The organism is Microseira sp. BLCC-F43, from assembly GCF_041929235.1.
Taxonomy (GTDB): Bacteria; Cyanobacteriota; Cyanobacteriia; order Cyanobacteriales; family Aerosakkonemataceae; genus Microseira.
The window spans coordinates 1-51,419 of the sequence record NZ_JBHFNP010000159.1 but is presented as its reverse complement, the minus strand read 5'-3'; the positions used below and the strand labels follow the sequence as shown (position 1 = coordinate 51,419).

Genomic DNA, 51,419 nt, shown 5'->3' with positions numbered 1-51,419 from the left:
GTAGGGACACGGCGTCGTAAAACTTTGGATTTAACCGCAAAACCTATGGATGCCGTGTCCCTACAAAAAAACCCGATTTCTGGAATCGTCGATTGTAGGGACACGGCGTCGTAAAACTTTGGATTTAACCGCAAAACCTATTGATGCGGTGTCCCTACAAAAAAACCCGATTTGGTGATATCTGTTTTTTATGAACGATCAAATTTGGATGATTCCCGCTAACTGGCTAGATTGGCTCGCTGTTTTCGGCTATATTGCCGTGACTGTTTTTATCGCGTGGCGCGTGTTTACGACCAAGCCAAAGTGAAAGCTATTGACTCAATTACCAAAGCTGTTATACTTCAGACGGTCATAACCTGACAGAAAAGGTTACTCAGGAAAAGACTAGCAATTAGCAATTAGCAATTAGCAATTAGCACTATCTATGACCGCAGCAAGTATATGTTAACTCGGAGCGATTGGTATCATTATCGTAAACTCCGATCCCTCTCCTTCCACTGAGGAACAAGTTAAACTTCCCCCATGTGTTTCTTCCACTATCTGACGACTGATTGATAAACCTAACCCCGTCCCTTTCCCGATAGATTTAGTTGTGAAGAACTGGTCAAATATTTTGGATTTTATTTCATCTGATATCCCTTTGCCGTTATCTTTTATCTTAATTACCACACTAGGCTCGGATTCGGATAATTCAGTTTTGATAGCGATCGTGTTAGGCGCGGCTTCAATTTCGGTAAACGATTTACCTTGATTTGATTCTTCTATCGAATCGATTGCGTTGACTAAAAGATTCATAAACACTTGATTCAGTTTTCCCGGATAGCATTTGACGGGGGGAATATCTCCATAGTCTTTGATTGTTTCAATCCCTGGACGTTCGTTATTAGCTTTGAGTCGATGTTGTAATATCGTTAAGGTACTATCCATGCCTTCATGGATATTAGCTAATACTTTATCCCCAGTATCTCCTCGGTAGAAAGTTCGCAGAGAATTGCTAATATTACGGATTCGTTCTGCGCCAACTTTCATCGATGAAAGCATTTCGGGTAAATCTTTTAAGAGATATTCTAAATCTATCTCTTCAGCATTTTCCTCAATCTCTGACCCCGGATTGGGAAATTCTTCTTGATACAGTCGTAAGTGATTAATTAAATCATTTATTGCTTCAGTCGTTTGTTCGATATTACCTGAAAGAAAACCAATTGGGTTATTAATTTCGTGGGCTACACCCGCCACCAACTGGCCCAGTGTAGACATTTTTTCACTCTGGATCAGTAAGAGTTGGGCTTGTTGCAACTTGTTAAGGTTTTCTCTAACTTGTTGCACCTGGTTAAGAGTTCTGATAATAGTAATTACCAGATCTTCAAAGTCTATTGGTTTGGTGAGAAAATCAAAAGCGCCGCAGTGCATCGCCGTTCTAATATTTTTCCAATCGCTATAAGCGGACATGACTACGGTTTTAATCGTGGGGTCGATTTCGGCTATTTTAGCTAGTAAGGTGAGGCCATCCATTTCGGGCATGTTGATATCTGTCGCCACCATTGCTACAGAGCTATCGCTCTTGAGTATCTCTAACGCTTCCTTACCATTCGAGGCAAACAGCAACTCAAATTCATTTGACCGAATATTTTTTTTCAATCGCTGTTTGAGCAGGCGTTTTAAATCTATTTCATCATCAACAAATAAAATTTTTGCGGTTTTCATAAGCGATGGGGGTGAAAGAACGATCAATTTGTTAATGTCAGTTATACTATCAAGATTTTTGTCAGCTAGCCAAAAAGCTCAAGTTCTGCCATGAAATTGACAACGGCTGCACCTTCGAGGGGGGGAGAGAACAGGTAGCCTTGTCCGTATTCGCAGCCGAGGGCGCGCAAGATGTCGAGTTGCTCTTGCGTCTCCACCCCTTCGGCAATCACATCCAACTCCAGGGTGTGAGCGAGGGTGATAATAGTGCGGGTGATATCTAAGTTTGTCTCCTGCTGTTCGATGCCGCTGATAAAAGAACGGTCGATCTTTAAAGTATCGATGGGAAAAGATTGCAGGTACGCCAGAGAAGAATAACCCGTGCCAAAATCATCGATGGACAACTGGATCTGCCGTTGTTTCAACTGATCTAGCACTGCTGTAGCTTCTGACTCCTTATCCATCAAAATGCTCTCCGTAATCTCCAGCTTTAAGTGTGACCCGCTCAACGACAGCGAGTTTAGAATCTCGTCAATTGACTTTAGCACATCTGGATTCCATAACTGAATCCCAGACAGGTTGACGCTGATGCTGAGAGGCAAACGTTGAGAAAATTGCTCTTGCCAAACGCTTAACTGTCGGCAAGCTTCCGACAAAACCCATTTACCCAGGGGGATAATCAGTCCGGTTTCTTCTGCCAATGGAATAAACTTCTCGGGGGAAACCCACCCCCTCCCAGGATGCTGCCACCGCACCAGCGCTTCAAAACCGACTATTTTGCCCGTGGAGAGCGAGACTATTGGCTGATAGTTGAGGTGAAACTGTTGCTGTTCAATTGCCCTTTGCAAGTCAGCTTCCAACTGGAGGCGTTCCAGAATGCTTGCCTGCATCCCTGTATCAAATACAACTATATTTGGTTTTCCAGGCATTTTGGCATAATTCATTGCCGTGTCGGCTGCGCGCAAAAAGTCTTCGGGTTGATTATAGTCGATGGTGCTGTTAACAATACCAATATAGATATTCGAGGACACCACACACCCGTTGAGTTTAAACTGAGTTCTTAGCACCTGACGCAGTTGCTCGGCCTTGTTTTCAGCTTGTTTGAAGTTTGGCAAATCCGTGAGCAAGATAGCAAATTCGTCTGTGCCACAACGAGCCACCATATCTGTCGGATCTGTGTAGGTTTCTAGACGACGCGCTACTTCTACTAACAGGCGATCGCTTAAAGCATGACCCAACCCGTATTTTACTGCTTTAAAGCCATCTAGACTCACACATAAAACCGCGAATAAACTATTTTTCTGCTCTCTGCACTGGATACACTGGCGAATGCGACCGAGAATATAATTCTGGTTGGGTAAACCCGTCAGTGGGTCGTAAAATGCTTCGTATCGTAATTGTTCAAGTGCTTGTTGCAGCTTTTCCTTTTGTTCTCTAATTTGTTTGACAAAATTTAGAGTTTTGTCTATAGTAATTTCTAAATCTTGAAAATCTATCGGTTTGGTTATAAAGTCAAACGCGCCTCGGTTCATCGCTACCCTAATCGTCGGTATATCCCCATAAGCAGACAGCACCACCGCTTTGAGAGTCTGGTCAATTTCGGGCAGCCTGGTCAGTAAGGTTAACCCATCCATTTCCGGCATATTGATATCGGTCAAAACCATATCGACCGCATCTTTTGTTTCTAGTTTCTTTATTGCTTCTACACCATTCTTAACAAAAATAAAATCCAATTGTTTAGCTATAATTTTTTTTCTAAACCGCTGTTTAATCAGCCGCTCTAAATCGGTTTCATCATCTACAACTAATATCTTAGCAGGTTTCATAAGAAGCATACAATCTCAACAAAGAACTCCTCTACAAACTCCTATAACACTATTATGCTACGACCAGCGGTGATATCGATCACTCAAGGTTAATTTCAAATAGAAAGAGTTGATTTATAAAGTTAACGTAAACTTGCTACAAACCTAACTGGATATACTTTTCCAGCATTCGACTTGTCAGAAGAATGATTATACTTTGGCAAAGGTGACACGCAAAAAAACAAAGGGCGCTCCGAAAAATCGTGGGTTTAGAGTCGCGAGATTGACGCAGAAACGGGGTTTTTGGCCCCGCGTGCTAGAGTCCTGTGATTATACTTTTGCAAAGGTGACGTTACAAGAAGCAGATAATTTTTAAGTTAACTTAATAAATCAACTTGAGGAAAAATCAGGCAGACAAACTGATGATGAATTCGGTATACTCTCCGAGTTCGCTTTCCACGTTCAAAGTGCCGCCTGGATGCCCTACAATAATGTCATAGGTTAAAGATAAACCCAAGCCGGTGCCTTCTCCTGCTGGCTTAGTGGTAAAAAAAGGATGGAAGATTTTATCTATTAGATCGGGTGCAATTCCGATGCCGTTATCGCGGATGCGGATTTCTACAATTTCCCCTTTGTTTTGGGTTTTCACCCAAAGTGTGGGGGTAAAGACTTCACCAGAGTTACCCATTTGTGCCTCAAAATGCTTCTGCTTCGCCTCGACCGCATAGCAGGCATTGTCGATAATATTGATGAAAGCACGGTTGAGATCGGCGGAGACTACATTCACTTGACCAATAGAGTCGTCATAATCTTTGTTAATCGTCACGTTAAAGTTGTTATTCTGAGAACGCCTGCTGTGATACGCTAGCTGCACCGCTTGGTCAAGTAGAGCATTGAGGTTGGTGGGTTGGCGAGTATTGCTGTCAGTCCGCGCGTGCTGCATCATGTTGTGAATAATGCGGTCAGCTCTTTGACCGTGCTGTTGAATAATTGCGACATTTTCTTTAATATCGCTTAAAGTTTCTTTGGTGTAGTTTAGGGTATTGGCATCGAGAGGTTCGGCTTGGTTTTCAATTTCTGCAAGCAATTCTTCGGCTAACTCTACTGATAATTCGGCAAAATTATTCACAAAATTGAGGGGATTTTTGAGTTCGTGAGCAACCCCTGCGGTTAAAGTCCCCAGAGAGGCGAGTTTTTCTTGGGCAATAATTTGCTTTTGTGCGGCTTTGAGTTCAGCAGTTCTGGCTGCGACTTTTTCTTCTAAAGTGTGGGAATACTCTGCTAATTGGGTGTATAGCCGTGCATTTTCCAAGGAAATAGCGGCTTGAGAACATAGAAGCTGGAGAACTTCGATGCGCGATTTTGTAAATGCTCCCACCGCTAAGTTATTTTCCAAATACAGAATCCCTTGCAGTTTAGATTGATACAAAATCGGCAAACAAAGGATGGATTTCGGCTGACATTCTTGAATATAAACATCTGCATTAAACGGTTCGGTAACCATTGCGTTATTTAAGACAAGATTCTCTTGAGTCCTCTTAACGTAATTGATGACGGAGCGGGGTAAATCGTCACAGGTGGCGACGGGAATAGATTGTAAAACTTTGACGACATCATCCGTAGCGGTTGCCGATGCTTCGATATAGAGTTGGTCATCTTTTAGCAGCAGAAGAAAGCCTTTTTGAGCGGCGGCGTTTTCCAGCAGGATTTTGATTAACTGGGAGAGCAAATTTTCCAGGATAATTTCTCTGGCTATGGCTTGAGAAGATTTGACAAATGTGCTTAAGTCGAGAAAATCTCCGAACCTGCTATTGGTCGTCGTTGCCGCCGTAGTGGTTTTAACATCTAATTTCTGAGATTCTACTGAGCAGGATTGTGCTGCTAGGAAAGGATAGTTTGATTCTAAGGCTTTGACTTTAGCTATGGCTCCCCAGCGCATATAGGCATAATAAGCCTTGGTGAGGTATGCCTGAGCAATTATCTCTTTGTCCAGGGATTGATAAAATTTTCCTGCCAATTCATAAGCTAAGGCTTCTTCGTTAAGATAATTGTTAGCTGCGGCTCCTTTAATCGCCAGATCGTAATCATCGATTGCTGCAAGTTTATTGCCTAAAACCCGCGCTTTTTCTGCTTCTACTAGATCGTACTTATGCTGAAAGTTCATTGGGGCATGGTACGCCCATTGCTGCATTTTTTCCTGATTCGATGCCAACTTTTCTAAATATAGGCTTTGCTGACTTGCTTCAGCATGGGGATAGTGAGCTAAAAGCGCCAGAGACTGATAGAAATTACACTGGGCAGAAATCAACAATCCCGATACAGATTGGAGGTAGGATTCTGCTAATTGGGAATTGGCGATCGCCAATTCCGGCTGCTCGAACAAATAATGAAGCATCGCTTTAGCCAAATAGACATAAAATAGCGTCGTTCCATTCTTTTGTTCGGTCAGAACAGGAATCATCTCCTGCTCGTTAAACGCCTCACCCATTAGCAATACTGGCTCCTGAACTTGACCCAGTAAATTGAGAATTAGTTGTCTGCCAATCTGACCATATACGACGTGGTAATAGAGCCGTTGCTTCTTGAATTCATCAATGTAATGGCGATGTTTTTGCTCCAGAATTTCCAGGGATTCGCCCACAAAAAAGCTGTGCTTACAATAATTCAAAATCGCGTAGCCCCCGTACACGATTTCTCCAGATTCCAAACCGCAAGCATAAGCCACGCGCAAAGGATTTAAGGTTTCTCTAACCTGTTCTTTCCAGAACCTGGCATAACCATTAAACCCATTCAAGATGAACGCTTGTAGTTCCTTGGCATGGAATTTATCCAAAAGTTTCAAAGACAATTGACCATAGCGATACCCTGCATCAATCTCATTCAGCGAACCGCATAGAACCGATCCATAGTAAACATAGACCTTTGCAGCTTCCGGCGAATTCCCATATTTTATGCAGAGATTTGTCATTGTAAGCAATATGCTTGCCAACAGCCCTGGATTTGCTACATAAGCCGCATTAGAAATCCTAAGCAGAATCCACAGAGCTGCAATTTTACCAGGGTCAGTCATTTCGGGAAGGTTAATTAACTCCTCAATCTGCTCAACTTGTGGCGGTTCATTTTCTAACTTGACCCCCAGCATTTCTATCACCGATAGCCCAGTGTCCAAGGCGTTCTGCATTTGAACTTGGGCGATGTAAACCTCAACTTTCACTCTGTAAGCTTTAACCCGATCGAGGAGGTTTTTGGCTTGAGTCAAGATAACATCTAACAGCGCATGACTTCGCTCAAAGTTGGTAGTGAGATACTCTGCTTCTGCTGTGGCAAGATGGAGATTTAAAGTCAAGTCATATTGATTCTCCCAGCTATCAGACGCGAGCAATTCCAGTCCTGTATTGAGATAATTAGCCGCTGGTTTATAGGCGGATGCTGCTTTGGATCTCTTGCCTGCTATCCAATTCAATTGAGCTAATTTGTATTTTTCTTCCTGCTGGCTAATTGTGTCAATTCCGACATTTAATTGATTGACAATATCAAAAATGTTTTCCTCTAGGTTTTCCTTGGGAGTATTTTCCAGGAGCAATCGACCGATTTTGAGATGGGTTGTTTTCTTTTGTTCGTTTGGAATCAGTGAATAGGCTGCTTGCTGCACTCGGTCATGCAAGAATTTATAACCCACCTTAGGGATTTTATATTCTATTATCTCTACTGTATTTTCCTCAGATCTTGCACCTTGAGGCAGAGCCTCAGTATTATCGTTCCCAGGTTGAACCTGGGAACGAGATCCTGGAGGCAGAGCCTCCCGTGGTGCAAGATGTGAGTTTTCTGACTCATCAAACACTAAAGGGATTTTGTAAGCTTCGCTCAAAGGTAAGATTAACCCGGCTTGTAAGGCTGAATAAAGTTCGCTGGCTGTAACCGAGGGTGATTTTTCATTCACAATTGAAAGAACATCTAAAGTAAACCTGTCTCCCACGCAAGCTGCCAGCTTTAGTACTTCTTGGGTTGATTTTGGCAGTTTTTCAATGCGAGAAGCTACCAGTTCCACCACATTTTTATCGGTAATCCCAATCGCCTGAATTTCCTCCAAGCTCCACTGCCACGAAGCACTATTAAAGTCAAATGTCAAGAGTTTTTCTTGATAAAGTGCCTGGAGTAACTGCATCAAGAAAAAGGGATTGCCCCCGGTTTTATTACAGAGTAATTCTGCCAGTTCGATGACTCGTTGGCTGAGAAACCCGGTTTCTTGAAGAAACCGGGTTTCTTGAAGGGTGTCGGCAATTAACTGAGTGACATTGTCTAAATCTAAGGGTTGCAAAACAATATTATTAACAACCGTACCAGCCTTTTTAATTTCCTCTACAGTTTGAATCAAAGGATGGGTGGAACTTACTTCATTATCCCGATAGGCACCAATTAATAATAAATAGTTGCTATCCAAGTCAGACATCAGCAATTGCATTAAGTTCAATGTTGCTGAATCCGCCCATTGTAAGTCGTCCAAAAAGATAACTAACGGATGCTCTTTTTGGGTGAAAACTCGGAGAAATTCAGCAAATACCCGATTAAAGCGGTTTTGGGATTCTGTTGGCCCTAGTTGCGGCAATTCTGGCTGCTTGCCAATAATCAATTCTAATTCGGGAATTACATCAATAATGACTTGACCGTTAACGCCTAAAGCTGTTGATATTTTACCATGCCATTGTTGCAATTTTTCAGCGCTTTCTGTCAGTAATTGGCGCATCAAATAGCCAAAAGCTTGTGTTAAAGAAGCATAAGGAATATTTCGTTTAAATTGGTCAAATTTGCCAGAGATAAAATAACCCCGTTGTCTGGTAATCGGTTTGTTAATTTCATTGACAACGGCAGATTTGCCGATGCCAGAATAACCAGAAACTAACATCAGTTCGCTGGCTCCTTCAGCAGCGCGATTAAAGGCGGATAAAAGTAAATTTACCTGCTTTTCTCGACCATATAATTTTTGGGGAATCAGCAACTGACTCAAGATATCTAAGCGTCCGGGAATAAAATCGGTAATCTCGCCTTTGGTTTGTGATGGGTTGAGACAAATTTCTAAATCCCCTAAGATTCCGGCGGCACTTTGATATCGATCTTCGGCATTTTTTGCCATCAGCTTCATCACTATTTCTGATAAGCTTTGGGGAATGTCTGGATTGAGTTGCTGCGGGGGGATTGGTTGTGTAGCAATATGGCTATAAACTAACTCTAAGGGGTCATGGCTCTGAAAGGGTAATTGACCTGCGAGCATTTCATATAAGGTGACGCCAAATGAATAAAAGTCTGTGCGATAGTCGAGGGTGCGATTCATTCTCCCTGTTTGTTCGGGAGACATGTAAGCGAGTGTGCCTTCTACAATATTGGGATTGCTAAATTGGGGGGTTTCTTTATTAAGGCACGAGGCGATGCCGAAGTCAGTTAATTTAACAATACCCGTTTGAGGATTGATGATGATGTTACTGGGTTTAATATCTTTATGAATAATCTGGTTTTGATGCAAATACTCTAGGGCTTTAGCGAGTTGGATGGCTATGTTTAAACAGGTTGTTATAGAAAGTTTTTCTGTTTGCAACAATTTTGATAGAGATTCGCCGCCGAAGTCTTCTAAAAGCACTCCTAAACGATTGTTGAAGGTTTCGAGGCTAATAACTTTAACAATGCCTGGATGGTTTAAGTTTTTGCGGATTTGATATTCGTGTTTGAGGCGGGTAATCGCTTCGAGGGTGGGATATTCGGCTTTGAGGATTTTGAGAATTGTTGGCTTTTGGTCGGTTGGGGTTTGTACCCGATAGACAATAGTTTCTATGCCTTCGTGCAGAGTTGAATCGATGTGGTAGTTAGAGACAGCCAGCATAGGGGTTCGCTAGAAGTTAGATGACGCATAATTATGCTGGCATCTGATACCTAGCTCAACCACAGGGAAAATACGCGATCGCACGGGCATCTATTGTTACCATGAGGGAATGCGATCGCGTAGGAATTCTGACGACTTAAGTCGCGCCTATACAAACAAAGTCTGCCTACGCAGACTTATAATTTCCTACTACGCTCAGTTCCCGTTCGTTGAACGGATGTTCTAAGCTGAGAATGAGATTATTTATCTCTTGTTCCGATAACACTTTATCCCCTGCTTTAGCATTTATCTCTGCTTGTTCGGGAGATTTCGCACCGGGTATGGCTACGGGTTTTAATGGATGGGAAATGGCAAAGCGCAAAGCTGTTTCAACCATATTTTCTCCGGGTGGCAATGCTGCTTTGATGCGATCTACTGTGGCAATTTCTTGCTCGTATTTTGCCTGGGTTTTTTCTTTTTTGTGCCACTTGGAGCGAATCGTATCTTTAAAAACTGTATCGGCAGAATATTTGCCGGATAGCAATCCCTTTGCCAGAGGCCCGCGCGCTAATACGGCTATACCATGCTCTTGACAATAAGGCAGCATGTCTAATTCAGGCTGGCGATTTAATAGGGAATAGTCAAATTCCACGACTTTACAGGTGTTATTAACATTGAAGCGTTTGAGGACTTCAAAATCGTTGGTCGAGATGCCGTAGGCGCGGATGTGACCTTTTTGTTTCAGCATTTCAAACGCTTCTAAATAAACGGTCGGATCTTCGATATCGCCTTCGTGACAAAGGGCGACATCTACCCAATCAGTTCGCAAGCGATAAAGGGAAGCGTGCAAGCAGAGGCGAATTGTATCAACAGATTTCGGCAAAACTTCGTCGTTGCGTCTGCCCCAACTGCCAATTTTTGTGACTACATAAACTTGTTCGCGAATCCCCATCAGGGCGAGTCCTAAACGCTCTTCAGATAATCCTTGGGGAATGCCATAAGCTTCGGCAGTATCAAACAAATTTACGCCATTGTCGAAGGCACTAAGGATGGTTGCTAAAGCCGTTGCTTCTTCCACTTCGCCCCATTGATTGCCGATATTCCACGTCCCTAAACCGATAGCGGATACCTGCCAACCTGTTTGACCAAATTCGCGATAAAGCATGGAACCTCTTTTTTGTGAATGATTGGGAATTGCTAATTGCTAATTGCTAATTGCTAATCGGTAATTGTGAGCTAAGTAAATAACTATTGACTGTTAGCGATTAGCACTTGATCTATTACCTATTACCCATTACCTATTACCCAGAAATATTCATCGCTTGCAGCATGGGCGATCGCCCTGCCAAAGGATAATGGATAACGCTGACGCTTCCCTGCCGCAGTTGCAAATTGCCAATTTCATCGCAATTCATGCCTAATACTTGACGTATGAGACGCTGAATAATATAGTTACTACCCAGGACTAAACCAGTTATCAATTGGCTGGAGTTGGTAGTAAGGGAACTGCGGGTAGTAATAGCTTGTTGCCAGACTTGGGGAAAGTCGTCTCGCAACACTTGTAACTGCACGGTTGTGGGATGGTATTGCAGAATTGTATTTGCGATCGCCTCCGCTTCATCATCAGTACCGCTAATGCTAAAGTCGATCGATTCTGTTTTCACCAACTGCGCTACCCGCCGCATCTGTGCCTTATTTCCACTGGGTACAAGCAACAAACGCAATCCTTTAGGATCTGCTTTGGTTGGGGGCAAAATCTCGCCCAAGTGGGTGGTGAGATTCAAAGCTTCTAATTGCGCTGGCGCTTGGTAACCATCGGGGAAATTGAGGATACTAATACCGCAGTTAGATTGCTGGAGAGCATGATATCTTTCGGGCATTAAACCCAGCGCTGTGGCAATTAAAGCCCGGATTGTGCCAGAATGACTCACGATTAAGAGAGTTTGATTGCGATGATGGGGCAGTATTTCTTGCCAAAATTTTTGGGCGCGGGAGTACAAATCCAGGACGGGGAAAAAGGACGCGGGGAGATGGGGACGCGGGGACGCGGGGAAGTTTTCAGTCAACCTCGACCCGTCTTCTTGGTCAGAATCAAAAGTTACCATGCGAAATTCGTGGGGGCGCTGTCTCCAGCAGCGATAGTCTTGGGCAAATTTTTCTTGCACTTCGCGATGTAACAAACCCTGCCATGCGGGCAAATCAATTTCTCGCAACGCATAAGTGCTGTGAATTTTATTTAGTTCAATTGCAGGTTCCATTACCCCTAGCATTTCCCTGGCAGTTTCCTGGGTTCGTTTGAGGGAACTGGTGTAAACTGCATCGAAATTTATGCCCCTCAAAAAGCTTCCTGTTCGACGCGCCGCACTGCGACCGATTTCGGTTAAAACTGATTCATCGCTACTACCTTGATGGCGACCTTGAGCGTTGAATGTACTCTCACCATGGCGCACGAGAATGACGCGAGTACCCAGGTTTAGGCGGAGCATTTGTTGCCGTAAATTGCCTGCAAGTTCGTTAGACTTCAATTGCATAAGTATCTCCTTCGGGGCGAGTGCTGTTGTTAATTGCGTTCTGCATTTGATACAAAGCTGCGTAGCGACTTTGCAGACCCATGAGTTCTTTATGAGTGCCGCGTTCTATGATGCTTCCTGACTCAACGTAGAGGATTAAGTCTGCATTTTCAACTGCTCTGAGATTGTGAGAAATTAGAAAGGTTGTTCGCCCTTTAGTAAGTCGATTCAGTGCTTCGCTAACAGCGCGATCGCTTGCATTATCGAGTCCGGTGGTCGGTTCGTCAAGAATCACAATTGGAGACTGACGGATAGCAGCGCGAGCGATCGCAATTCGCTGCCTTTGACCGCCGGATAAATTTGCCCCCCGCTCGCTTAAAATTGTGTCGTAACCTTCAGGTAGATCCATAATAAAATCGTGGGCATTGGCGAGGCGAGCCGCTGTTTCTATTTCTCGATTAGATGCCCCTAATTTACCATAAGCAATATTTTCCCGGACGCTGACAGCAAACAGCATACTGTCTTGTAAAACCACGCTAATTTGCTGTCTTAAAGAGTCGAGCGTATACTCGCGAATATCCTGTCCGTCGATTAAGATCCGACCCGCAACTGGATCGTAAAGGCGGAGAATTAAGCTAATTAAGGTTGACTTGCCGCTACCAGAAGGGCCAACTACCGCCACTTGTTGACCTGGTTGAATGGCAAAGTTAATGTCTTTTAAAATTTCCCGTTCCGGTTCGTAACCAAACGAGACACCTTGAAAACGCACCGCACCATAAAAAGGATGCGCTTTTTTTGCCCCTGGTAAGTCGCGCACGCGAGGTTCGTATTCCAAAATATCAACAACTCGCTCGCCGGAAGCTGTAGCTTTGGCAATTTGCCCAGCTTGTTTAGAAAGTTGGCGCATCGGATCGAAGGCAGATTTGAGATAGCTGGTGAATACTAATAATTCCCCTGGAGTCAGTCCTTTTTGCAGCACAACTAGGGAACCTCGCCACACCACCAGCGCCATCACAATTGCCATTAAAACTTGCACTGTTCCTTCTAGCAAAGTTGCCAGTTTGAGAGATTTTGCCCCTTCATCTAAACTTTGGCTATTTTGCTTGTAAAAATTATCCTCCAACATATCGTGGAGGGAAAGCGCTTGCACGACTTTGATTGCACCGATAGTTTCGCTGGTAGTATCTGCGATCGCACCTTCAGTTTTGCGATGCTTGCGAGTGACTTTGCGAATCCGAGAAACCAAATTCTTAGTGAGAAATACAAATAAAGGAAAAATTGCAATCTCGATTAGCGTTAGTTCCCAATTCAGCCAGAACATCACCCCTACCATCCCCACTATTGTCACCATATTAGTAACGAAAGGCAAGGCGGTTTTAATCGTAACTAATCGCAGGCGTTCTATATCATAAGTGACGCGAGTAATCAAGTCCCCGCTTTTGTGTTTGCTGTGAAAACAAAGCGAGAGACGTTGCAGGTGAGAGTAAAGATTACTGCGAACTTCTGCTAATACTTGAATCACAGCCAAAGCCATGCCGTAGGTGCTTAAATAAGAGGCGAGGCTTTTGAGAGATGCGATCGCTACAATAGCCCCAGCCACATAAGTCAGTAGCATCATGGGACTAAGTCCGGCAGGAAGCGCTACATGCCAAGAATTAGCAGTGGTTCCCGGTAAGATAATCCGGTCAAACACAAACTTCAAAGGCCAAGGTTCTAATAACCCCAAACCAGTCTCGACCAACAGCGCCAATAACGAACCACCAATCAGAAATTTGCGTTGGCGAATGTAAGGCGATAACTTGCGAAAAATCCGTAAAATTCCTGGTACAACTGCCTTAAGATCTTTTTCGGAGTTATTCATTCAATACCTCTTTTAGATATAACCGAGGCAGAGCCTCCAGTATCCGAACCGAGGCAGAGCCTCCAGTATCCGAGCTACGACCTATTACCTATTACCCATTCACAGATGAAGCAACCAGAGGCTTAGATTCTTCAGGTTTTTCAAATACCTTGTTCGGCTTCCGCAAACCCAAACTGTGACGAGCATATTCATGTTTCCGAGCATAGATGTCGCTGATAAAATTATTCAGCGGTCTTTCCACATCTTTGATAAAGTCTGCAAACCAATTCCTTTGATCTTTTAAAGGGAAACGGCTAATTACAGGACGGAGTAAAGCGCGATAGCGGCGGCGTCCGAGACGATTATACCGCTTTTCAAAATACCAATCTTCCTCAAGTCCCCACTTTTGGCGGAAGTGATTAAAGCTGGCTAGATCCCAAGCATCACTCCAGCGCAACATAAAATAAGTCACATCCCACCAGTCTAATTTTGCACCAGTCATGTATGTGACTATGCTGTTGCGATCGCAATAAACCGTACCGCCATTATGAGTCGCCATCAAACACAAATCGATGTGTTCTCTCGTGCTAAGCAACCCTTCATCCATCCCGCCATGTTTTTGCAAGAATTCAGTCCGCACTAACGCACAGTGCAACTCAACGAAATCGCACTTAACCCGCTTCAATTCGTGGGCAATCTTAGAAACACGCCGTCCTTCTAAATAGCTATTTTGCACCGCAAATCGTCCAGATTTGCCATTTTCTACGCGAGTTTCAAAGTAAGTTTCGCCACCCCCATTGTGAACGACTTCATGCACGGGTTCGTCAATGCAAGTTAAAGTCCCAACCACGGTTGCATCAGTTTCTTCCGCAGTTTCTACTAAGCTTTGCAACCAACCGCGTTTAACCAGTACGTCGTTATCAATAAACACAAGATACTTGGTTTTAACTTCTTTAAGTCCCAAGTTTCTGGCTTTGTTAGGGGAAATAAAATGCTCGGTGCGAATCAGTTTAAAATTCTTCTCCTGGGATTGCTCTTGCAGATAGCGCTTGAGCGAGGGAGAAGAACCACCATCGACGTACACTAATTCAAAGGGATAATCATCGGTTTCGCTGTAGATGCTTTCTAAAGACTCCCGACTATAGCTAAAACGCTCCCGTGGTACTACGACAATTGTCACAAGTGGTGTTTGCATGGTTGATGTCTCCATTGCTGATTGTTCTTGGGGTAAGTTGGTAGTGACGGTCATAATTGCTCCTGAGAAATGAATGGTTTTGTAGTAAGGACTTCAGTCCTTAAAGCTTTGTAATAAAGGACTAAAGTCCTTACTACGAACAAGGATTAAGCAGCCACTTTGCATTCGAGTAACTCTTTCAGGAATTGGGCAGTTTTTTGTGCGCCTTGAAATTCAAAATCCTTAAACTCTTTCACAACAGGTTGGTAAAGATATTCGACAATTTTCTTAGCCAACTTTTCTGGTTTTAAATCATCTGGCTGAATCACCTTGACGATTCCCAGTCTTTCCATCTTTTCGGCTCTCACTTTCTGCTCCCAATCTTTATTAGAAGGAAGCATCATCGACTTCACACCTGTGTTGAGAATGTTCATTGCAGTATTGTAGCCACACAAGCTAATGGAAAGTTCTGCTTTTTCCATATAAGCCAATAACTGCGATGTGTATTTCCTCAAGGTCAGATTGGATTTGTTTTCTGCTGCTTTTTGCAGTTGTAAAAACTTTTCATTCGGGATAAAAGGCCCAGTAAATACTTGCAGGTGATAGTCGGGTAAAAGCTGTTTTATTACTGAGCTTGCTTCTAGAATTGATTCTAACAGTTCGTGCCCTAATTGTCCACCCCCTACACTCACTAAAATCATCGGATTTTTCCGATTAAAATCAATCAAATCTTCCAGGGGTACGGCAGGATTTTCCGGAGAAGATTGAACGACATATCCCGTGTAACGGATATCGCATTTGATGTCTTGGACTTGAGGGAAACTTTCTTCTAGACGATGAAAAGAGGGGTCGGAATGCACCAGGAGTAAGTCAAAGTATTTATTCAATCGATCGCAAGTCTTCTCGATAATCGCCTCCCGATTTTCATATGCTTGAGCCATCACCACATCGCGCAGACTGCAAACAACTTTAGTTTTACGTCCTGTTGCTTGCACTCGCTCTAACAGTGGAATAGATTCAAACTCAAACTGATATTTCTTGAACGGATACCCTTCGATCGTTAAACAATCAGGCTGGAATTCATCGAACACTTTGAGCAGTAAATTTTTGCGACTTTCCTTCACTTCCTCAATATTTTGAGAACTGTCTGCAACTTTAACTTGCTTGTTTTCCGACAACAGTAAAGGTAGAGTCACCAATTCAACATTGGCTGGAAAATCAAACCCCTCTATTTCCGTTCCCGCTTTGACAAAACAGACTTTAAACTCTTTAGCGAGGCTGCGAATAATTTCCGTACTCCTCACCAGATGACCCATTCCTAAGTGATACTGACAGTAAAACAAAACCTTTTTCATTTTCCCCTCTACTTAAGCAGCCTCAATCAGTTGTAATTCAAGTAAATTTTGCAGCAATTGGGCAGTTTTTTGCGCTCCCTGTAATTCCAAATTTTGGCAGAGGTTTTTAACAGGTTCTTTGTTGAGAGAGGCAATAATTTTTTCAGCCAGATGAGCGGGTGACAAATCCTCAGGACGAATCACTTCAAGAATTCCCATTTTTTCTAGCTTTTCGGCTCTAATTGCCTGTTCCCGGTCTTTATTAGAAGGGTAAATCATCGAGCGAACGCCAGTTTTGAGAACATTCATTGTCGTGTTATAGCCACCCAAACTTATGGAAAGACTTGCTTTTTCCATATGCTCAATTAACTGGGTAGTAAAACGCCGAATGTTGATGTTAGTTCTATCTGCGGCTAACTTTTGCAGTTGCAAAAACTTGTCATCTGGCATCAACGGCCCCGTAAAGATTTGAATTTGATGAGGCAAGTGTTTTTCCAGAATTGCAGCAGCTTCTATCACAGCTTCCAGTAAATCGTGACCCAGTTTACCCCCGCCAACACTGACTAAAATTGTGGGTGCTTGACTGGTCAAGCTGGCGATATCTTCGTCAGTAACTCCAGTATTTTCTATTGGAGATTGGACGACGTATCCTGTGTAACATACTTGACATTTCAGGTCTTTTGCTTTAGCCAAACTTTCTTCTAATCGATGCACTTTTGGATCGGAATGATACAGTAACAGGTCGTAGTACTGATTCATAAACTGACATCTTTCTGCTTCTTCTTTGGCGCGTTCTTCAGTATTCTTGACCATAAAAATGTCTCGCAGACTGCAAACAACTTTGGTTGAAGGCTTTGTCGTTTTTACTCGCTCTAGGAGTGGTACTAACTCAAAGGACAAACTATTTTTTTTACTAAAGGGAAAACCTTCTGTAATTAAACAATCAGGCTGCAATACGTCAAACACTTTGAGGAGCATATTTTTGCGAATTTCTTTAACTTCCTCAAAGCTGAGCGAACTCTCTGCAATCATTGTTCTATTTTCTGACCAGAGCGTTGTCGGGTCTACCTGAATTGCTGGTAGGTGGATTGTTTCAACACCCGATGGCAGTTCAAATCCCTGCACAGGCGTTCCACCTTGAACCAAACAAACTTTAAAGTCCTTACTCAGGTGGCGAATGATTTCTGTTGTCCGAACTAAGTGACCTAGACCTAGAAGATTTTGGCAGTAAAACAAGATATTTTTCATACACCTCTTCCCTAATTTTCCGTGATTCAATAGCCTTTAAACCGCTGTGGGTAAATCGGCGTATAAAGACTTGGAATAGCTGCAGGCAAATTCGTCAGACTCAATGCCATGCAACAGGTTATAAATGTAGCGAGTAGTCTGAGGAAGTCCATCCAAATCAAGGCGCGAAACCCCAGGAATATGACTGGTGGAATCGCTCAGTTGTTCTAAAATTGTTTCCATCAAGCCTTGGGGTGTCAAACAATCCGGATGAATCATTTTCACTAAACCCAATTGATGTAGTCGTTCAGCGCGAATTAATTGCTCTTTAGCTGGTTTGACGCGAGGAACGATAATTGATTTCTTTCCTAAAGAAAGAATTTCGGTTACCGTGTTATAGCCACCCATAGAAACAACGATGTCAGATGCTTCCATGTAGCTGATCAAATCATCGGTAAATTCGCTAATTTGAACGTGGGGATATTTTTGCGCTGTCTGATAAAAGGCTTGTTTCTGGGATGCCTTCATTTCGGGGCCACACAGGATGACGCTTTTTAATTTGTGTGACTCAGGAAGATGTTCTAGACTGGCAAAATAGTTGGCAATCAAGTAATCGCCATCTTGACCGCCACCCGGCGTAACTAACACGAATTGTTCGTCTGATTTGATTTGCAATTCTTGGCGGAGGATGCTACGAGGCTTCAAACCGGGTTCTTTACGGATGTAGCCACAGAATCGGACTTTTTTAGCGGTATGAGCGGGAAATTTATATTCCCTTGTCAGGTTAAAAACTTCTGGCATTCCCACAACCAAAATCTGGTTGTAATAAAAGTAAATCGCTTCGTGATAACCGTTATTTTTCCATTCTGGAATCGTGACTTCCGGACTGTCGAGGATATCTCTCAGCAACAGGATTAGTTTGGTTTCTGGCAGCACGCAGTGCAAATATTTTATTGTGGCTTTTAGTTCTCCAGCTATGCCATCTGGTTTTTTATCAACCAGGAACATATCCGGTTTGAAATTAATCGCTGTCGCCAGAATTATTTCGGAACGAAGCTTGACTGTTTCATCAGTTTCAGTGTTGAGATATTTAGCTGATAATTGACCGGATTCCCCCCGATTCAGACAAGGCAGTTTGACGTAATCAAGTCCTTGAGGTAGCCGAAAACTATGCAGCATCGGCGAACCAGATACGACTAGAATTGAAAGATTTGGAATGGCTTTCAACAAATAGTTACAAATGGCAAGCATTCGGCTAATATTGCCGAGACCGAACGTATCGTGAGAATAAACCATCAGTCTCATTTTCAAATGCCTCCCAATGTTTTCAATGGCTGTTTAGAGCGAATGTTCATGAGGGAATTAGCGAAACTGTTGTTGAAGTTTCGCACTCAGGACTTACGCGCGATCATCTTAGAAACTTTTTGATAGAAACCCGGTTTCTTTGGGTAGCTTGACTGTGCATAAATCAAGAAGGTTCCGGCTAATTTTTACCTTTCTTTGCAGCGGTTTTCCTCTGCTACAGAACGAGCGGCTGACTTTCAACCTTGAGGCTGATAGTCAGAGGATTGCTGTATTTGTATTTTAGTAAACTTTTATAAAAATTATATGAAGTTGTTATGAGAAAGTTCTCATTTGGCCTGTGGAACTACTGAGACTGGGAAACGTCTGCGGGGCAGGTACGATGCGACTGGCTCTTCTGTTAAATTTTTCTTATAGAAGTTTAACAGAAAACTTATCAACAGATGTGAAAATTGTAAGTAATACTACTGATTTTGAACTCACCAGTTGACTTGGGTACTGCATATGAAGGTTCATCACTTGCAGATGCCAATCGCACTAGCTTTGTCGGCAGGTATTTTCAGCCTTGCTGCTTGGTCTGCACAAGCTATCCGACTTGCAGATGGAACCACCTACTTTGCTAACCCGCCGCGTTTGATGGGTGCGGTAACGACGCAAAAGGATGCTAATTCCTGGGGTGCAAGGTATTATTTTACCCTCGCGATGCCGGAAAATGCGGGGGAGCCTTTGCAGAAAGTGGCGATCGCACAACAACAAGGCACGGCGCGTCCGCGTTTCGATCTCAATAGAACCGAGGCATTTGAGGGAACCCGCAACCGTCCCGCTGCCAGATTATCCTTAAAAGAAGTCACAATCGACCCCCAAACGCGAGGGATAAAAGTGATTTTTGACCCACCCGTTCCCCCTGGTAAAACAGTCACCATCAGACTTTATGCGACTCGCAATCCCAATGTCGGAGGTGTTTATTTATACGGTGTTACCGCATTTCCAACCGGGGAAAAACCCCACGGTCAGTTTTTAGGATTTGGGCGGATTCAGATTTATGAAGATAATAATGATGGGGTTTGATATCCTGTCCCTTCCCATAGATTGTAGGGGCACGGCGTGGGAAAATCTTTGAGTTAGCAGCAAAGCCTGTTGATGCCGTTGATTGTAGGGGCACGGCGTGGGAAAATCTTTGAGTTAGCAGCAAAGCCTATTGATGCCGTGCCCCTACCCTGTTGTTGACGCCACTGAAAACTGTGGGAGGCCAAAAAAATTTGTAAAACCCGCCCCTACAACCCTCAAAATATACGATGACGATGTACCCGGACATGATAAGCTGATGTGCCTTCAAGTTGCATAATGCAGATTGCCCCAAAGACGCACCGGACGCACCAGACAGGGAGACGCGGTGATGCAATTTCAATGACGATTAGCTTATGACCAATTAGCAATTAGCAATTAGCAATTAGCATCAAAAACTAAAAGTTGTCCGAATTGTCCCTAGATAAATTGTGTCGTTATCCCGGTTGTGTTCGGGATTTGTAACCACCAAAAAACCCAAGGTAACGGCTAGATTAGGCATGACTGGATACCGATAGAAAGCTTCTAGTTGCAATGAGGTATCGGGGTCTTCATAGTCGCTACCATCAACGGCAAAATCGTTATTAATAACCTTTGGCGGTACACCAATCATTAAACCAGCTAAACTGCCTTCTTTAATTAAATCCTTCGCCGCAAGCATCAGCGCCCAGTTTAAAATGTTTGCTTGAGGATTGTCGGGTAAATCGGTAGCGGTGGCGCGGGTGAAGCCCACCCAGCCTGATAAAGTTAAATTACGTGTGAATTCGATACTAGATTGCACTCCTAAAGAGTCGGCAGATATCGCTTCACTTTCGTCATCAAACGGATCGTTGGCGCGATCGCTTCCCGTTCCCGTATTGATGTTATTGTAAGACCGCACGTAGGCTAAAGCGATCGCCGCCCTTTCATTGGGTTCAAAGGTGAGTTGCGCGATTGCACCATAAGCACCCCCGCCAATTCCCATGCGCGGATCGTTCGCTTCTTCTGCTAAATATCCGAAACTTAAACTAACAGCATCGTTAAATTCATAAGTCATCCCCACACCGCTACCGTTTCCTTGTCGATAGATGGGGTTTCTCGCTGCAAACCGCGAGAGCGACCCCTCAGAAGACGAGCCAAAAAGAGGATTTATAGGCTCGGCTATATCATTTAATCCACCCCCTACGGCTTCAACCACAATTGTAGCTTTTTTGCCCAGAGGAGAGCGATAGTTCAAGCGATTTATTTCAAATTGATTGCCGCTATCCCCTTGAAAGGATAAGCGAGCCATACTTGTTTCCGTCGCTCTATCTACTCTGGAAATATTACTAGCTTGCAGGCGAGTTCTCAAACGATCTTTGCCAGTAAAACTGGTATCAAAAGTCAGCCTGTTTCGCTGACCAAATGTGAGGTTATTGTCCGTGCGTTCCCCACTCCCATCTGCTCTTTGAGTATCCCCCACACCGCTGACTGCAAACAGCACTTGCCCAGTCAGTTTAGTAGTTAAAGAAAATGGCTCTGCCGTCCCCTGGCGATTTTCGCTCCTCTCAAATTTTCCTTTAATTTCTGCTAACTCTGTGGAAAATTCTGACTGCAATCGGTTGATTGCTTCTATCTCTTCTTTTGTTACTGGACGCAGATACTCCATCGCCGCGTAAAGTGCTGCCGCAAATTCATAGCGGCTGAGGGGACGGTTTCCCCGCCATGTTCCATCTGGATAACCTTCAATTACTCCGTAGGGTTCTACTAAAGATCGGAGTGCTTGATAAGCCCAATCTGTTGGCTGAACATCGGTTAATTGCCACACTGGAGTAATGCGTTCTCTGGGTTTATTTTGTTGATTGGGGTTGCTTGGATAAATGGGAGTTTGCGGTTGTCTTGTCTGAGCAAATGGCATGTGGAACGCGAAGGAATTTTCGATGTAAATTAAGCTTAAATAGCTCCCCAATATAAGACTTTGACCTAAGTTTAACAACCTGTTCAATTCACCCTCAACCACTGTTTTTGCTCTACTACTTGCAGCAAAATTATATTATTTTTTTATAATTATTTCATGAATCATAAATGAGAAAATTCTCACAATTGGTCATTGGTCATTGGTAATTGGTCATTGGTAAAATTGTTTTTCATTACCCATGACCAATTACCGATTACCGATTACCCATTACCATTACCCATTACCCATTACCGATTACCGATTATTCCGGAGTTTATAACCGATCCCTCTGACTGTCTCGATATAGTCGCCTTTGAGCTTTTTACGCAGATATCCCACATAAACATCTACGATATTGGAACCGGGGTCGTAGTCGTAACCCCAGACATGTTCTAACAAGCTATCGCGACTCAAAACTTGCCCTGGATGACGCAGAAACATTTCCATTAAAGCGAATTCCCGCACAGAAAGATCGAGAGTGCGATCGCCTTGCTTCACCACGCGCTTGCGTAAGTCTAATGTAACATCGCCTACCTTTAAAACCATCTCTTCATTCGCTTTTGGTGCGCTGGCATCGCGCAACCGCAAGCGCACCCGCGCCACTAATTCTTCCAAGCTAAACGGTTTGGTCATGTAATCATCTGCACCACTTTCTAATCCAGCCACGCGATCGCTAACATCGCCCCTAGCTGTGAGAATAATAATTGGCATTTTCTCTCCCCGACCCCGTACTTCTTCGAGTACCTTCCACCCATCTTTATTAGGCAGATTGATATCCAAAATCAGCAGGTCGAAATTTTCGCTACAAGCTATAGAAGCGGCTTCATTACCGTTGGCAACCTGCGTGGTGGTGAAGCCATTTGCTTGTAGACCTTTTTCCAGAAAATTGGCAATTCGCTGTTCGTCTTCAGCAATTAGAATGCGATTCATTTAAAAATACCTCCTGGGGGGGTTCCGGTGGTAAAATCAATGTAAAAGTAGAGCCTGCACCCGGTTTGCTAACCAGTTCGATTGAACCGCCATGAGCTTCTGCGATCGCGCGGACAATAGCTAATCCTAAACCCATCCCCTCCGGACGACGGCGACTCGCAGCAGCACGAGCAAACCGTTCAAAAATCCGCTTTTGGTCGGCAAGGGAAATTCCCACACCCGTATCCCTTACCCAAAAATGAACTTTACCATGAGTTACCGTCGAACCCAAAGCAATTTCATCTCCTTCTTTTGTGTGCTGAGTTGCATTCTGCGCCAAGTTCACTATCGCCTGAGTTATCCGCTGACGATCCCCGACAATGCGTCCTTTTCCCTGACTTTCCAAACGCCAGTTGCGATCCCCTAAAGCTTTTGTCTTAGCAAAAATTTCCTCAGTCAACAAACCAATATCCACCAGTTCCAAGTTTAAAAAATCCGGTTGTTCTGCCTTAGCTAGCAGCAAAAGGTCATCGACAAAACGATTCATTCGAGCCAATTCATCCGTCACCAACTCGATGGTTTCCCGTTGCTGGGGAATGTCGTGTCCCAACAATTCCAAATAGCCTCGGATAATTGTAATCGGCGTTCGCAATTCGTGTCCCACATCATCGATAAAGTTTCGCTGACTCGCAAAAGCATTTTCTAAGCGATCCAACATTTCGTTAAACGTAGCAGATAATTCGGCAATTTCATCGGCACCTTTGACAGGAATTCGTCGAGTCAAGTCAGACTCGCTAATTTCGCGAGCCGTTTCTGTAAGTTGGCTTAGGGGAGCCAGCACCCGTCCAGCCGTAATCCAAGCTAACGTTGAGGCTACCGCTAAGACAAAAATTCCCACCTGAATCACAACAAAAACAGCTTCATCTACTTCTTCTCGTTCACCTGAAAGCCAATGGACGACCACAAACACCCCTCGCACTTCGCCTTCAACTATCACGGGTTCTGCTTGATAAAGGATCGTAGCTTCAGTCGTTAAAATTTCTCCCCCACTTGGCTGGGTTACTTGCCCCCATTGCTTGATAATGTTTGAATCCCCGCTTAAAGGTGGTGGCACCGCCCTGGGGCTAGCTCTGTCCAATTTCCCGTTTACAATAGCGAGTAAAAACTCATCATCATTGGGAATATTTCTAGACAGAAATAGCTTGAATAGTCCATCCACATCGCTGCCAAAAGATTCTCCCGTCTTGGGGTCTTTCCCCTCCTTAGCCAGTTGGCGGAACTCTTCTACTTCTTGATTGAGAGACTTGTGAATTCGCCTTTCTAAGCGAGCAAATAGAGTTTGACGAATTGCCAGAATAGATATTACGTCAGAAAAAGCAATCAGCAAGATGCACCAGCCTAGAATACGTGTGCGTGTTCCAAAAAGTACTCGGCGCCATCCTGTCTGCTGATTCTTCATGCGTCATTTTAAATTTCTTTGATTCATCATAATATTTTATGACAATAGTTCGCAATTCGTTCTTCCTTCTTTTTTGCCACAATCAACAAAAGCAGAGCGCAGCAATACTCCGAAGAAACTTTAGTATCAATGGTCACAAGTATTTATGCAGTTCGTAGTCAGGACTAAAGTCCTGATAGCGGTTTGCCACGGGCGTGAAATACACTTGTAGCCATTTGCAGTCGAATCAACGGGGGTAGGGACTAAGGCTAAAGTAACAGGATTAAAGCCCCTGTCACACGCTTACGCATACCCAGGATCTGAGTACTAGGGGCTTGACAAAACTATCCTTTGCTGTATGTCTATTAGTCCTGTAAGAATGAGAATCAAACTTATTGGGTAAAAATCACGGGTCAAAGACCCGCGATCTCTACCTATCAAAGGTTCAACTAAAGACAAAAAAAACGTTTATCATCATTGTTTTTCTCCTGCCGTTTCCCTAGTAAGCAGATTGCTGTAAAATCCAATCTTGTAAAATTGGATTGACTAATTCCGGGGCTTCATCTTGCGGACAATGTCCCACACCTTCCAAAGGTATAAACTTTTGTACTTGGGGGTAATTTGCCAATTCTCGCCCTAAATCAAAGGGTTCCCAAGGGTCATCTGTTCCCCACAACATGATGGCAGGACAGGGTAAAATTGGCAGCAAATCTTCCGGTAATGGCCCAGAAGAATAGCGGGTAAAGGCAGCAAATACATCCACCGCACCCGAATCGAAAGCGGGTGAAATTAGCATATCAACCAATTCATCTGTAACGGCTTCGGGATGCTTGTAAGCTTGCAGGAGAATTTTACGTACCGCTTTAGGGTTGGCAATTTGACGGAAGAATAGCTGTGCCATCCATCTCACCCCTAGCAACTGTTGAACCACCGATGCGCCAAAGCTGCGATACCAAGGCATGTGGATGCGCTTGCGTTCGTGCAGCATCCGCAGGGAACAGTTGATTAAGGCAACTTGTTTGGCAATATCTGGATAATCTACCGCAGCTTGCATGACAACGATACAGCCAATCGAATTACCGACTAAAAAAGCGGCACCGCCGACGACTTCTTTACAGAAATCGGCTATTTGCTTTCCCCAGGTTTCAAAGGTGTAATTCATCTCGACTCCAGGGGTGGGTTTTGCCGAACCGCCAAAACCAATTAAGTCAATCGCGTAAACTCGTGCATTTTGTGCTATGACGGGGATATTTTTGCGCCAGTGTCCCCAGGAAGCGCCAAATCCGTGGACTAGAACGACTGCCGGACCAGAGTTTCCTTGAGTTTGATAGCAGATGGGGAAACCTTGCCATGTCCAGGTGTGAGTGGTGGTGGTGGAAACAGTATCGATCATGGGAGTGGGAATGAATGGTGCGATCGCCTATGGCAGCGTGCCATCTATTATTGTTACAATTATTTACAAATTCTGGAATGTGGGCTGTGATGGTTTTTCCGCTACCCGTGCAGCTGGGGTCAAAATTATGTCAGGATCGAGATAATGACTTGGTGATTTTTGCAGAGGCTGGTGCAAACTCCTATCTGGAAAAACCGATCAAACGGCAGATAACCGATTAAAATTCAATTGTTAAATCCAAAATCTCAAATCTCAAATCTCAAATCTAAAATCAAAAATCTCCCTGATATGGAAAAAACCGGCACAACCATTGGCAGCTACGCTCCCGATTTTGAACTGCCGGGAATCGATCGAGCAGTTCACCACCTGGCTCGCTATCTGGAAAAGTACCGAGGGGTTGGGGTTATTTTCATGTGCAATCACTGCCCTTACGTTAAGGCGTGTATCGACCATCTCAAAAAAATTCAGGCGGATTTTGAGAGCGAAGGGTTTACCTTGATCGGCATCAACGCCAACGATGCTAGCTTGTATCCCGAAGATAGCTTTGACAACATGCTTTCCTTCAGTGACGAGTATCAACTCAACTTTCCCTACTTGCGAGATCCAACTCAGGATGTGGCGAAGAGCTTTGGTGCAGCGGTGACACCCCAGGCATTCCTGTTAGACGATAAAGGCGTGCTGCGTTACTGCGGCAGTATTAACGATCGTCCTCAAGCACCGGAATTGCTGGAGATGGCTTATTTACGCAATGCGATCGCTCAATTGCTCAACTCAGAACCAATCAACCCATCGTTTACCGAACCCGTCGGTTGCTCTTTAATCAAATGGCGAGCGTGAAGACGTGGCAATAGGTAATTGGAACGTCAGTCAGCAGCAGTGAAACCTTCTCAAAGGTTGAACATCTTACGTATCAAAAGCTACGAGCCTGGGCTAGATACAGGGGAAAAAAGGGCATCAATAAGGAAAAATACTGGAGAACAGTAGGCGACCAAAATTGGTGTTTTTGCACCGAAGAGGGATGAGAATTAACCCAACACTCCGCGACGCCTATTATTAGGCACATCAAAGTTAAGGGGAACGCTAGCCCAGATAACGGTGACTGGATTTATTGGAGTAAGCGACGTGGCGAACACCCCGAAGTACCTACTAACTCAAGTTGCTAGTTATCTCATGCATAGCAGCTAATGGCTAATGGCTAATGTCAGTAAAAATCCAAGATTAGCAATTAGCAATTAGCCAGCTGGCAACGCGCTTGTTTATAACTAGCAACTTGCATTACTAGAGTAGCAAAACTACTCAAGGCACAGAAAGGAAAAAGCACTCACTGCGGTCTGTACTTTACACCTACAGACAGTGTAGAAATTGACCAGATCAAACCAATATCATTAGGTGGTAAGGATACCTACGATAATCTTCAACTTCTACATCCACATTGTCACGACACAAAAACGGCTCAAGATGGCTGCATTCACAAATGCCATGATGATAAACCGTTTTGAATCGTACCTATGACAAAGGTGAAGTTATTGAGGAGCAAAATGATGGGAAACCATCACGTTCCGTTCTGAAAGAGAGGTAGGGATACATTGCTCCTATCGACTCTACCCGACTCATTCCCAGCAAGAAGATTTGCAGCGACAGCTGGAGCATTTACGATCGCTGTACCCAGAGGCGGAAGTCATTTCAGAAGTTGGAAGCGGACTCAATTTTAGAAGGAAGAAATTCCTTTCCATTTTGGAGGGAATCATCGACGGTGATATCCAATGTCTTGTCGTTGCTCACCCAGACCGACTTGTCAGATTCGGATTTGAACTGGTGAGGTGGTTATGGGAAAAATTTGAGTGCCAACTCGTGGTTCTCAATCACAGCTTCCTCAGTCCAGAACAAGAACTCGTTGCAGATATGTTGTCCATCATCCACTGTTTCAGTTCGCGGCTTTACGGACTTAGGAAGTACTCAAAACAAATCAAAGAAGACTTACAAAAAGAAAATCCGTCACTCAAAATCGCTCTCGACAAAACCTCAACCCAACAGTGTGCAGAAAATCAGGCTATATCCTAGCCCCGAACTGCACAAGGTCACAGAAGTGCTGGCTGGCTCAGTACTGTAACGGCAAGCAGCTTGTTTTGCAGCTGACGATGCCTTCCGCAGCGGCAAAAAAGATGGAGGGATTGCCAAGTTTAAATCGGCATCAGCCACCAGCCAAACAATACAGTTCTTGGCTGGTAATTAACGCAAGTTGCTAGTTATAAACAAGCGCGTTGCTAATTGCTAATTGCAAGCTTGCTAATCTTGGATTTTTACCAATCTCGCCATTAGCCTCGTGACCACGGCAGAGCCTAGTAACGCCATTAGCCGCTCCCAGAGAGATAACTAGCAACTTGAGTTAATTACAAAAATGGCACGTGGTATTGCCACACAACCAAAGCGTTAAAGTTTGCTACGATTGGGCAATCAGTCCCCTACCAATGCGAGTATGGGACAGAGCTGGTGTACCGTCGTGGTAAGTGGTTTGGCTGCTTTCCTGAACCTAAAGAAGTTGCTGGCAATCCCACTTTCTTAACTGGCTACGATCGAGAGAACGTCTTAGAGATTAGCAAGCGAGACATCGGACCCATTCAAAAGCAGTGTAGACACCTTGACAAACTAATTAGCCGTTCTACCAAGGTTGCTTGCCCACAGGGGAGAAAGATCGCGATTGCTGCTGGTCGAATCAGAGAAAGAATCCAAAATCTGAGCAAAGATTTGCACAACAAAACCACTAATTTTTTGGTAAAATACTACAAAGTGATTTTTCTTCCTACTTTTGACTATAGTCAGATGGTGTTCCAAAATAATTCGGTTAAAAAGCGCTGGATTAAAAACAATTATCTGGGCAATATCTTGATTATTTACCATAAAAATTTTTAGCAAAAGCTCAAGCAATAAAAGGCGTGATTGTTGTTATATGCAACGAATCATAAAGGTAAAAAACTGGCGGAAACTGTGGCTGCATTCACCACAAGCTTGGTGGCGCAAAAGTGTTCAAATGCCCAGATTGTGGGATTCGTATCCCGCGTGATGTCAAGGGCGAACGTAATATTTTGCGTGCTTGGCAGGCAACTGCCAAAACCCTTGAACCATGATTCTATCGGGCTTTCTGATTTGTCAGAATTGACGGATGCTATAGTTAATCAGGTTTAAGCGTTTTGATTAGCTTAAAAGTTGCACATCTGCCCCCTGTACTGCTATCTTAGGTTGGAGATTGTTTGACTTGATAAACAATAATTATTGTGGTGGGAATATTCTGGCGGAGGTCTAGATGGGGATAGCATACCGGCGGGTATTGCTAAAGCTGAGCGGTGAAGCCTTAATGGGTAACCTTGGCTACGGAATCGATCCGGGGGTGGTGCAAGAAATCGCTCAGGAAGTGGCAGAAGTGATCAACAGCGGCGTTCAAATCGCTATCGTTGTCGGTGGGGGTAACATCTTTCGCGGCGTCAAAGCCGCGTCAGCAGGGATGGATCGCGCAACGGCAGACTATATCGGCATGATCGCAACGGTAATGAATGCCATGACGTTGCAGGATGGGTTGGAACAAATCGGCGTGCCGACGCGCGTGCAAACCGCGATCGCCATGCAGGAAGTCGCAGAACCCTACATCCGGCGTCGCGCCATACGTCACCTGGAAAAAGGACGAGTGGTAATTTTTGGCGCTGGGTCGGGAAATCCTTTCTTTACCACCGATACAACGGCGGCGCTAAGAGCGGCTGAAATTGGCGCCGATGTGATTTTTAAAGCCACAAAAGTAGACGGGATTTACGATAGCGATCCCCACGTGAATCCAGATGCCAAACGCTACCAAAGCTTGACCTACGGTCACGTTTTGGTTAACGATCTGCGAGTGATGGATGGGACGGCGATCGCTCTATGTAGAGAGAACAACATCCCAATTATGGTGTTTGACCTGGGAGTTCGCGGCAATATCCATCGCGCAGTCATGGGAGAACCTGTGGGAACAATTGTCGGAGGTTTTTGTGAAGTTAGCTGATGCTGAAAGTCATATGCAAAAAGCGATTGAGTCTACTCAACGCGCGTTTAATTCTATCCGCACGGGGAGAGCCAATGCCGCAATCCTCGACCGGGTAATGGTAGAATACTACGGGAGTCCAACACCTCTCAAATCTCTAGCCAACATCAATACCCCGGATGCGAGTACCATTGCAATTCAACCCTACGACCGCAGCAGTTTGAACTTAATCGAAAAAGCCATCTCCATGTCGGATATCGGCTTAACTCCTAGTAACGACGGTTCGGTGATTCGGTTGAATATTCCTCCCCTCACCAGCGAACGCCGCAAAGAATTAGTCAAAGTAGCTGCTAAGTATGCCGAAGAAGGAAAAGTTTCGATTCGCAATATCCGCCGCGACACCGTAGAAAACATCCGCAAGCAGGAAAAAAGCAGCGAAGTTTCTGAAGATGAAGCGCGGAACATGCAAGATAAAATTCAAAAACTGACCGACAAGTACATTGCCAAAATTGATGAATTGTTAGCCGAAAAAGAAAAAGACATCACCACGGTATAAACCAACCGATGCACCAGCGATTAGCCTGAAAGGGATTGCCGTTCTTCGTAGGCGCTTGATCGCCGTTCCGTTCTTCGTAGGCGCTTGATCGCCGTTCCCGTTCTTCGTAGGCGCTTGATCGCGGTTCCACGGACAACCCTAAAAGGCACTCGCTGGCTGGACAAAATGTTTTGGGCGAACAATGTAAGCACAGTGGAGTGGATAACCCAGGATTTGATAGATCGCATCTACATACTTGATCGCAATTTCCCGACTTTGGTAAGAGCGAACGATCCGTTCGGTGCCGTTGGCGTAGCGAATGCAAACTTCCCAAATCATAAGGCAAGGCTCGAATGGGTAAAAAAATAAATCGTTCCGGTCGTAAGTTAACCAAAACTTCATCAATAATCCTATTACCTACACAAAAAATTTGCATACCGTGTAACTAATGAATTGTATGCTGGGTAAACTTACTTGTGTAAATTTCAGGGGAAAAATTGAGTAGCGAAAATTACGGAAACGCCAAAATGAAAAAAATAAAGATGACAAATGAGGAATAAAGGAGTTACCAATGAGTTAAAGCAATCGGCTGCTAGGGTAACAACCTCAGGACTTACGCTCAAAAGAGGCCAGAAACCCGGTTTCGACCGTCGTTCGCGCTAGCGTTGGGAGGCATATCTCTGGTGGCCTTTCCCAACGATTTTTCGGAGAAACCGGGAATATGAGCGTAACTCCTAACCCTTTTTTGTCAAAATCTCAACCCCTTTTTTGTTCAGGAGCAAAATTTCAGCGATATGTTTGACTGCATAATTGTCGGTGCTGGTCCTGCTGGTGGAGCCGCAGCGTATCATTTAGCGAAGCGGGGACGCTCAGTTTTAGTTGTGGAAAAAGAAAGCCTGCCACGGTACAAACCCTGTAGCGGTGGGGTATCGCCCGCGATCGCCGAGTGGTTTGATTTTGACTTTAACCCAGCAATTTCCCTCAAGGTGAATGCAATTCGCTACACCTGGAATATGGAAGATCCCGTAGATATACAGCTGAGCAAGCTGGAACCGATCTGGATGGTACGGCGGGATGTATTTGACCATTTTTTGATCGAGCAGGCACAGAAACAGGGAGCCGAACTGCGGGATAATACGGAAGTTAAGGGGATTGAGTTTAAGAACGGAGTCTGGCAAGTCAACACCCCCAACGGTCCCGTTGAAGGTCGCTACCTGATCGCCGCCGATGGTGCAAAAGGCCCAATGGCAAAATGGCTGGGTTTTAAAGACCGTAAAAGCCGACTCGCAGGTGGTTTAGAAGCTCAAACCCCCGCACCCAATGACACCGATGCCAAAATCAACTTCGAGTTTGGCACGCTCAAAAACGGCTATATTTGGAACTTCCCCAAAGCAGACGGCTATTCTATCGGCGCCGGAACCTTCCAAGGCGGCGAACTGCAAGACTCTAACGGCGTTTTGACTAACTACGCCACCCAGTTTGGCTTAAACGGCGCCACAAGCAAGCTTTTCACCCATCCCCTTTGCTTGTGGAACGGCAATCAAAAACTCCATACCCAAAACGCCGTATTAGCTGGGGAAGCCGCCTGCATGGTCGATCCGTTTACCGCAGAAGGCGTTCGTCCTTCTATCTTTAGCGGCGTCAAAGCAGCGGAAGCAATCGACCGCGCCATTGGCGGCGACCTAGACGCCCTGGAACAATACACCCAAATTATTAACGAAGAATGGGGTGCGGATATGGTATGGGCGCAACGCTTAGCAGGTCTGTTCTTCCGTATGCCTAAAGTCGGTTACAAAGTCGGCGTCAAAAAACCAGTTGCTAGCCAAATTATGGCTGAAATCCTCTGCGGTAAACAGCGTTATTCAGAAGTAGCAACCTATGGGATAAAACGACTGAGTAGCAGTTTGCTTCCCGGTTTTAAAGGGTAATAGGTAATAAATAGGTAATTGGCTTTTATTAGTTATGAGTTTTAAGTTAAAATTAACTCATTAACTATTAGCCATTACCCATTACCCATTACCAACTGCCGATCGTTGTTGGTAAGCAAGATACACCGCTTCTAAAAACACATCAGCAGTGACGCCCGATGGTAGAGGTGGCGAATCAATAATAGTTCTAACTTGACGAGTGAGTTGCGAACTCAATTCGGATTTAGCTGTGGGTGACATGGCATTGCGACGCCGTAAATACTCGCGAATAGTAGCAAAGTCATCGGGTAATAGCTGGGATAAATTAGCTATTTCTGGCAATTTTTGAGCGAGTTGTTTGGCAGATTCAGAAATGGGGAAATTGGCAGCTACAGCTTGAAATTCTTCTTGCACTACAATCGTTCCCGCGACTAAATCGCCCAGTCGCTTTTCCCGAGGATTTAAGACAATTAAAAATGCGCCTAGAAATAGTATGTCATCGACGGGACGCAGTAATGCTCGCAACGTCGCTTGTTGAATACCAATTCGCCGTCCATCATCGCGAATCACGCGAATTTTAGCCCAGCGTTTTCCGGGGGTTTGACCCTGCCAGATTACCTCAAAAAAGACAAAATAACCGACATAGATAAAAAAGTTAATTAAGAGAGCGATCGCAAATAAGTAAAGTAGTATTTTTGGTTGATTTGGAAACGCATCCACGATCCCAACAGTGAAAATTCCCCAAGCAATCCAAAACAAAAGGATGCTTAACCCCAAAGCAATATAATCGAGCAGCAGTGCTAAGGCGCGATTGCCTATTCCCGCCAGAGTAAATTCTAGTTCTACACTTTCTGGCGTTTGGAGTGTAACTCGATTAAAAAAGCGCATAAAATTTAGGGATAATTTTTGTTTTGATGGGTAACTCAATAGATTTACCGCTCGCGGCGATCGCGCATTTGCAAATCCAGCCCTTCGCGACGACTGCGAAGATCGTAATACATAACAGATTTGATCGCCTGCCAGAAAGGCATCACAACTGCCCCACCCAATAAACTAAAAGCCAAATTAATAAAATATACAATCCAGTATGCTTGGGTATTCGGGTCAAGACGTACCTGGAAAATAGATGGAACATATCCAGTTACAATCTGAATCGGCAACGTTACCAGGAATGCCACAACAACAATGTATTGTATTCTTCCTACCGCCCCCTCAGTTAACTCCCAACTTCTATCGATACTTTGACCTCCTCCTGTAATATTCTCTTCCACGGCTAGCGGTACTTCGGCGATTGACCAGCGAGAGTAAAGGCGAATAATCACAACTATACCAACTATGAATAAGACTAAAGCCGCGATCGCACCAAGGATAGCCCCTCCTTGTTGTCCCAAAATCAGAACGGGAATCAAGAAAGCCAGGAATATTGCTACATAAATTGCTATGTAAAGCCCAAACAGTCTAAGCGCGATGCCAAAACCAACACCCAGAAACGACCACATGCGCGGATTTATCGTTTCCCTTGCATGACTAACGCTTTCAGGTTTGCTAATCAATTCTTTAAAAGCCAAGCGGGAAATTAACCCAGAAATTGCCGCATACTTTGCCCAACCATAAATAGGTAGCAAAATCCACAGATGAGCAAATATAGACTGGAGTAAATAACTTTTGAAATTCGATCGGTACAGCACCATTCCAGCACTGACCACATTACCGACACTCATGGGGCGGAGGGGACTTTGAGACATTGCTTGTACTCCCACAGCAACATTGGGTTTGACGCGATCTTAAGTTACTCTGGACATAGTCGGCAGAAAATTTTATGAATATTCAACGTTGGATTGCACGGCGGGAACCCGACTGGAAGCGCCTAGATGCACTTTTAAAGCAAGTCGAAAAAAAAGGACTTAAATCTTTACAAGCAGGTGAAATCAAAGAACTAGCCAGCTTATATCGTTCCGTCTCGGCAGACTTAGCCCGTGGGCGCACTCAGCAAGTAGGCGACACCTTAGTGCAAGACCTGCAAATTTTAACATCGCGCGGCTATAACCAAATCTACCAAGGTTCGCGCCGCCAAGAATGGCAAGGCGTAGTTGAGTTTTACCGCTGGGGACTACCCGCAGTCGTGCAGCAAACCTGGGGATATATTGCTGCTGCAACAGCTTTATTCCTGCTAGGATGCCTTGTCGCTTGGTGGTATGCGTGGCAAGATCCGGCGTTCCTATCCCTAATCGTACCGGAACATTTGATCCGAATGGTGCGCGATGAGGGTAAGTTGTGGATGGGACGAATTGTCGGAATTGAACCTTTAGCATCCAGCGATATTACGATTAATAACCTGAGAGTATCCTTTGGGGCAGTTGCGGGTGGAATTACCGCCGGAGTATACACGGCATTTTTGCTTGTATTCAACGGACTTTTAATTGGTGCAGTTGCTACCCTCGTCGGTCAAAATAATCTCGCCTATCCGTTTTGGGCATTTGTATTTCCTCACGGTTCTTTGGAATTACCTGCTATTTTTTTTGCCGGAGGTGCGGGTTTTTTAATTGCCAGAGCGATTTTATTTCCCGGTCAATATCGCCGCCTCGATGCGCTGCTAGTTTACGGTTCTCTGGCAGTTCAACTGGTATTTGCGATTGTACCGATGCTGATGATTGCGGGGACGATTGAAGGCTTTTTCTCCCCCAGTCCCTTAGTTCCAGAACCTGTAAAGTATCTTGTAGGGATAGTATTGTTTACTCTTTTGGTCAGGTATTGCAGTCGCAAGAAAGTGGCTAATGGTTAATTGCTAATTGCTAATCGAGTATTTTTCGTTCCATTAGCCATTAGCCATTAGCCATTACAGCGTATCAGGATCGATTCCCCTCGCTCTCAATTGAGCTAATAATGCTTCCCGCAACTGACGCTCTTGTGCTGCTTGCTCTTCGGCGGCGATCGCTTTTTGTTCGGCAGCGATCGCTTTTTGTTCGGCGGCGGCGGCGCGTTCATCACCAATTAAGAGTAAATTGCCTTGCATATCCCACCAGCGTAACCAAAGTCGCGTCTGGTTTTGATAAGTTCCCTGCCAAACTCCTAATTCTACCTCCAGGGGCGTAATCGGATAGTGACCCCGTTCGTTTGGAGTCATTTTTTGATAATTTGCTTCGATCAGGTGGTACATTTCCAAACTGCCATTTTTGACTTGGAAGATGCCGTAAAAAGGAATCCGCATAATCGTTTCATACACCCAAAATTTTCCGGGTTTTTGCACCTCTCCGCTAGTAAAAATACGTAATTGTGTTGTATCTTTTTCTTCACTGCCATCACCAGAGGCAAATTCTAGGGCAATAGTTGGGGTAATAAATTCTCGCCACAATACGTAGGAACGACGAACGACACCATCGAGGTCAGGAGGTACGCCAAGGACGCAAAACCAATCTGGAGCTTCAGCACCTTTCTCTGGTGGGTCGGTTTCTCGCCAGTAAATGCCGCTGTCTTGTCCGATACAATATTGTCCATCTGGTCGCAGTCGCTGCAAAACAGGGCCAATTGAGTCGGTCAAAATAATGCTTTGGGGATGTTCCTGAAAATTTTTCACAAACGTGCCATCCGACTCTGGGAGTTGGGTATGGTCTGGAAAGCTAGGAGGAAGATCGAGTTGGGATGCTGTCTCAGTCATCTAAAAATCCTCGGAAAGTGTGGAAACCGTGTGTATGCGCGACCACGGAGGAACACGACGCGGCGGTAATAAGAGCAGTCACAATTAATCCAGTTGAGCGTCGGATCAACTGAACCTTGTTTTTACTGAACTGGCCTAACCGTTTCCAGTTAGAGTCAGAGACAGAAACTTGTTTTTCCGTGTCGCCGCTAACCCAGCCGCAACAAGTCTTTTTGCCTTGGGTTGCGATCGCTAAATCGCCTTTCCTAAAGCCATGTCGGGTAACAGTACCGCCATACTTTCTTCTCACTCCACCCTTGGATGGAATCATGAGGTGTAGCTGACGGCGCGATATTGGCGGGCGTCGGATTACCGCAAAAATGGCTGGCGTAACGGCTACCTCTCCTTTCCATCCCATCGTGTATTGGTTGATGATGCTGTAATGGATAAAACTACTGCAAGCTAGCGCCACACCATCTACTGCATGGGTCGCAGGTATCGCATCACCTTTGGCGTGTTTTTGTTTTACCAGTCTTAATTGCGTGCGAATATTTGCAGTTTTCCAACCCTCGACTTGATGCACCTTTCCGTATACTTTCAAGTTTTCCAGTTGCCACAATTGACCTACCATAACGGGACTAAAACCTTTGTCCCCTCTGGCTTTAACAATTTCGTAAGCAATATCGGTGACAGGGTAAATAGCAGCTAATTCCTTGACAACTCTCAACTCTAGTTGGCGGTTAGCCCGGATACTAGGAGGAAGTTTATTTTGACGACGATTATCAAATCTAGTTTGACGATGAGCGCGTTTACTATAAGGTAGCTTGCGATTAATTCGCCGTCCTCTACGTCCACGTCGCATCATTGCTCGTTGGGACATTCGTTCTTTAACCGTCTTGAATGGTAGTTGCAGGTGAGCCATCCACAGGGTGAATTTGGATGATTGAACACCAACGCCAGTAAACAGCTTGCCAGAATCAATCCCAACAGCAATGGGCTGTTTTTTCCGTCCCGATGGTTCAGCAACTAATCGAACATAGTAAATACCTAAGTCTGACCAATGCTCTGTTGCTTTACCCTCTTTTACCCAGCGTCTAGCACGACTAGGTAAGGTAGGCATCGCTGGTGAATTGTCTGGGTTTTGTACTGGTACTCGCATCAGAGATAATCCTTCGAGTAAAGTTGTTAGTCCCCTTGCTCACCTAACCCAAAATGGCTTGCCTTTAAGCAACACCGCGACAAAACGGTTTAGAGATAATCCAGACTGGGGAAGTATCTGGAAGTCTGTATCAGGGTTAGGCTCACGAGCTATTCACCAATTAATCAGGTATTTGTCTACCCAATCTCCGTCTCTGAGCGAGCGGAGAAGGTGAAACTTCGACAGGGAAATTAAGTTCAATTCTATCGTGACATCCTCCCACACTTCCCTTACGGGTAAGTGTAAGCTCTCCAATCCTCACGAACTGGCATTCCTGGTTTTTCTTCCGCCCTTACGGGAAGAAGGTTTCGCCTCTGACCTAGACTGACTACAAGCAGCCCCCGGCAGACCGACTGCAACAGGCTCTTTCGATTCGCCACAGTCCCTGGCTACTAACTGTTTTAAACCCCGCAACCGAATGACTTCAGCCGATGCATGGTCACTTCGGAGTCTCATAACCACATCCACTACACTTATGAGTTCGCTCGGACAATTCTTTTTTGCCTGTATGCGCTGCACATTTTGGACAAGTTTGAGATGTTCCCCTTTTCAAATTTGGTTTTTCGCTTTTATTTGTAGATATCGGTCAACTAATTGCTCGCTAATTTGATTCGCGGGTGCATCTAAAACTAGCACTCCTTTTTGTTTCAATTGGGCAAAAGCAATTTGACGTTGGGATAATAAATCTAAGGCGACGGCGCGGGTGTACGCTCTGGCGCTAGCTTCTTTCCCCTCAAGATCGACAGGACTATGGGCTAGCTTATCAACCTGCGGGTCGCGCAACGTGACGCAAAATGGCAGATAGCGGGGCGTAAGTCGTCCCAAGGCGGCGAGAAGTTCGGCAGATGCGGTAATATCGACAAAATCCGTCATTAAAACCACTAAAGCCCGCCTTGTTTGTTGATTGACCAATTTCGTCACCGCACCGACATAATCTGGTTCTAGCAAGACTGGTTGAATCGGGGTCAGGCGTTCAATTAATTTAGAAAGTTGGTGCTGACCGCGTTCGGGCGCAATCCAGGTACTCACTTCCCGGTCGAATACTCCTACGCCTACTCTATCTCCTCGGTTTAATCCCGCTAGCGCTAGGGATAAAGTAGCATTTAAGCCCCAATCAAATCGCTTTAGTCCCTGTACCCGTGCGGTCATCAAGCGCCCTCGATCCAATAAAATAATCAAGGTTTGCTCTTGTTCTGGTTCTAGGACGCGCACTTGTAACGATGCGGAAGGGGTTGCTCCGAAACGGCGGGCGCTGGCTTTCCAATCGATAAAACGCGGGTCGTCTCCTGTACGATATTCTCGCAATTCGGCAAATTCCGTACCGACGCCCATGCGTCGCGCTTGGCGCATTGTGCCGGTGTTTTGTAATGAGAGGCGAATTGATAGTTGTTTGAGTCCGATTAAGTCTGGATATACGGCTACTTTGGTGCTGGCGGGTATTTTCCAATCGTTCCACGCTAAACCCCATATCCCCAACTGGCGCAATTGAATATCTCCCCAAGCAAACTCGCCCCGCTGGAGGGGACTGGCGGTGTAAGTTAATTCTTTGGTGGTATTGACAGGAAGGGATGTTTGTAGTTTGGGATTGGATACCCAAAAATCGGCGGGGTAGTAGTCGCGGATGGTAATTATAGCTGGGCGATTTGCTGATGTGATGGATAGGGTAATGGGGTTTTCCCTGCCGATGGAAAGTCGGGAGAGGGGAAGTCGGGCGATCTGGACGCGGTGGGGGCGCGATCGCACTCCATCTATTATCATCAGTCCTAGAATTATGCCATCGAAGATTAGGGTGGTGGTGATACCGATATTGATGGTGGAAAGGGAGGCTAGTATGGGTGCGATCGCTAATCCTAAGATTAATAATAAGTAAACTCGTGGGGAAGGAATCATTTTATTGAACCGCAGAGACACAGAGGACGCAGAGGTAAGAGGTAAGGAGAGGTTGTTTGTTTTTCTGTTTAATTTTGAATTGAAGGTTAGGGAGATGTCTATGAGAGAGATTCTGCAAAATTACCGTGCTGGTATCGCAGTTTATGATGGCTGTCACCCGCCTACTATTGTTTCTCAGTGGGAGGCGTTTAAGAATGAAATGTTGGAGTTTTTTGAGTCTCCTAGTTTGTCGGAAGTTTGGGATGTTTTACACTCGGCGGGGCGATTGTTTTGGAAGTTCACGGGGATTCCTCTACAATTATTGGCTTGGCCTACTGTTTGCAAACATAGTGAGCGATACGCCCTTCGCGGATCTATGCGCAGTCAGCGTAATTGTCAGGGTAATTGTCGTCTAGTTTGATAATAATTTGTGACATTTTTAAGCGTCCCTATGTACGGTTTCTGGTGAAAAAGCTGGCAGACAAATGGCTATGTATTCTGCACCTTCTTCTTCTGGTGTGCTGTAGCGAATCCATTCACCTTTGTTGGCAATTACTGCTTGTCCGGCGCGAACTTCGATAAAGCCGCTTTCGTATTCAACGCGGAGCATTCCTTTAAGAACTATGGTGAATTCGTCGAATTCGGGGCGCTGTCCTGGTTCGATCCATCCGCTGGGGGATTGCATGTGAGCAATGCTAGCTGTTTCGGTTTTGCTGTTGACTCTACCGATATATTCGTCGATTAGTTTGGGTTTATTTCCTGCTGCTTCAATCCGGGTGGGTTTTTCAATTAGTTGGGGCATGGTTGTTTACCTTGGTACGGGGATTTGGGTGAGTAAGGAAGCAATCGCGGCATCAATTTGTAAGCCGTCTAGTTGTGATTCTGGTTTTAGTATTAATCTATGGCGTAACAGGGGCGCAGCTACTATTTTAATATCATCTGGGGTGACAAATTCTCGTCCTGATAGCCATGCTTGTGCTTTACTGGTTTGTAACCAAGCAACTGCGGAACGGGGAGATGCACCTAAAGCTAGGTCGGGATGTTTGCGGCTGCGTTGGACTAATGCTAATAGATAATCGAGGATTTTTTCGTCTACTTGAATGCTGCTGACTGCCTGTCTCGCTGCTAAAATATCTTCGACTGTGGCTACGGGTTTTAACCTGGCTAAGTCTAGGCGTCTGGATTGAAATCCAGCTTGACGATTTAATAACATTTGTTTTTCGGCTGTAGCATCGGGATAATCGACTATCAGCTTGAATAAGAAGCGGTCTAATTGGGCTTCTGGTAAGGGATAAGTGCCTTCAAATTCTAAGGGATTTTGGGTGGCAATTACCCAGAATAGTTCGGGAAGGGGCAAGCTTTCCCCATCCAGGGTTACTTGCTGTTCTTCCATTGCCTCTAAAAGTGCTGCTTGGGTTTTAGGCGGTGTCCGGTTTATTTCATCTGCTAATAGTATCTGGGTAAATATGGGGCCTTTTTTTAATGTGAATTTGCGGGTGTTTAAATCAAAGATATTGATGCCGATGATATCAGCGGGTAAAATATCCGGAGTTAGTTGAATTCGTCGATATTCTGATTGCAATAGGGTTGCCAGGACTTTGACTAACAGGGTTTTTCCCGTTCCCGGTACGCCTTCTAAAATTACATGTCCCCCAGCTAGAAGTGCCACCAGCATCTGCTGTACGAGGGTAGCTTGACCGACGATAACTCGGTTAAGCGCTTGACTGAGGCGATTTAATACGGTTAATGCGTCATGGGTCATGGGAATTTTAGATTTGAGATTTTAGATTTGAGATTGCAGATTTTCGGCTGATTTTAGATTGCCGATTTAATATAAATCTAAAATCTGCAATCTGCAATCTGCAATTACCTAGAGTTACGGATTTTTTGCCATTGTTCTAACCAGGTTAGCAAGTCTCGTTCTCCAATTCGACGTTTTTTAGATTGCCGTTGCAAAACTTGTTCTAGTTCCGTGGCGGGACGACCTGTTTGTTGTACCCAAGCTGCTACTAGCGTTTCGGGTGAGAGCAGGACTGACCCTAATCCCAAGGCTTGTTGTAATTGTAGTTGTTCTTGTTTCCCGATTACCTCGATTACGAATTCTCTGCTTTCGGCTTTTTGCAAGACTCCGGCTAAAGCTTTAATGTATGCTTCGCTATTATCAACGCTCGGTGCTGCAACGGAAATGGGGGGTCCCAAACGCCGGTTTTTTGCCAACACCAGGACTAAAAGGATAACGCCTGCTTGCACCAGTGCGGGGAATAAGGGTGTGTTGGCGAGGTAAGTTACCCAGTCTTTCCCGTCTTCCTTAGCAATGACTTCTTTATCTTTATAGCCGTGGATATATTCATCTACCCAAACAGGATTTTGGATTGCTAATTGGTAATTGCTAATTGCTAATTGGTAATTGCTAATTGCTAATTGCTCTCCCGCTCCTCTGCTCCCCTGCTCGCCTGCTCCCCTGCTCTCCCGCCGTCGTGCTCCCCTGCTCACCTGCTCCCCTGCTGCTAAAGTTACCAGTGAGGCTAGAAATTCAAAGTTACCCGCTTCGTCTTGATAGGCGTTGGCGGCAAGGTGAGGTGTAGTAGCAAAAATTACTTGTCCTTTTCCTAACTTTTGTTGCCAAACGATCGCACCAAAGTCATCGCTCAATCTTTGCTCTTCTTCTTTACCCAGTTTTTGCCGCCGCCTGGTTTCAATTTTCACCCTACCTGCGGCACTTTCTTGTAAGGTACTAAAGGATGCTTCGGTTACTGGACTTCCCACGCCCAATACTACTAAACTATTGCCTTTCTCTACCCACTCGCGCTCTTGCGAGTAAAGCCATCCCCTTCCCAAACCGCTGTTGACGCGCAATAATGTCATGGGATATCTGCTGTTGGGGAACTGGTCAAAGGGTTTTTGCCATCGCTTTACAGGTGTTCCCCGCTTTTCCATAAAGGCGTACCAAGCTCCATATCCATCGGGAGCGCGACTGTAAGTCGAACCGCTTGTAGTCCGATTACCTGTAGTCGGAGCCGCAAACAGCGTCAGTAATATTATTGCTGTTATTGCGATCGCCAAGATCCATATCCAACGTTTTTTCATCATTCCACTGCGGTTTTCAGTTGTGGGTACCACGGGGTAGGGACACGGCAATACAGATAAGTTGGTTTAAGCTGGAAGATCAATCGTGGCTTGTCCCTACATTACCTCTACCCCATCCGAATCAAAACTGCTGCAATCGCCTTTTTACCATTAGCCATTAGCTATTAGCCATTAGCACTCGGAATATCTAGGTATGCTTGCTGGCACTGCTCAAATGCTTCTGGGGTAATTTCCTCATTGCCAAACCACAGTCTCTCGTGGGTTTGCAGTAAAATTTGATACGAAGCGTGCTGGGGTAATTCCTGAGTGAGTTGGATATACTCGCCATCGGTGCGACTGGGTTGGTGGGGGACAATGCCGGTATCGTTGAGTTGCTGCAACATTGCCATATAAAGCGCCCTTGCTGCCTCGCGGTAGTCGCTTTGGCGGTATAATTCACGCGATCGCAACAACCAAGTTTCTGCTGTTAGTTCGCTTTCTGGCACAGTTGTCTGTCTGCCTGGTTTTAAGTTTAGCCAGTTCCAGTACGGCTGCATCTGTGGCATCAGCCACAAAACTAGCCGGATCAAAACCCATCCCAGTATCGCCCAAAATGCTACTCGCACTAACAGCCAGGTTAGTGAGTTTAACCACTCAGGGGTGGATACATTCGGTAGATTAGGCAGTCTGGGTCGAAGTTGAGACAGTTGCAACTCTAACCACTCGCCTACACGCTGCTGGAGTTGCTGAAGTTGCCAACCTAAGTTAGTTTTTTCAAAGGCATTTGTTGTCATGAGGTATGGTGAATAAGTTTGGTTTTACGAACCTAATTACCATTTTCCCCACTATCCGCCCATCAGGGGATGACAACAGATTGACAGCGAAAGCGTCCTTTTTCCGCGCCAGATGCCGTTCCCTTACTACTTTCTCTCCCTGGATGTCACAAAGTTTCCACATGACGATCTACTTTTACAAGGTTAACGAGCCTTATGGCTGTTTTTCTAATTTTTCTCCCCACGGTATTCACATCCACGGTCAATATTGGCCTACTGTGGAGCATTATTATCAAGCGCAAAAATTTGTCGGCACTAACCACGAACCTATTATTAAAGTGATTCACGGGGTTAAGACGCCGGAGGAAGCTGCTTCCCTGGGACGCGATCCGGTTCGCCAAGTCCGTCCCGACTGGGAAGATGTCAAGCTTCCCCTGATGCGAGAAGCCGTTCTCACCAAGTTTCTCACTCATCTAGATATTCAGGCTATTCTCCTGGATACTGGCGATCGCTTGCTCGTCGAAAACTCGGCTACCGATTACTATTGGGGTTGTGGAAAGGATAAAACTGGTCAAAACCATTTGGGAAAAATTCTCATCAGCGTTCGTCAAGAAATCCAGCAACGTTTGACTGGCTTGATCTAAGCCACGCTTTCTCTAACGAAAGTCGCCTCTAGTTGATCCTGCTGGCGATCTCGTCGAATATCATCCACTTCCCGTCAATATCCCTTCCCCCCAGTTGGGATTATTATATTTCTTTACGAAAAAGTTAGGAATTGCAGGTAATATATTAAAATAATCTTTGCTCCAATCCACGCAAGGGCTTTGAAACCCCCTTTCCCTGGTTTTACTCTGGGAAAATAGGCGAGTTGTACCCGCGGCTTCCTTGTTACTTGCTGCCACGCCGGAATTCAATGCCCTGCTGCCATCGCATATACCCCAGGTTTATTATTTCAGCCAGCAATAGGTCAGCGGCTGAAAACTCTGATGAGTTTAGGCAACTCTATAGCAATTTTTATGAAAAAGTTAAAAATTTATTAAGAAGAAATGGGAATGGGCAGAGTAAAAATTTATAATAGGCACAAAAATTTTGTGGATATAAAATGAATTTAACAGGAAAAAACCAAGAAATGCAGCCAGGGATTAACCAGGAAACATTGCTGCATCGGATGACGAATCGGATTCGTCAATCTTTAGAGCTACAAGAAATATTAACATCAACGGTAGCGGAAATACGCGATTTCTTGGCTACAGATCGGGTGATGGTTTATCGATTTAATAACGATAGCAGTGGCGAAGTAATTGCCGAATCGATCGATGGAAATCGTCTACCATCCCTGAAAGGTTTGAACTTCCCGGCAGACGACATTCCACCAGAAGCGCGGCAGATGTTTCTGTTGGCACGCCAGCGCACGATTGTAGATGTAACAACGCAGCAGATCGGTTTAAGTCGCTTAGATTGTCCGGAAACGGGGACGCCCCACGCGCCGGAGCATATTTGGTACAGATCTGTAGACCCCTGTCACGCAGCTTATTTGACCGCAATGGGGGTGCAATCTTCGTTCATCGTGCCCATCCTGCATTATGACATTGGCAACGCCCAGGCGAAGCCGCAACTGTGGGGGCTGTTGGTATCGCACCACTCAGAGCAGCGAAGGATTTCCGAAGCAGAGGTGGAAGTCGTGCAACGGGTGGTGGATCAGGTATCGATTGCGATCGCCCAAAGTAACCTGTTATCTTCCACCCGCTCCAGAGCGACGCGAGAAGCAACGGTGAACCGAGTCGCTACCCTATTGCACGACTGTCCGACGATTGAATTTCAAGCGGCACTACAAGCAACCGTCGCCGTGTTTGGCGGGGCAGGAGGCAGGCTTTATATCCAGGCACCTGCCACCCATCCTGAAGTAGTAAAATCGACCGAAGTAGAAGTTTATACCTGGGGCGAAGGTCCGGATTTAGCGAAATTGGGACTGGGGGAGCCGATCGAACAACACCCCGACTGGCAGGAAGTCAGCGGATATTGTGCAACGGCAAAACGAGGAATTCGCCCCAGCGCGATCGCCGACTTGTATAAAGTAGCCCGATGCGATCGGCTCGCCCCCAGTTTTGCGGATACTCAAATCAGGGGTTTGCTTGTCGTCCCCCTAGAATATCGGCAACAATTTTTGGGATATCTCAGTATTTTCCGCAAGGAAATCGATACCGAAACTCTGTGGGCGGGACAGTTCGATCCGGATGCGCGACAACAGTTTCCCCGGCTTTCGTTTGAAGCATGGCGACAGTTAAAAAAAGGCCAAGCTCGCGAATGGACGCAAGAAGAAATCGAACTGGCAACGGCGTTGGGGTATCAATTTGCCATGGCGGTGCAGCAGTATCAGCTGTATCAACAGGTACAACGGCTCAATAGCAATCTGGAACTTCTGGTGCAAAAGCGCACCGCTCAATTACAACAATCGTTAGACTTTGCCAAAGTCTTAAAGCAAGTCACCGACCAAATTCGCAGCACCTTAGAATCAAAAACGATTCTGCAAACGATCGTGCGCGAGGTGCGAGCTTTATTAGATACAGACCGAGTCCTGATTTATCAATTTACCGCAGAAACCCAAGGCGAAGTGGTGGTAGAAGCGATCGCAGGCAATTGGCCTTCCGTGTTGGGTGTAAAAGCGCCAAAAGACTGCTTTCCACCAGAATACGTCCCAAGTTATAAAAACGGGCGTGTAGGAACCATAGAAGATACAGCCAATGCCAATATAGCCGCGTGTCATTCAGAGTTTTTGCAAAGCATTCAAGTGCAAGCCGACCTGATCGTACCGATCAAGCGGGGCGAGGATTTGTGGGGATTGTTAATTGCCCACTCTTGTCGCGCTCCCAGAGTATGGACCGCAGCGGAAATCGAAGTACTGCAACAACTGGCAGATCAGGCAGCAATCGCGATTTTGCAAGCCGAACTTTACGAACAAAGCCGCGACTTGGCATTAAAAGAGCAGGCGAAAGCACAACAGCTAGAAGCCGCCCTAGATGAGCTACAACATACCCAATCGCAACTGATTCAAACCGAAAAAATGTCTTCCTTGGGACAACTCGTCGCTGGCGTCGCCCACGAAATCAACAACCCGGTTAATTTTATTTTCGGTAACATCAACTATGCCAGCGAATATACCCAAGACTTGCTAGATTTGCTGCACCTGTACCAAAAGTACTACCCGGAACCCCACCCGGAGATTTGCGATCGCATCGAAGAAATCGAGCTGGACTTTCTCGAAGAAGACTTAATTAAACTGCTCGCTTCGATGAAAGTAGGAACCGACCGCATCCGCCAACTCGTATTATCTTTGCGTAATTTCTCCCGTCTCGATGAGTCGGAAAGAAAGCCGGTCGATATCCACGAAGGAATAGAAAGCACCCTGTTAATTTTGCAACACCGACTCAAACCCAAAGCAGGGCATCCGGGCATTCAAATTATCAAAGACTACGGCAACTTGCCCCCTGTCGAGTGCTACGCCAGTCAGCTCAATCAGGTATTTATGAATATCCTGAGCAATGCGATTGACGCCTTAGAACAGTCAGCTATTAGCTCCAGGAGCTATTCGGTTGAGGGTCAAAAAACTGCGACTCCCAAGATTCAAATTAGCACCGAAGTTATCGATCGCGAAAAGGTAAGAATCTGCATTGCTGACAATGGATCTGGAATGCCACCACATGTTCAAGCACGGATATTTGACCCATTTTTCACCACCAAGCCGGTGGGTCAAGGAACCGGGTTAGGACTGGCTATTAGTTACCAGATTGTGGTCGAGAAGCACAAGGGCTTACTACAGTGCCTGTCCCAACCAGGTCGGGGTACCCAATTCCAAATCGAAATTCCCCTACGAGCGTCAGTGTTAGCCTCTACAGGGAATAGGCAGAGTGCAGGTGAGCAGGTGAGCGGGTGAGCTTCAGGTGATGGGGAGCTTCAGGTGAATGTACATTCCAATTCCCCTCTGCACCTGGAGCCCCTCTGCACCTGGAGCCCTTATTTCTTAGGTGCTGAAAGCTGACGCTTCCATTGCTCAATCGCGGCTTTGGCTTTTGGATATGCCGGTGTGTTGTTGGGCACTAGAGACGCGGTTTCAATCGCTTGATTGATAAATCCTTCGGATGCCCTAGACTGAGCCAGGTTCAAAATACTTTGACTCCATTGGTTCGTCAATTGCTTCGCTTCGGCAGATCCTGGTTCTCCGGCGGGAATTTGGCGCACCAGGTCGATCGCTTGGTTGTAAGAAGAAGCTTGTCCGGGTTGAACTAATTTTTTAGCGGCTTGCAGGGTATTTCGGTTCGTTTGCTGCTTCTTGGCTGCGCCGCGCCAGAGGGCAATTAACTTTTGAGCTTCCTCGTGAATTGGCTGATCTTTGGGCACCAAACTCGCGGCGGCGATCGCTGCCTCAAAATTCCCCTTTTCGGCTCGCCCTTGGGCTGTCTCAAAAATCACTTGACTCCAGCGAGCGATCGCTTGTTGCGCTTCGTCGTACAGGGGTTCCCCCGGTTTGATTTGGCTCGCTAACCCGATGGCGCGACTAAACTGAGCCACCTGATTAGATTGCAGCAAGGTTGTCGCCTGTTTCAGGCGAGCTTGATTGCGCTGTTCCGGCGAGCCTGGGTCTGATAAAGTCGGTACCGTTCCCCGATTCGAACCCGCACCTTGGCGAGCCGCTTCCCTACCCCGTCCAAAAATACTCACTAATACCAGCAACAACAGCAGTACGCCACCCGTCCACAGCAGCAGTCGTTGCCAGAACGACCCTTCCCTTGCTGTTGCCACATTTCCTGCTGGGGCGGGCGTCGGTTGACCCGATGCCGGGGCAACTGCTGGCGGGGCTTCTGCAAACCCTGGCTCAGATCGGTTTAAAGCCTCCTCGAAGGGGTTCTGAGCGCCTGAAGCGCCTGGGATGGTGGAAACGTTTTGCATGTGTTGCTTCACCGCTGCCAGGGAGGGGCTGATGGTTGCAGCAATCACGCCTCCCTCCTGTGCTTGGTGCTGGTTTCCTGCCGAGTTTGCATTTACTGCTTGCCCGTTATATGGTATAATTCCCCTATCCATATTTTCTGGAGGCTGCACCACAATCGCCGGGTCTTGACGAGGCAACGAGTACTGTTCGCTTAAAGCAGGCAAGCGTCCTCGCAAACTCTCGCTTAGGTCTGCCAGGGTTGTACCGGCGCCGGTTCGCAGGGCTTCAATTAGCGACTGGGCAAACAAACCGTGATGCAGATCCGCAGCTTCTCCGGCGCTTTGGTTGGGTTGGCAAGAAAGCAGCGTGGGAATTTGCATATCCCGTGCCAATTCGAGGGTTTGAGTACCCGTTCCCACACCAACGCTCGTGAATGGAGGATGCTTGATATCGAGCAAAACCAACGGCATGACGGCGGGGTTGGTTTTGAGCCCCTCAAACAGCGAGCGCACGGCTATGCCGGTGTTGGCAATGTTCGCCGCGTTACCATCAATCGGCATCAGGTAGTCTTGTCCTTCCCAAGTGACGCCATAGCCGCTAAAAAAGCACCAAACCACATCTCCGGCACCGAGGGGCGACCCCGAGCCTTGCCCATCTTTGCACAACCAGTCAATCCATTTTTGTAAATTTGCTTTACTGGGATAGGTTGACTGACCCTCCACAAACGGCGAGGTGTCGGTCAACAGCAGACAGCGATCTGGCATAAAGCCTGTTTTGCCTACGAGATAATTCCACAGCGCCTGTGCGTCTGCTTGGGCGAAATTTAAAGGCTGGAAGTGTTGATATTGATTAATACCAATTGCCAGCAGCCAGTGATTGCTCATCCGAAATAACCCCCTGTCGATGGTGCCAATTGATTGATATAAGAAGCTAGCAGGAATTTAGGAGTATAGTAATGCGAATTGGGTCTTATGGTTTAGCGGCTTGGCTGGGATTGGGCGGTAGCATATGCTTGGTGAGCGATGGGATCGCGCCAAAGATTGCACAAGCTTATACCTCTCGCGTCAACGTTATTTTGGAACGCCAGCCAAATGAATCATACGACACTTTGGTACGCCGCGCCGAAGCCGTTGCCAGGGCGGCTGCTCAGCGCAGCTTCGACAACGACATTTTGGCGACGGCAGCGGAAATTATCATTACAGGTCAGCATATCGGTTTATCAGCGCCAATTTTAACTTTGACCGTCAGTCGCGAAAACTGGAGGAGTCGTCCCGATGCGCGACGCTGGTCTACTTATTATCCCAACTCGAAGCAACTCTTGAGAATAGATGACCCCGTCGTTGCGGCTACTCCTGCTCAAGGTAGGCAAAGACCCGAACCAACTTTAGGCACGGGGGTGATTCAATCCACTTTGAGGTGGTCTACAACCGACGACCTGGACTTAGAAATTATCGATCCCAGCGGTCAGCGAGTGTTCTTCCAGAACAAGCAGGTAGCATCGGGCGGTCAACTCGACGTGGATAGCAATGCAAACTGCCAGGATACCATCACCAATCCGGTCGAGAATATCTTTTGGCCTCCCTCCGGCGCGCCTCCGGGTAATTACGTAGTCAAGGTGAATCTTTACCAACGCTGCGCCACAAGGTCGGGTGCGATTCCTTTTAGGTTGAGGTTGCTGGTGGAAGGGAGAGAACAGAATATCACGGAAAATGTGGATGATAGCAAGAAAACCTTTGAAATCCCCTTCACCCTGGGTAGGGGAGCAACTCCCGCACAACCCGCCTCACCCGGTAATGCCGCGCCTGCTGCCCCTGCTGCCCCTGCTGCCCCTGCAAATCCTAGCTCAATGCAGCCTTCAACCAATACCAGACCAATTAATCGCGCCAGGGTTGTCCAGCAGCGGATAAATAACCGTTCCGGGACTCGCTAGATCGGACGCGCAACATTTCCCAAGATCGGTCTACAGGCTGGGAGCGTCTACGCCATAATGCAGATTAGAGTCACATAGCCCAGAGCTACGGTAAAGAAAGAGGACAACCAACCCGCGATTTACTGGCGCGTTGAAGGCAAGAATTATGTGGCAGTCTAAATATTTGGCGCTCGCTCCGTTAAGTTTAGCGGCTTTACTAGGATTGGGAGGCAGTGTCTGGCTGGCTAATGGTGCGAAAGCACAGCCAGTTTCCCAAGCCGATACCGCTCGCGTTAACCTTTTCCTTAACCGGCAACCCAATGAAAGCTACGATACCTTTATCCGCAGAGCCGAGGCAGTCGTAACAGATGCCGCTATTCGTACCTTTAACCAAAACCCTTCTAGCAGAGCGGTTGCAGTTACCGTTGTCGGGCAAAATGAAGGTTCTGCTGCACCGATTCTCTCTTTAGAAGTCAATCGTCAAGACTGGGCGCGCAATCCCAGTCCCCAACGCTGGGCAACCTATTTTAAGAGTGCCAGATCTCTTTTAAGGCTTGATAACACCGCCGCGAATACCCCCAATGTTGCACCCACTACGGCAACACCCCTTGGAACTCCCGGACAAGCGATTCCTAATGGCACCGCCGTACCGGGAAATGGACTCGGACAAGCACAAGTTATACCTAGTGGGGCTATAGTGCCAGCGGGGCTTGTGTTAGGACAACAACAAGTGCTACCCAATGGCACCATCGTTGTACCTACGATTGTGCCGGGACAAGTGCTACCCAATGGCACCGTCGTTGTACCCGGAACTGTGCCGGGACAATTGGCTCCCAATGGCACAACAGGTACTTCCGGCACCCCCGGAACGACTAATTTCGGCAATACCGGCACCCCCGGAACGACTAATTTCAACGGTACTACCGGCACGCCCGGAACCACGAATTTCGGCAATACCGGCACGCCCGGAACCACGAATTTCGGCAATACCGGCACGCCCGGAACCACGAATTTCAACGGTACAACTGGCACCACGGGCACCACGAATTTCAACGGTACAACTGGCACCACGGGCACCGGGAATTTCAACGGTACAAACGGCACCACGGGCACCGGGAATTTTAACGGTACAACTGGCACGCCCGGAACGGGGAATTTCAACGGTACGAATGGTTCTACCGGCAATGGGGGCATTCGCCGCAATTTCTAAAATTCCGTACCAAGGAAGTTGAAAATGTTTTCTTCCCCAATATCGGGTAGTGGCGATGGGGTAACGGGAAACCTCAGCGCCCACTACCCGATCCAACTTTGACAGGACTTAGGCTTGGGCGACCTAGAAACTTTACGCAGAAACCCGGTTTCTTTGCTTAAGTCCTGTTTGAGCCATGTGGGGAGTCCAAGCATTGAGCTAAAATAGAAAGGTTGTCCAATTTTCCAAGATCGTCATGGCGGTTCCTAAGAAGAAAACATCTAAATCCAAACGGGATAAGCGCAGAGCTACCTGGAGGCATAAGGCAGCAATTCAAGCACAGAAAGCTCTGAGCTTGGGCAAGTCGATTTTGACTGGGCGGTCTAAGTTCGTGTATCCGTCTAAGGAAGAAGAAGACGAGTCTGAAGAATCTTAGATGTGGGGCGCTTCGGTTTGACCAACCCGGTTAATTTTTCCGTTCGCTGCCCGATAGCTGATTCTGTTACAAAATGTAACAATGGATGCTGAGATGACCAAAAATAATGGGATACAAGCCCCGCCCTTTAACGTAGTGTAGGGCGGCTTTTTATTTAATCTTGATGCGTGAATAAAGTTGTGTTTGTTTATTCACTATGATATAATAACTTGATGATAACAGTAAACTACGAGTACAAACTTAAACCGAACGCGCAACAGATAGAGACTTTTGAATCGTGGCTTAATGTCTGTAAAAAAGTATACCTACAATTTAGCCCTGCGAGAACGTAAGGATTGGGTCAATTATCGTAAGGGATCTGTTAATTCATGTAGTCTAGTTTGTGAATACATTATCCCGGCGGATGCTCCCAGACCAACTTACGCTTCTCAGTGTAAAGCCTTAACATCAGCTAAAAAGATGTATCCCGAACTCCAGTTGCCACATATTCATGTTTTGCAGCAGACCCTAAGACAATTGGAAGC

At 45.8% G+C, this 51,419-nt stretch carries 44 protein-coding genes and 2 pseudogenes; 19 read left to right on the top strand and 27 right to left on the bottom strand.

What is annotated here, in order from left to right; genetic code table 11:
* Positions 1-444: 444 nt before the first annotated feature.
* The 10 genes from ACE1CM_RS22830 to ACE1CM_RS22785 form a co-directional block, all read right to left on the bottom strand.
* A complete protein-coding gene (locus ACE1CM_RS22830; protein ID WP_374880662.1) occupies positions 445-1,704 on the bottom strand; it encodes a response regulator in 1,260 nt (419 codons plus the stop codon).
* Positions 1,705-1,769: 65 nt separating this feature from the next.
* Positions 1,770-3,509 carry an EAL domain-containing protein gene (locus ACE1CM_RS22825; protein ID WP_374880660.1) on the bottom strand — a complete coding sequence of 580 codons (1,740 nt, stop codon included), beginning with the start codon at positions 3,507-3,509 and terminating at the stop codon, positions 1,770-1,772.
* A 385-nt stretch (positions 3,510-3,894) separates the two neighbouring features.
* Positions 3,895-9,360 (bottom strand): AAA family ATPase, encoded by a 5,466-nt coding sequence (locus ACE1CM_RS22820; protein ID WP_374880658.1) that lies wholly within the window; start codon positions 9,358-9,360, stop codon positions 3,895-3,897.
* Between the two features lie 166 nt (positions 9,361-9,526).
* Positions 9,527-10,504, bottom strand: a complete 978-nt coding sequence (locus ACE1CM_RS22815) for an aldo/keto reductase (RefSeq protein WP_374880656.1) — start codon at positions 10,502-10,504, stop codon at positions 9,527-9,529.
* A 136-nt stretch (positions 10,505-10,640) separates the two neighbouring features.
* Positions 10,641-11,870: a histidine phosphatase family protein gene (locus ACE1CM_RS22810; protein WP_374880654.1), complete on the bottom strand. Its 1,230-nt coding sequence runs from the start codon at positions 11,868-11,870 to the stop codon at positions 10,641-10,643.
* Positions 11,854-13,710, bottom strand: coding sequence for an ABC transporter ATP-binding protein (locus tag ACE1CM_RS22805; protein WP_374880652.1), 1,857 nt, complete (start codon positions 13,708-13,710; stop codon positions 11,854-11,856). Before ACE1CM_RS22805 ends, ACE1CM_RS22810 begins: the two co-directional genes overlap by 17 nt.
* 91 nt (positions 13,711-13,801) lie before the next feature.
* A complete protein-coding gene (locus ACE1CM_RS22800) occupies positions 13,802-14,938 on the bottom strand; it encodes a glycosyltransferase family 2 protein (protein WP_374880650.1) in 1,137 nt (378 codons plus the stop codon).
* Between the two features lie 92 nt (positions 14,939-15,030).
* Entirely contained in the window at positions 15,031-16,218 is a 1,188-nt protein-coding gene (locus ACE1CM_RS22795) for a glycosyltransferase family protein (protein ID WP_374880648.1), read from the bottom strand.
* A gap of 12 nt (positions 16,219-16,230) precedes the next feature.
* On the bottom strand, positions 16,231-17,445 hold the full coding sequence (locus tag ACE1CM_RS22790; RefSeq protein WP_374880646.1) for a glycosyltransferase family protein: 1,215 nt from the start codon (positions 17,443-17,445) through the stop codon (positions 16,231-16,233).
* A 36-nt stretch (positions 17,446-17,481) separates the two neighbouring features.
* Positions 17,482-18,729, bottom strand: coding sequence for a glycosyltransferase family protein (locus tag ACE1CM_RS22785; protein WP_374880644.1), 1,248 nt, complete (start codon positions 18,727-18,729; stop codon positions 17,482-17,484).
* 522 nt (positions 18,730-19,251) lie between these two features.
* Here ACE1CM_RS22785 and ACE1CM_RS22780 point away from each other — a divergent pair.
* On the top strand, positions 19,252-19,794 hold the full coding sequence (locus tag ACE1CM_RS22780) for a DUF2808 domain-containing protein (RefSeq protein WP_374880642.1): 543 nt from the start codon (positions 19,252-19,254) through the stop codon (positions 19,792-19,794).
* 388 nt (positions 19,795-20,182) lie between these two features.
* Here the strand turns inward: ACE1CM_RS22780 and ACE1CM_RS22775 are convergent, their stop codons facing one another.
* The 4 genes from ACE1CM_RS22775 to ACE1CM_RS22760 form a co-directional block, all read right to left on the bottom strand.
* Positions 20,183-21,769: an iron uptake porin gene (locus tag ACE1CM_RS22775; protein ID WP_374880640.1), complete on the bottom strand. Its 1,587-nt coding sequence runs from the start codon at positions 21,767-21,769 to the stop codon at positions 20,183-20,185.
* A gap of 192 nt (positions 21,770-21,961) precedes the next feature.
* Positions 21,962-22,636 carry a response regulator transcription factor gene (locus ACE1CM_RS22770; protein WP_374880638.1) on the bottom strand — a complete coding sequence of 225 codons (675 nt, stop codon included), beginning with the start codon at positions 22,634-22,636 and terminating at the stop codon, positions 21,962-21,964.
* Positions 22,614-24,002, bottom strand: coding sequence for a sensor histidine kinase (locus tag ACE1CM_RS22765; protein WP_374880636.1), 1,389 nt, complete (start codon positions 24,000-24,002; stop codon positions 22,614-22,616). The genes ACE1CM_RS22770 and ACE1CM_RS22765 overlap by 23 nt, the downstream gene beginning before the upstream one ends.
* A gap of 550 nt (positions 24,003-24,552) precedes the next feature.
* Entirely contained in the window at positions 24,553-25,446 is an 894-nt protein-coding gene (locus ACE1CM_RS22760) for an alpha/beta fold hydrolase (protein WP_374880634.1), read from the bottom strand.
* Between ACE1CM_RS22760 and ACE1CM_RS22755 the strand changes: the two genes are divergently transcribed.
* The 8 genes and pseudogenes from ACE1CM_RS22755 (at position 25,427) to frr (ending at position 30,011) form a co-directional block, all read left to right on the top strand.
* A complete protein-coding gene (locus ACE1CM_RS22755) occupies positions 25,427-25,591 on the top strand; it encodes a hypothetical protein (protein ID WP_374880632.1) in 165 nt (54 codons plus the stop codon). The two genes, ACE1CM_RS22760 and ACE1CM_RS22755, sit on opposite strands and share 20 nt — an antisense overlap.
* 143 nt (positions 25,592-25,734) lie before the next feature.
* Entirely contained in the window at positions 25,735-26,283 is a 549-nt protein-coding gene (locus ACE1CM_RS22750) for a thioredoxin family protein (RefSeq protein WP_374880630.1), read from the top strand.
* Between the two features lie 437 nt (positions 26,284-26,720).
* Positions 26,721-26,945: an HNH endonuclease gene (locus ACE1CM_RS22745; protein WP_374880668.1), complete on the top strand. Its 225-nt coding sequence runs from the start codon at positions 26,721-26,723 to the stop codon at positions 26,943-26,945.
* A 52-nt stretch (positions 26,946-26,997) separates the two neighbouring features.
* Complete coding sequence (locus tag ACE1CM_RS22740; RefSeq protein ID WP_374880666.1) at positions 26,998-27,507, top strand: IS607 family transposase; 510 nt, start codon at positions 26,998-27,000, stop codon at positions 27,505-27,507.
* A gap of 429 nt (positions 27,508-27,936) precedes the next feature.
* Entirely contained in the window at positions 27,937-28,356 is a 420-nt protein-coding gene (locus tag ACE1CM_RS22735) for a hypothetical protein (protein ID WP_374880628.1), read from the top strand.
* Between the two features lie 74 nt (positions 28,357-28,430).
* A pseudogene (locus ACE1CM_RS22730) lies at positions 28,431-28,571 on the top strand (zinc ribbon domain-containing protein); the annotation flags it as partial.
* A gap of 176 nt (positions 28,572-28,747) precedes the next feature.
* The gene (pyrH, locus tag ACE1CM_RS22725) at positions 28,748-29,476 is read left to right on the top strand and encodes a UMP kinase (RefSeq protein WP_374880626.1); all 729 of its coding nucleotides are present in this window, start codon (positions 28,748-28,750) and stop codon (positions 29,474-29,476) included.
* Positions 29,463-30,011 carry a ribosome recycling factor gene (frr, locus tag ACE1CM_RS22720; protein ID WP_374880624.1) on the top strand — a complete coding sequence of 183 codons (549 nt, stop codon included), beginning with the start codon at positions 29,463-29,465 and terminating at the stop codon, positions 30,009-30,011. The genes pyrH and frr overlap by 14 nt, the downstream gene beginning before the upstream one ends.
* Here frr and ACE1CM_RS22715 read toward each other — a convergent pair.
* Together ACE1CM_RS22715 and ACE1CM_RS22710 are read right to left on the bottom strand one after the other, a co-directional pair.
* Complete coding sequence (locus ACE1CM_RS22715) at positions 29,998-30,141, bottom strand: hypothetical protein (RefSeq protein ID WP_374880622.1); 144 nt, start codon at positions 30,139-30,141, stop codon at positions 29,998-30,000. The two genes, frr and ACE1CM_RS22715, sit on opposite strands and share 14 nt — an antisense overlap.
* An 8-nt stretch (positions 30,142-30,149) precedes the next feature.
* On the bottom strand, positions 30,150-30,329 hold the full coding sequence (locus tag ACE1CM_RS22710) for a family 2 glycosyl transferase (protein ID WP_226584272.1): 180 nt from the start codon (positions 30,327-30,329) through the stop codon (positions 30,150-30,152).
* A gap of 455 nt (positions 30,330-30,784) precedes the next feature.
* Between ACE1CM_RS22710 and ACE1CM_RS22705 the strand changes: the two genes are divergently transcribed.
* Positions 30,785-31,918 (top strand): geranylgeranyl reductase family protein, encoded by a 1,134-nt coding sequence (locus ACE1CM_RS22705; protein ID WP_374880620.1) that lies wholly within the window; start codon positions 30,785-30,787, stop codon positions 31,916-31,918.
* 81 nt (positions 31,919-31,999) lie between these two features.
* Here the strand turns inward: ACE1CM_RS22705 and ACE1CM_RS22700 are convergent, their stop codons facing one another.
* Positions 32,000-32,785 carry an RDD family protein gene (locus tag ACE1CM_RS22700; RefSeq protein WP_374880618.1) on the bottom strand — a complete coding sequence of 262 codons (786 nt, stop codon included), beginning with the start codon at positions 32,783-32,785 and terminating at the stop codon, positions 32,000-32,002.
* Positions 32,786-32,829: 44 nt separating this feature from the next.
* Positions 32,830-33,642, bottom strand: coding sequence for a DUF975 domain-containing protein (locus ACE1CM_RS22695; RefSeq protein WP_374880616.1), 813 nt, complete (start codon positions 33,640-33,642; stop codon positions 32,830-32,832).
* Positions 33,643-33,716: 74 nt separating this feature from the next.
* Here ACE1CM_RS22695 and ACE1CM_RS22690 point away from each other — a divergent pair, with 74 nt between their 5' ends.
* The gene (locus ACE1CM_RS22690) at positions 33,717-34,679 is read left to right on the top strand and encodes a stage II sporulation protein M (RefSeq protein WP_374880614.1); all 963 of its coding nucleotides are present in this window, start codon (positions 33,717-33,719) and stop codon (positions 34,677-34,679) included.
* 54 nt (positions 34,680-34,733) lie between these two features.
* Here the strand turns inward: ACE1CM_RS22690 and ACE1CM_RS22685 are convergent, their stop codons facing one another.
* The 4 genes from ACE1CM_RS22685 to ACE1CM_RS22670 all read right to left on the bottom strand — a co-directional run bounded on the left by ACE1CM_RS22685 (position 34,734) and on the right by ACE1CM_RS22670 (position 38,619).
* Complete coding sequence (locus ACE1CM_RS22685; protein WP_374880612.1) at positions 34,734-35,552, bottom strand: Uma2 family endonuclease; 819 nt, start codon at positions 35,550-35,552, stop codon at positions 34,734-34,736.
* Entirely contained in the window at positions 35,545-36,690 is a 1,146-nt protein-coding gene (locus ACE1CM_RS22680) for an RRXRR domain-containing protein (protein ID WP_374880610.1), read from the bottom strand. Before ACE1CM_RS22680 ends, ACE1CM_RS22685 begins: the two co-directional genes overlap by 8 nt.
* Before the next feature lie 478 nt (positions 36,691-37,168).
* Entirely contained in the window at positions 37,169-37,282 is a 114-nt protein-coding gene (locus tag ACE1CM_RS22675; RefSeq protein ID WP_373872822.1) for a zinc ribbon domain-containing protein, read from the bottom strand.
* Positions 37,279-38,619, bottom strand: coding sequence for a DUF58 domain-containing protein (locus tag ACE1CM_RS22670; protein WP_374880608.1), 1,341 nt, complete (start codon positions 38,617-38,619; stop codon positions 37,279-37,281). Before ACE1CM_RS22670 ends, ACE1CM_RS22675 begins: the two co-directional genes overlap by 4 nt.
* A 100-nt stretch (positions 38,620-38,719) precedes the next feature.
* Here ACE1CM_RS22670 and ACE1CM_RS22665 point away from each other — a divergent pair, with 100 nt between their 5' ends.
* The gene (locus ACE1CM_RS22665; RefSeq protein WP_374880606.1) at positions 38,720-39,019 is read left to right on the top strand and encodes a hypothetical protein; all 300 of its coding nucleotides are present in this window, start codon (positions 38,720-38,722) and stop codon (positions 39,017-39,019) included.
* An 18-nt stretch (positions 39,020-39,037) separates the two neighbouring features.
* On the opposite strand, the gene ACE1CM_RS22660 is transcribed toward ACE1CM_RS22665, so the two are convergent.
* The 4 genes from ACE1CM_RS22660 to ACE1CM_RS22645 all read right to left on the bottom strand — a co-directional run bounded on the left by ACE1CM_RS22660 (position 39,038) and on the right by ACE1CM_RS22645 (position 42,458).
* Positions 39,038-39,400, bottom strand: coding sequence for a cupin domain-containing protein (locus ACE1CM_RS22660; RefSeq protein WP_374880605.1), 363 nt, complete (start codon positions 39,398-39,400; stop codon positions 39,038-39,040).
* 6 nt (positions 39,401-39,406) lie between these two features.
* Positions 39,407-40,360, bottom strand: a complete 954-nt coding sequence (locus ACE1CM_RS22655) for an AAA family ATPase (RefSeq protein WP_374880603.1) — start codon at positions 40,358-40,360, stop codon at positions 39,407-39,409.
* Between the two features lie 104 nt (positions 40,361-40,464).
* Complete coding sequence (locus ACE1CM_RS22650) at positions 40,465-41,688, bottom strand: DUF4350 domain-containing protein (protein WP_374880601.1); 1,224 nt, start codon at positions 41,686-41,688, stop codon at positions 40,465-40,467.
* Between the two features lie 161 nt (positions 41,689-41,849).
* Positions 41,850-42,458, bottom strand: a complete 609-nt coding sequence (locus ACE1CM_RS22645; RefSeq protein ID WP_374880600.1) for a DUF4129 domain-containing protein — start codon at positions 42,456-42,458, stop codon at positions 41,850-41,852.
* Positions 42,459-42,619: 161 nt separating this feature from the next.
* On the opposite strand from ACE1CM_RS22645, the gene ACE1CM_RS22640 reads away from it, so the two are divergent.
* Both ACE1CM_RS22640 and ACE1CM_RS22635 read left to right on the top strand, forming a co-directional pair.
* Positions 42,620-43,081, top strand: a complete 462-nt coding sequence (locus ACE1CM_RS22640) for an NADAR family protein (RefSeq protein ID WP_374880664.1) — start codon at positions 42,620-42,622, stop codon at positions 43,079-43,081.
* A gap of 458 nt (positions 43,082-43,539) precedes the next feature.
* Entirely contained in the window at positions 43,540-46,368 is a 2,829-nt protein-coding gene (locus ACE1CM_RS22635) for a GAF domain-containing protein (protein WP_374880598.1), read from the top strand.
* Positions 46,369-46,448: 80 nt separating this feature from the next.
* Here the strand turns inward: ACE1CM_RS22635 and ACE1CM_RS22630 are convergent, their stop codons facing one another.
* Positions 46,449-48,245, bottom strand: a complete 1,797-nt coding sequence (locus ACE1CM_RS22630; protein ID WP_374880596.1) for a caspase family protein — start codon at positions 48,243-48,245, stop codon at positions 46,449-46,451.
* 71 nt (positions 48,246-48,316) lie between these two features.
* Between ACE1CM_RS22630 and ACE1CM_RS22625 the strand changes: the two genes are divergently transcribed.
* From ACE1CM_RS22625 to ACE1CM_RS22605, 5 genes and pseudogenes are all read left to right on the top strand, one after another.
* Positions 48,317-49,291, top strand: a complete 975-nt coding sequence (locus tag ACE1CM_RS22625; RefSeq protein WP_374880594.1) for a hypothetical protein — start codon at positions 48,317-48,319, stop codon at positions 49,289-49,291.
* A gap of 145 nt (positions 49,292-49,436) precedes the next feature.
* Positions 49,437-50,480: a hypothetical protein gene (locus ACE1CM_RS22620; protein ID WP_374880592.1), complete on the top strand. Its 1,044-nt coding sequence runs from the start codon at positions 49,437-49,439 to the stop codon at positions 50,478-50,480.
* A gap of 235 nt (positions 50,481-50,715) precedes the next feature.
* Positions 50,716-50,895: a 50S ribosomal protein L32 gene (gene rpmF / locus ACE1CM_RS22615; RefSeq protein WP_374880590.1), complete on the top strand. Its 180-nt coding sequence runs from the start codon at positions 50,716-50,718 to the stop codon at positions 50,893-50,895.
* A gap of 212 nt (positions 50,896-51,107) precedes the next feature.
* Positions 51,108-51,227 (top strand): helix-turn-helix domain-containing protein, encoded by a 120-nt coding sequence (locus ACE1CM_RS22610; protein WP_374880588.1) that lies wholly within the window; start codon positions 51,108-51,110, stop codon positions 51,225-51,227.
* Positions 51,181-51,419: pseudogene (locus ACE1CM_RS22605) on the top strand (RNA-guided endonuclease TnpB family protein); the annotation flags it as partial. The gene ACE1CM_RS22610 and the pseudogene ACE1CM_RS22605, both read left to right, overlap by 47 nt.

Bases quoted from the DNA above. Each gene is read 5' to 3' on its own strand.
- ACE1CM_RS22790 (WP_374880646.1), bottom strand. From the start codon at position 17,445: ATGAAAAATATCTTGTTTTACTGCCAAAATCTTCTAGGTCTAGGTCAC.
- ACE1CM_RS22665 (WP_374880606.1), top strand. From the start codon at position 38,720: ATGAGAGAGATTCTGCAAAATTACCGTGCTGGTATCGCAGTTTATGAT.
- ACE1CM_RS22750 (WP_374880630.1), top strand. From the start codon at position 25,735: ATGGAAAAAACCGGCACAACCATTGGCAGCTACGCTCCCGATTTTGAA.
- ACE1CM_RS22690 (WP_374880614.1), top strand. From the start codon at position 33,717: ATGAATATTCAACGTTGGATTGCACGGCGGGAACCCGACTGGAAGCGC.
- ACE1CM_RS22625 (WP_374880594.1), top strand. From the start codon at position 48,317: ATGCGAATTGGGTCTTATGGTTTAGCGGCTTGGCTGGGATTGGGCGGT.
- ACE1CM_RS22640 (WP_374880664.1), top strand. From the start codon at position 42,620: ATGACGATCTACTTTTACAAGGTTAACGAGCCTTATGGCTGTTTTTCT.
- ACE1CM_RS22685 (WP_374880612.1), bottom strand. From the start codon at position 35,552: ATGACTGAGACAGCATCCCAACTCGATCTTCCTCCTAGCTTTCCAGAC.
- ACE1CM_RS22770 (WP_374880638.1), bottom strand. From the start codon at position 22,636: ATGAATCGCATTCTAATTGCTGAAGACGAACAGCGAATTGCCAATTTT.
- ACE1CM_RS22645 (WP_374880600.1), bottom strand. From the start codon at position 42,458: ATGACAACAAATGCCTTTGAAAAAACTAACTTAGGTTGGCAACTTCAG.
- ACE1CM_RS22800 (WP_374880650.1), bottom strand. From the start codon at position 14,938: ATGACCGTCACTACCAACTTACCCCAAGAACAATCAGCAATGGAGACA.
- ACE1CM_RS22815 (WP_374880656.1), bottom strand. From the start codon at position 10,504: ATGCTTTATCGCGAATTTGGTCAAACAGGTTGGCAGGTATCCGCTATC.
- ACE1CM_RS22630 (WP_374880596.1), bottom strand. From the start codon at position 48,245: ATGAGCAATCACTGGCTGCTGGCAATTGGTATTAATCAATATCAACAC.
- ACE1CM_RS22795 (WP_374880648.1), bottom strand. From the start codon at position 16,218: ATGAAAAAGGTTTTGTTTTACTGTCAGTATCACTTAGGAATGGGTCAT.
- pyrH (WP_374880626.1), top strand. From the start codon at position 28,748: ATGGGGATAGCATACCGGCGGGTATTGCTAAAGCTGAGCGGTGAAGCC.
- ACE1CM_RS22805 (WP_374880652.1), bottom strand. From the start codon at position 13,710: ATGAATAACTCCGAAAAAGATCTTAAGGCAGTTGTACCAGGAATTTTA.
- ACE1CM_RS22785 (WP_374880644.1), bottom strand. From the start codon at position 18,729: ATGAGACTGATGGTTTATTCTCACGATACGTTCGGTCTCGGCAATATT.
- ACE1CM_RS22825 (WP_374880660.1), bottom strand. From the start codon at position 3,509: ATGAAACCTGCTAAGATATTAGTTGTAGATGATGAAACCGATTTAGAG.
- ACE1CM_RS22620 (WP_374880592.1), top strand. From the start codon at position 49,437: ATGTGGCAGTCTAAATATTTGGCGCTCGCTCCGTTAAGTTTAGCGGCT.
- ACE1CM_RS22660 (WP_374880605.1), bottom strand. From the start codon at position 39,400: ATGCCCCAACTAATTGAAAAACCCACCCGGATTGAAGCAGCAGGAAAT.
- ACE1CM_RS22780 (WP_374880642.1), top strand. From the start codon at position 19,252: ATGCCAATCGCACTAGCTTTGTCGGCAGGTATTTTCAGCCTTGCTGCT.
- ACE1CM_RS22830 (WP_374880662.1), bottom strand. From the start codon at position 1,704: ATGAAAACCGCAAAAATTTTATTTGTTGATGATGAAATAGATTTAAAA.
- ACE1CM_RS22610 (WP_374880588.1), top strand. From the start codon at position 51,108: ATGATAACAGTAAACTACGAGTACAAACTTAAACCGAACGCGCAACAG.
- ACE1CM_RS22680 (WP_374880610.1), bottom strand. From the start codon at position 36,690: ATGCGAGTACCAGTACAAAACCCAGACAATTCACCAGCGATGCCTACC.
- ACE1CM_RS22635 (WP_374880598.1), top strand. From the start codon at position 43,540: ATGAATTTAACAGGAAAAAACCAAGAAATGCAGCCAGGGATTAACCAG.
- ACE1CM_RS22710 (WP_226584272.1), bottom strand. From the start codon at position 30,329: ATGATTTGGGAAGTTTGCATTCGCTACGCCAACGGCACCGAACGGATC.
- ACE1CM_RS22655 (WP_374880603.1), bottom strand. From the start codon at position 40,360: ATGACCCATGACGCATTAACCGTATTAAATCGCCTCAGTCAAGCGCTT.
- ACE1CM_RS22705 (WP_374880620.1), top strand. From the start codon at position 30,785: ATGTTTGACTGCATAATTGTCGGTGCTGGTCCTGCTGGTGGAGCCGCA.
- rpmF (WP_374880590.1), top strand. From the start codon at position 50,716: ATGGCGGTTCCTAAGAAGAAAACATCTAAATCCAAACGGGATAAGCGC.
- ACE1CM_RS22820 (WP_374880658.1), bottom strand. From the start codon at position 9,360: ATGCTGGCTGTCTCTAACTACCACATCGATTCAACTCTGCACGAAGGC.
- ACE1CM_RS22670 (WP_374880608.1), bottom strand. From the start codon at position 38,619: ATGATTCCTTCCCCACGAGTTTACTTATTATTAATCTTAGGATTAGCG.
- ACE1CM_RS22695 (WP_374880616.1), bottom strand. From the start codon at position 33,642: ATGTCTCAAAGTCCCCTCCGCCCCATGAGTGTCGGTAATGTGGTCAGT.
- ACE1CM_RS22760 (WP_374880634.1), bottom strand. From the start codon at position 25,446: ATGATCGATACTGTTTCCACCACCACCACTCACACCTGGACATGGCAA.
- ACE1CM_RS22810 (WP_374880654.1), bottom strand. From the start codon at position 11,870: ATGCAATTGAAGTCTAACGAACTTGCAGGCAATTTACGGCAACAAATG.
- ACE1CM_RS22650 (WP_374880601.1), bottom strand. From the start codon at position 41,688: ATGATGAAAAAACGTTGGATATGGATCTTGGCGATCGCAATAACAGCA.
- ACE1CM_RS22700 (WP_374880618.1), bottom strand. From the start codon at position 32,785: ATGCGCTTTTTTAATCGAGTTACACTCCAAACGCCAGAAAGTGTAGAA.